Origin of the sequence: Methylomicrobium agile (assembly GCF_000733855.1) — a bacterium.
GTDB classification, from domain to species: Bacteria; Pseudomonadota; Gammaproteobacteria; order Methylococcales; family Methylomonadaceae; genus Methylomicrobium; species Methylomicrobium agile.
In genome coordinates this window covers 1886500-1944170 of sequence record NZ_JPOJ01000001.1, presented here as the reverse complement: position 1 = coordinate 1944170, position 57671 = coordinate 1886500, and the positions used below count along the sequence as shown (strand labels likewise).

Sequence of the window (57671 nt, the reverse complement as noted above, 5' to 3'; positions counted from 1 at the left end):
CGCTCGGCCAGACGCCGGGCGCGCAGCAGCAGTTCGCCGTACGGCTTGGTCAGCTCGTCGTTGAGTCCGTACAATTCTTTGGTTGCATCGGATTCCTTGCTGTAGTCGACCGCTTCCGGCGCGGTTTCCTGCATCCGGTAAGCCAGCTCGTAGGATTCGGTGCGGGCCTTCAGTTCGGTGTCCTCGGGATAGCGCGAACCGTGCTTTTCGTTCAACCGTTTCAGCAAGTCCAGCGCATGGCGTTTTTCGGCCGTGGCCAGATATTCCGGGTTGTTCAGGTGCAGAATCGGCGAGTTGCCTGGACGGAACGGGGTGCCCTGATAAACCGCCGGCAGAAAGCCCGACTCCCAGTTGGTGACGCCGCCTCTCGGCTCGCGCTTGTCGTTGTAGAGCACCACATAGGCCGGCAGGTTCGGGTTCGCCGAACCCAGCGCATACTGCACCCAAGCGCCCAGCGTCGGCCGGCCGGGGTTCAGGCCGCCGGAGTTCAGCTTCATGATCGAAATGTCATGGGTCGCGCCGATCGTGACGCTGGACTTGATGAAGGCCAGATCGTCCGCATGCTCGGCCAGATTCGGCAGCCAATCCGAGAACCAGGCGCCGCTCTGCCCGTACTGCTTCCAGGTGCGCTTGGTCGCGATCAGTTTGGTGATGCCGCCCTGGGTGCTAGTTTTAATTCCTTGCAGGAACGACGCCGGTATGCCGGTTCCGGCCCGTTTGACCAGCTCCGGTTTGTAGTCGTACAGGTCCAGCGTGCTCGGCGCGCCGGCCATGTGCAGCCAGATTACGGTCTTGGCCTTGGCCGGGAAATGCGGCGCTTTCGATGCCAGCGGATTGGCGCCGGCCAGCGCCTGCAGGCCGGCATCGTCGGCCAGCGCACTGGCGATCACCCCGCCCCCCGGAATCAGGCCGGTCACGGCCAGTCCACCCAAGCCCCCCAATCCGTAGCCGGTTTTAATCAAAAAATCTCGACGCGATTTGTTTTTCATAATGTAAGCCTCTGAATAATAATTTTTTAAAACCGGTAAATGAACTCGTTCGAATTGGCCACCGCGTGTACCAAATCCACGAACGCCGCCGCCCGGATCGGATCGTCCAGCTTCTTGTCCTTCAGGCCGGTCGGGATATTGATCTCGAACTTGCCGTCCGCGGCTTTTTCGCGGATCACGCCTTCCTGTTCCTTCAGGAATGTCAGCAGCGCTTGTTTTTCGGCATCGTCCGCATGGCGGGCGAACAGGATCTGATACAAGCGGTCGATACGCGCGGCTTCGTCCTTGCCGCCTTCGTTGATGACCCGGCCGGCCAGCGCCTTCGACCAGTCGAAAATCAGTTCGCTGTTGAACAAGGTCAACGCCTGCAACGGGGTGGTGGTCACCTCGCGCTTGCTGTGCGCTTCCTGCGGCGAGGCCATGTTGAACGAATCCAGGATCGGGTACGGGATGCTGCGGCGCGTAAACACGTACAGGCTGCGGCGGTTGTGGTCGTGAGCGTCCTTCGAAGTACGCCAGGCCGGATCGTTCGCGAAATTGCCGCCGTTGGTGTTGATCACTTTCGGCAACGGCGGGTACACGCTGGGGCCGCCGACCTTATCCTCCAGCTTGGCGGCCGCCACCAGCAAGGAATCCCGCACCTGCTCGGCTTCCAGGCGTTTGCGCGGGAACACCGCCAAGAATTTATTTTCGGCATCGGCTTTCTGGACATCCTCGCGGTAGTCGGAAGACTGCCGGTAGACGCTCGACAGCAGGATTTCGCGGTGCAGTTTCTTGACGCTCCAGCCGTCCTTCACGAACTTGCCGGCCAGATAGTCGAGCAGTTCCGGATGGGTCGGCTTTTCGCCGGCCTTGCCGAAATCGCTGACCGTTGCCACGATGCCTCTGCCGAAATATTGATCCCAGACCCGATTGACATAAACGCGCGCGGTCAGCGGGTTGGTCGGACTGGTCAGCCACTTGACCAGCGCGGCGCGGCGCCCGGACGAGAACGGCAGCGGCTTGATGTCCGGCTTCTCGTCGGTGATCGCGGCCGGAAACGCAGGCTGTACCTCTTCTTGCGGCTTTTCGTGGTCGCCGACCGCATAGACATAGCTCGGCGGCGCATCGGGATGGCCCAGCTCGGTCATCGCCGAAATCGTGTCGGAGCTGGTGGCCGGCTTCAAATCGTTGAATTTTCTGAGCTCTTTTTGTAATTTATCCAACTCCGCCCATTGTGCCGCGATCTTTTTGTCGTAGGTTTTCGGATCGGTACTCTCGCCTTTCTCCTGGAAGAAGGACTGCATGCTGCGCTCGTCGGTCACATTGGCCAGGCGATGGTTGATCCAGCGGTCCTGCGCGTTCCGTTTTTCTTTCGGCTTGAAGATCGCTTCCCGCGAGTCGGTCAGATAACGTTCCTTGTGATACTTCAGCGCCTCTTCGCGATGCGTGTCGATGATCGCTTTCTGCTTGGCGCGAATCTCTTTGGTGGCTTCTTCCCACTTGGCGTACTGTTTTTCGTAATCGCGCTCGACGTCGCCCTTCCTGGCCGGAATGTTGTCGACCGGCGCCACGTTCGCGAAAAACGCCTGCAGCGAGAAATAATCCTTCTGGCTAATCTTGTCGAATTTGTGGTTATGGCAGCGCGCGCACTCGACCGTCTGGCCCAGCACCACCTTGCCGACCGTATCGGTAATATCGGTGGTGATCTGGTATTTGCGCTGCACCAGGTCGCGCGAGTTCGCATTGTCCGGGAACTGCGCCATGAAGCCGGTCGCAATTAAAGCCTGCTCGTCTCCCGGCCATAACTCGTCGCCCGCCAACTGCTCCTGGATGAAACGGTCGTAAGATTTGTCCTGATTGAACGCATTGATCACGTAATCGCGGTAGCGCCACATGTTCAGCCGGTCGTTGTCGTTCTGGAAGCCGGTGCTGTCCGCGTAGCGGGCCAGATCCAGCCATTTACGCCCCTGGCGCTCGCCGTATTTCGGGGAAGCCAGCAGGCGGTCGACCAGCTTCTCGTACGCGTTGTCGGACTTGTCGTTCACGAACGCGTCGACTTCTTCCGGAGTCGGAATCACGCCCCAGACATCCAGCGTCGCGCGGCGGATAAACGCGGCGCGGTCGATGTCCTTGGACGGCTGCAGCCCCTTGGCTTCCAGTTGCGCCAGAATATAGTTGTCGATCGGCGTTCTAACCCAGCCCTGCTGCTTGACCGGCGGAAACACCGGCGCTTGCACCGGCTGATACGACCACAGTTTCGACTTGGACTTTACTGCCGGCGCATTTTCCTTGCCGGCCGCCGGGGTATCGTCCGCCGTTGGGGCATCGATGCTCAACGCCACCGAAATCCCCCAAAAAAGCACATAAGATAATTTTCTTTTCATTGACCTACTCCAAAACAAGCGGAGATGAAATTCTCTCGATTTCACCGTCCCGAACGGCGGCGCTGGCAGCAACCGTACTCAGTTATTCGTCACGCTGCGTTTATCGCGCGGCTACTTGGCTTTTTTCTGCACCGGCTCGATTCGCGTAACTTTTCCACCTTCCTCTTCATAATTCTGCGACCCTACCGCCCCGACCACCTTGAAGCCTTTATCGGCCAGGAAATCGCCTGCGGCACCCGCGCGGCCGGCGTGATTCGAAACGGTCACGATGGATCTTTCCTTGGGAATGAAAGGCAGCGCCGCGTCCAGCTGTTTGGCCTGAACGCTCAGATAAACCGGAAAGCCGCCGATCTTGCTGACTTCATCGGGACGGCGCACGTCGATAATCAGCAATTCTTCCGGCTTGGCCAACAGCACATCGAATTGAGCGCGATTAAGTTTCGGGGTTTTGTAAAGGTAAGGCTTGGCGGCCGGCGCGGGCTTGCCGCCATGTTCCGCCGCGTCGGCCAAACCGAGCGGAGCGACCAGCATCATCGCCAGCAGAAGGGTATTTGCGGTATTTTTGATCATGGTTTCTTCTCTTTATTTTCGTAAAACGCATCCGTCGATACGCGGGGCTCATATTGCACTCAGAGCACGAAGCAACATGTATGCCAGAACCGGTCGATTTTCCGACGCATCGGAAAAAACCGTCTTTACGAATGATTCATAAGGATTTTTTGCTTGATTTCCGGAACGTGAGCAATGCGGAAGAGAATCCGGAACTCTCTCCCATTTTCTCGCTGATGAAATACCAACAGCCGTACAACACCGGCTGCTGCTCGGCTAGCAAGACCTTAGCGCAGACCGGCTCACCGAAAATTGCAGAACCGTAGGGTGTTTTCGCGATAGCAAAACACCATTTGCCATCCTGATGGCGGATTGCCTTCGGCGAATCCGCTCACAAGGGTCGTGGGATGGGTACGACTTGCAAGAATGCAGAATGGGTAGGGCGGAACGCGCCAGCGGTTCCGCCATAAGGGGTCTAGCGGTTCCGCCATAAGGTTTTCAATATCAACGGCCATCGAGCATCGCGACGAAAGCGTCGCTCCCACAACGCTATACCCACTTGATCGCCTCCAGAGCTGTAGGGCGTTTTCGCGATAACAAAACGCCAGCAGGCTTCAAAGCAATGGCGGAGCCTGACGGCGAATCCGCCCTACAAGCGCTACAAGAGCCGTAGGATGGGTACGACTGTAAGAATGTAGGGTCGTAGGATGGGTGTAGGGTGGATAAGCGAAGCGCATCCGCCACGCAATCGCCGGATACCCCAAAGAGCACAAGTGCGCTTGACTTACCCGGTCTACGCAACATCCATGACTTCATGGTATTGCACGGCTCCCCCGCTTCAGATAGAGATACCGGCAAACGGTGTAACTTATCGCCATGCATCCTTCAGGCATTCGCAAGATCATCCCGAAACCTGCAGTCAACAAAAAAAACGGGCCAAGGAATCAATCCTTGACCCGTCAGGAGCACACTACGGGACTAAAACGAAGGGATACCGGCGGCTTACTTCGCCCGGCTGCCGATGCCTTGCACCAGCAGCGGGATTTTGTAGGCGGCGCCGCGCCCGACCACATACAGGATTTTCTTGTCCTTACCCGCGAAGGCCAGATTCTGCGGCTTATTCGGAATCGGAATCACGCCCAGCGCCGCGCCCTTGGCGTCGAACACCTCGACGCCGGCATTCGATGCCACATACAGCCGGTCCTCATCATCCAGAGCCAAACCATCGGCGCCGCTGGACCAGGTTTTATCTTCGCCTTGCTTCCAGCCTTCCAGCTTGGCGAAGTTGCGCCGATTCCCGATCGATCCGTCGGCGGCGATATCGTAGGCGAGGATATGTTCGCCGGGCGTATTGGCGACATACAGCACTTTTTCGTCCTTGCTCAATTGAATGCCGTTGGGCCGTTCGATATCGTTGGCCAGCCGCTTCAATTCGCCGGACGGGCTAATGTAAAACACGCCCGGATGCGACGGCGGCGGATTGGGCTGTTCCTTCGTCGGCCGCGTGCCGCTGTCGGTAAAATAAATGCCGCCGTTGCTGGCGCGCACCAGATCGTTCGGGCGCTGGAATGCCGCGCCTTCGAATTTTTCGGCCAGGGTCTTTTTCTTGTTGACGGGGTAGACAACGCCGACCTGGGTTTTCGCCACCTGCACCGCAACGAGTTCGCCTTCCGGCGTCCAGGCCAGTCCGTTGGACCCGTTGGAGTTTTTCAAAAACACCGACACCTTGTCGTCGGGAGCGATGCGCACGATGTTGTTGGCCTGCGTTTCGGTAAACAACAGGCTGCCGTCGGGATGCGCGATCGGCCCTTCGGTGCCCTTGAAGCCGTCCTTGATCAGTTCGATCACCACCCCGCCGGCCGCGACGCCCGGTATCGCCGGCGTGACCGGATCGTCGGCCTGCACGGCAGTTGCAGCGAATAAAATCCCTAACGCGGAAATTGATTTGAATAACATGAAATTCTCCTGAAATTGCATTACGTTTAGTCTCAAGCTCAAGGAAACGCTGAATAAAGTCCCCTTCTTCCGCAAGACCGTTAAATCTAAGGATTCCCGTAGGCCGGATAAGCGAAGCGTATTCGGCGATTGTGTGGTGGATGCGCTTCGCTTATCCACCCTACGGCCCATTGACATAACGGCATTGCCCGAAGGAGGTTTCCCGGACTTAATCAGAGCCTCCTTAACAGAACCGGGCATAACGCCGCCCGGTCCGCCAGCGTTAAAATTTGGCCCGGAAATGCACCCCGTAATAACGCGCATCGCCGTAAGTCCCGGTGGAAGCGCCGGTACTGGACCAGTTGCTGGAGTTGGTCAAATAGATCGTGTCGAAGACGTTCCTGCCGACCAGATCCAGGTTGTATTTGCCGTCCTTGGTGCCCAGGCCGATACCGCCGTCGGTCACGTGATAGGCCGGCTGCTTGCCGGATGCGGAGAGGCTGGCGTTATAGTTGGCCGCGGACTTGAAGCTGTCCACCATATAGGCGTGCCACTGCAATCCATAATCGTCGACGACGCCGAAACCGAACGGCACCCGGTAATCGAAACCGAAGTTGGCGGTGAAAGCCGGCGCATTCGGCAGCGTCAGGCCGGTCTGGTCGCAAACCGCCTTGTTCGCCTCGGGCGGGCAAGGCGCGTTCTTGAAGTCGGTATAAATCGCGTGATTGTACGAACCGTTCATAAACAGATTCAGGCCGGGCGTGACGTCCCAGCTCGACTCCAGCTCGATGCCGCGCAGCTGGATGCCATCGACGTTACCCAAACGGGTCCTGAACTGGCCGGGCCGCACTTCGTCCGGTATGACCAGTTGCGATTGGAAGCCTTCGATATCGGTCTGGTACAAGTTCAGGTTGAACACCAGCGTTTTATTCAGCCAGCTGCTCTTGATCCCCAATTCGTAATCCATCACGTTTTCCGGATCGACGTTTTCGACCTCGCCGGTATTCGCGTTGAATTGCGCGGCGCCGGATTTCTGGCCGCCTGCGACCGAGAAATAAGCCATGATGTCATCGGTGATTTTATAGCTCGGATTGACCAGCCAGTTTTGCGAGTTCTGGTCGAAACCCTGCCGCGCGGCCACCCAATTCGGTTTGATCTGTCCGCTCCGAATCGCCAGCGCATCGGTCAGGTTCTGCGCGGTTGCGCCGATCGAGGAAGCCAAGGCGGTCAAATCGGCGCCCCCGATGGCGTAATGGTTGCCCGAGTTGGAACGCTGCTCGAACGTATCGCGCAAGCCCAGCGTCAGCGTCGCCGCGTCGGTGATATGCCAGTTGATCTGCCCGTAGGCGGCGTAACTGTCGGTGGCGGGATTCAGATAGGCCGTATCCATCAACTCGCGCATCGACGCCGACATCATTTGCCGTCCCACGGCCGTCGAATTCAGCCGGCCGTATTGCGCGTTGCTGGCATAAAAAGCGCCCGCGTCGTCGCCATAATGGTTCTGGCTGAGGGTTTCCGCCACGCTGCGCATCGTGAAGACGCCGGCCTGGTAATCGATCGGCCCCGGCTCCTTGGAGGCGATGCGAAACTCCTGCGACCACTGTTCATTATCGACGGTCACCCCCCCGATCCGCATGATGTCGGCCACCGACCGGTCGCCGTCATGGTGCGGTTCGAACAGCGAATTCCGGTAGGCCGAAACCGAGGTGAAGCGGTGGCCCAGCACGTCCCAATTAATTTCGGCGGACACGCCCTCGCTATCGGCGCGGGATTTCAGTTTATTGTCCTGCGCGACTTTCCGGGGATCGCCGATCACCGTGATCGGCTGTCCGGACCGTTCGAAGACATCGAACCAGTCCCGCGCCAGACGGGAGCTGTAGGTGGTCGGGCGAACCGTGCCGTCCGCAAAGGTCGCCGGATCCAGCATGTTGGGATTCACGCTCATGCTTTGCGTGGAAGAGGTTCGATCCAGGATGAAGCGCGCCGACAGCGTGTCGCTCGGCGTCAGCAAAAACTGGAGACGTCCGCCCATCGAATCGGTTTCCTGCAATTTGCCGTCGGTCACGGCGACGTCGAGATTTTGGACCCAGCCGTCGCGCTTGTCGATATAGCCGGACGCGCGGTAGGCCAGTAAGCCGGGCAAAATCGTGCCGGTCGCGCCGAACTTGCCCTGCAGGGAATTACGGTTGCCGGCAAAGCCGTCCGCGTAATAACCCGACTTGAAGCTGGGCGTCTGACTGACCACGTTGATCAGGCCCAGGTTGCTGTTCTTGCCCTGCAACGTTCCCTGCGGACCGCGCAAGACCTCGACATGATCGATATCGGCGAAGTTGACCCAGGTCGAGCCGACCCACGATTGCCAGACGTTGTCGATCATCACGCCGACGCTGGACTCCATCGATTCGTTGCCGCTGTTCTTGCCCAACCCACGCAACGCGATACTGGTCTGCCGGGCATTGGTATTGGTCACACCGAGGTTGGGCACCCGGCGCGCAAAATCCTGCACGCTGACAATGTTGTCCCGCTTCATCTGCTCGCCGCCGATCACCGCGATCGGAATCGGCACGTCCTGCAGTTTTTCTTCCTTCCGCCGCGAGGTCACTGTCACTTCGGCCAGATTCTTGGGCTCTTCCGGTTTCTCCTCTTCGGCTTGCGGCTCGGCCGCCGCCACCGCCTCGCCCTGACCGTTTCCTCCCGCCACCGCGCCGGCAGCCACCGGCGTATCCAACGGCGCTTCGGCAGCGCCCTGGTTAATCAAATCCTGCTCGCGCTGCTTGGAGGCTTCTAGCTCCCGCGTCAGGCGTTCGACCTGGGCCTTCAGTTCGGCAACGGACGGCTCGCCTCCCGCCGCCTTCTTGGCCTCGTCCGCCGGCGCAGCGGACACATTGTAAGCCCCCAGCAGTGCAGCGCCCGCAACCGCCAGCGCCACCGAAGACGCCAGTTTGCGCCGGCGGCTGATCGAGGGCGGCACATCCTGTCGTTCGGCGCTTACTGGAAATACGCCCGTTTCATGTTCTTTCACTCATTCACCTATGCGTTAAACGTTGATAAATCCGTTCTCAGGCAAGGCAAACCGTTCCGTTCCCGGGGAATACGATGCCTTGGCCATTACCAAGCCTTAACGCAAGCCGTATGCCAAGGACTGCGGCAGGATCGCCTCCTGCCGGTAAAAAATGAATAACCCGATGATATTCAAATGCTTTTCAATTCTATAAAAACGCGAAGCACGCTTCGGAAAGCGCCTGAATCACAATCTGAAGCTGTTGATTCGTCCACATGCCCTGCTGACGATCTGTACTTCAGCCAGCAGCCTTTTCCTTGCGGTGCTTCCACGGACGGGATAAATATCCCATCCGGCATGCAGAGCCCCGTAGGGTACGCTGTGCGTACCTTTTCACCCTTCATAGTACGCACAGCGTACCCTACAACTGAAGTCCCGTAGGTTGGGTTAGCGAAGCGTAACCCAACAGGATTCGGCTTCGAGTGTTGGGTTACGCTTCGCTAACCCAACCTACGGGGCTTTTCACCCTTCATGGTACGCACAGCGTACCCTACAACTGAAGGTTGTGTTTAAAGATGCTGGAATAAAACTTGCTGGAATCCGGAAGCTCATCGATCAACAACCCGGCCATTCGCCCTAACCCGACATGACTCCATTTTCCGAATCAAATCCCGCTCCGACGCGGACGCGCTTTCATGCGTCCGGCCTTGCAAAAAACGTGCGGCGTCATGCCGCTTACCTGTTGGCTAGCGGCCTCGTTGCCGCCGCGGTCTCCGCTGCGCCCAGCATCTATCCGACCGGCACGACCCTCTACGACCCGGCCCGCGCTTACAACAGCTTCGTGTTGTTTACCGGCGGCGACAATGTCGCCCGCCTGATCGACATGAACGGCAATCCGGTGCACGAATGGAAAGACGCCGCCAGCCACAGCACGCTGATCGATCCGGCCGTGAACGGCGGGAAACTGGGGCATGTGTTCGTGACGCTGGAAACAGCCGAGGGCCAGGGAACGAGCCTGGTGCCGGGCCAGATCAACCGGCGCATCGCCAAGACCATCGGCGAACTGGATTGGGAAGGTAAGACGGTATGGCGTTTCGGCGAAAAGGCGCCCGGCGGCGCCGCGCAACAACATCACGACTGGGCCCGGCTGCCGAACGGCAATACCGTGGTGCTGGCCAATCGGGTCCATCCCATCAAAGGCTTCAAACAGCCACAGGTGCTGGACGATGTAATCTACGAAGTCAATCCGGCCGGCGAGGTGGTATGGAGATGGGTCGCTTCCGAACACTTGCAAGCATTCGGCTTTACGCCTGCCGAACTGAAGCTGGTCAGGAATGCGCCGATCGCGGACTATCTGCATGTGAACAACCTGAAGGTGGTCGGACCGAACCGCTGGTTCGCGGCCGGCGACAAGCGCTTCGCGCCCGGCAATCTGCTGTTCGACTCCCGCAACGCCAACTTCATCGCGATCATCGACCGGAAGTCCGGCAAAATCGTCTGGCGACTGGGGCCGCATTATGCCGACGCGACGCTCGAAGGCCAATTGCCCCGCCAGGTGCCGAGGCCGGTCGATCAGATCAGCGCCCAGCATGACGCCCACATCATTCCGGAAGATCTGCCCGGCGCCGGCAACTTGCTGGTATTCGACAATCAGGGCGTCGCCGGCTACCCGCCGGCCGCGGTGCCCAGAACCGGCGGCTCGCGGGTACTGGAAATCGACCCGGTCAAAAACGAGATCGTCTGGCAGTACAGCGGCGAAAGCTCCGGCGAGCCGGCCTGGTCGTTCCGCAGCACGCATATCAGCGCGGCCCGCCGCCTGCCGAACGGCAATACCTTCATCGACGAAGGCCAGAGCGGCCGATTGTTTCAGGTGACGCCCGGCGGCGACATCGTCTGGGAATACGTCAATCCCTACGCCAAAGTCGGGAAAGACCCGGTGACCGGCAAGGCAACCATCAACCGCCAGCTCTACCGGGGGCAGCCGGTACCTTACGCTTGGGTGCCGGCCGGCACGCCGCATAGCGAAAAGGCCGTGACGCCGCCGGATCCGGCTCAATTCCGCATTTCCGCCGCACCTTGATCCCCACACATCCCTTGTCAGGAGAATCCGATGTTTCATATCATCCGCCCCTCCATTCCCGACCGGCGCCTGCTGGCAATCGGCCTGTCCCTGTGCGTTGGCGCCGCGGCCGCCGCCGACCTCGATCCCAAGGCCATATCGATCAAACTGCCTGACCAGATCAAATGGGTCGCCAATCCCAGCGGCTCGGAAACCGCGGTGCTGGTCGGCGATCCTTCAAAACCCGGCCTGTACGTGGTGCTGAATAAATGGAAAGCCCATCACAACAGCAAGCCGCACGCGCATCCGCACGACCGGTTCATTACGGTCCTTTCCGGCACCTGGTGGGTCGGCACCGGCAGCGACTATAATCCGGACGATTTAAAGCCAGTGCCGGCGGGCAGCTTCGTCACTCACTACGGCAATGAAGTCCATTACGACGGGGCCAAGGACGAAGATACGATTCTTCAAATCGTCGGGATGGGACCGGCCACCTCCACGCCCGCGCCGAAAAAATAACGGACAAAAAAACGGGCTGGGGATTTGCCTCGGCCCACGGAAGGAACTCACTAAGGATTCGGTCGATAATAACTTCCCTCTCATAGTTTCCACGCGCGCGCTCGCCGTTAGATACCCGTCCTGTAAAACGCAAGCCTCGGAGTTCAAGGCTGGATTTGAAATAGGAAAGCTGTAGGGCGTTTTCGCGACAGCAAAACGCCAATCCGTAAGGCGGAACCGGCTCTGCCGGGTTCCGCCGCAGGATGACGGATCGCTGAATGTGATGGCGGATTGCCTGGCGGCGAATCCGCCCTACAAGAGCTTTCCACCTCTCATGGTACGCACAGCGTACCCTACCGCTTGGCCGGCTTATAACCCCGTCCTCAATGTTTGAAAATTCTCCGCAAACACAAAATCATCATCCCTATCCGTCCCTCTTTAAAACGTTACGGACGAGATAAATATCCCGTCCGGCCGCCGCCTCCGGACTGCTGGCGGGCGGGCACTCCCGCAACACCGGTGCTGTAAAACAACCAGCTCACCCACCGCCGCAGCGGACTCATTCGCTCCGGCCGGCCTGAGCGGAAACCGGCGGCTGGCCGGCTCCGTCTGCGTTCGTGTCCGCCTGCGCTTCAGTTTCAAACGGCGTCACCTTCAGGTCTTGCAGTTTGAATTGGTAAGCCTCGGCCAGATTTTCGGTTTCGACCTTGCCGATCCCGGTAATCGGCTCGATCTCGGCAAGTTTGTCCCAAAAACCCTTGTTCCGGTATTGTTCGAGCATTTCGCCGTTGGCCGCGATCAGCGCCTTATTGTTTTCGGCGCATTGGCCGATCCATTTTTCCCGCTCCCGAACCGCCGCGACCAGCAGTTGGTTATCGTTCTGGATCGCTCTGGCCTGGGCGACGATTTCCTTCAGCTTGTCCTGCAGATTGCGCTCGCGCGTGCCCGCGCGCTGCAATTGTTCCTGCAGCGCGCCGTTGGCGCCTCGCGAGCTCTCCAGGCCGGCCCGGTATTGTTCGACCTGGCCTTTGAGCGGTTCGAGCCGGGCGACCTCGCCACGCAGCTTTTCCGCTTCGTCCGCCAGCGCTTTTTTCTCGGTTTCGAGCGCGGCTTTTTCCTCGCTCAACTGCCGCAGCATGCCCTGGGCTTTGCGCAGGGCCTGCGCCGCCGCGTCGTTCTGCTTGGGCGCGGCGCGGATTTCCAGGCTCCAGGACGGCGCAACCAGCAAGAACGCCAACAACAACCAGCCTTTGCTCGACACCGGAAGCCTTATTCCGGCAAAAATCGGAAACTTATTCATAAATCCTCACCCGGTTAGAAGCGTACGTTCAGGTCGACCGCGGCCGTATCGATGCTCAGCTTCGGCCCATCGATCGAATCGGTGCTGCTCCAGCGCAGGTTGACCCAGGTATTTCTGGCCAGTCCGTAGCTGCCGCCGATCCACCAGCCTTTCGCGTCGGTGCCGCCGGCGTGGAACAGCGATTCGGTGAACGCATCCAGCACCGCGTCGCGCTCTACGTAGCGGTAGGCCAGAAACACGTTCCAGGCCATGAAGCGCCGGATGTCCGGATCGCCGACGTCGAGCCTGACCTGGAACGCGCTGGTTTTGGCCGTATTGTCGGCCAGGAGCCCCGGAAACTCTCGTTCGATCCGGGCCGCGTCATAGCCGAAGTTTTTCGCGTAATCGCCGGTCAGCACGACATGGGTGCCCGCAAAGTCGACATCGTAAATGGCTGTCAAGTTGAATATCCTGAAATCCGAAGCCAGGCCGTACAGACAGCCCTGGCCGATCGCGCTCTGCGCGCTGGTGCAGCGCGGATTGAAACCGTCGTTCAGGTTAATCGGCACCAGCGAATTGCCCTTCTGGATAAACTCGGGCGCGGTCCAATCGTTCTCGAAACTGCCGCGCGCGTTCGGCCGGGCGCGAATATTCTTATAATCGTAATAGGAGGCCGCGACTTTGAGCCGCGAATCGTTCCGCACCAGCCAGTCCGCGCCGAGCTGTCCGCCGAACAGCCATTTGTCGGCGGTCGACAGGTTGATTTCCTGGATCGGGAAGACGCCCAGCGTGGCGAACACACTATCCGGCGTTTGCGGACCGAAGTTGATCCCGGCGCGGCCGCCGAGATCGTTGGTCAGCGCCGCCTTATACGATTTGACTTTGGCGGAATCCTGGTTGAATCGATACCGGAAGGTGCCGGCCAGCCCTTGGAAGCTCAAGTCCGGATCGAACACCACGTCGGTCGACACCCAGGGATTCGCGAAACGGCCGCCGTAGACCGTAAACCAGTCGTTGCCTTTGTTGTCGACGAAGTCGTATTGCAGGAATCCCCGGTCGATCGCGAATTCGAAAGATTGGCCGGTATTCCCCAATGCCTGATCGTTGGACACCGGGTTGCGGATATTGCTGGTCGCCAGCCGGAGGCCCGCTTTCAGATGCTCGTCGATCTTCATGTCCAGGCCGAGACGGAAGCGTTCGGAAAACCGAAACCTGTCCTTCGTGGTATTCAAATATTCCCGGCCCTTATTGCGCGCAGCCAGATGCCCCCCTTCCTCGTTGATCGACAGATAATCGAGCAGCGGCTCGTTATCCGGCTGAAAAAAATCGTCGGCGCCGCGGATGCGCATGTCGAAGCTGAGCTTGGTATTCGCGACCCATTCCGGCAAGGCGCCCGGAATTCCCCATTGTTCCTGCTTGGCGTCCGCCTTGACTTCCTTGACGACTTCGTTTTTCAAATCGGCGCGCACCTGCTGGCGGATTTCTTCCTTCACGAATTCGGGCACATAACCGACAAACACCGATTTGCCGTTGCCGGTCCCGACGCCCGGCCCTGCGGCCGCGGCATTGTGCGCCAACGGCTCCTCCGCCTGCTCCTGCTCCTGGACCAGCTGCTGTTTCGCTTCGGTTTGCGCTTTCGCCTTTGCCTTATTGATCAGCCGTTCCGCTTTCTGCTTGTCCAGCAGGCCCTGTTCGACGAACAGTTCGACCAGGTTTTCCGCGGTGTTTTTCAGTTCCAGCAGCTCTTCGCGCTCGCCGTCCATCTGTTTCTTGAGTTTGAGAAGTTCCTCTTTCTCGCCGGCCAACGCAGGCGACAGAAAGGCGCCCGTCAAGACGGCGGCCAGGGTGTTTCTGATAACGATCATTGTTACTCTCGGTAATGCTTGAATATTGATTCGATGAGATTGAGCCGTAGCCAATTGCTTCGATGTAGGGTGGATAAGCGAAGCACATCCGCCAAATTTGCTTCCGACGGTGGATGCGCTTCGCTTATCCACCCTACCTACTGTTTTAAATTCTCGAAGTGACCTTGATTTTCAGCGGCTGAGGCATGTTTTCCGGCGGCGCTTTCGATAACGCGAAACGCAGTTTCGGCAAAGCCGAGCGGATGCTCTGATCGATGTCGGACTTGCCGCTGCCCGAGGCCAGCTCGGCGCGAGAGACCCTGCCGTCCGCACCGACCCAGACATTCAGCAGCACGCTGTAAGCCGCCTTGCCGGCCGGGCTTCCGGCCAGCAAGGTTTGTATCTCGCCTTCCAGGCGGCGCTTGACCTGGCCGCCGTACCAGAGAATCGCGCTGCCGCCGCTGCCGCCCAGCAGTCCCCGGCCGCCTTTTTTTCCGACCAGCCCGAAACCGTCCGAGCCGGCTCCGCCTTCGGCATCGACGCCCAGTTCCTCGCCGGGCGGCTGTTCCGCCTCGTCGGGTTCGGGCGGCGGCTCTTCCTCGGGCTCAGGCTCCGGGACCTTCTCCGGCTCGGGTTCGGGCTCCGGCGGTTTCTGTTCCGGCGGCGGAGGCGGCGGCGGGGGCGGCTGGATCACGGTGATCTGCTGGATCTGCTTTTTCGGCTGCAGCGGTTTTTCGAACAGGCCCTGAATCCAGTACACGCCGACCGCGATCAGCAGGGCCAGGACGCCGCCGATGATCATGGGCAGCCGTTTCAGCCATTGCTTGCGTGAATCCATCGCCCTTACTTCACCAGTTTCTGCGTTACCAGCCCGAGCTGGCCGATTTCGAGCCGGGTCACCACATCCAGCACCTCGATCACTTTTTCATACGGGATCGTCGCGTCGGCCTTCAGCACGACCGGCAGGTCCGGCGTCGCGGCCTTGTATTGCGCGAGCCGGGTTTCCAGTTCCTGAATCGAAACCGGATAGGTGTCGAGATAGATCGTGCCGTCCTGCGCGATCGAAATCGCCTTGGTCTTCGGCTTCGACAGCGACGGGGTGCTGCTGGCCTTCGGCAGGTTGACCGTGATGCCCTGTACCGTCGCGGTCGTCATGATGATGAAGATCAACAACAGCACGTAGGCCACGTCGAGCATCGGCGTGATGTTGATGTCGTCGTAAACTTTGCCTTCTTCTCCGACTTTCATGGCTAGGCTCCCCGCTGCCGGTCGGCGCTGCGCAGCGACACGATCGCCAGGAATTCATCGGTGAAGACCTGCATGTCGGCGGTCACCTCCTTGATCCGGGTCAACAGGTAGTTGTAGGCGAACAGCGCCGGAATCGCGACCGCCAGCCCCGCGACGGTCGCTAGCAGCGCGCCGGAGATGCCCGGCGCGATCGAGTTGATGTTCACGTCGCCGGTCGCCGCGATCACCGCGAAGGTGATCATCACCCCGAGCACGGTGCCGAGCAGGCCGAGGAACGGGCCGCCGGAAATCGCGATCGTCAGCAGCACCATGTTCTTGTTCAGCTTCTGGCTCTCCCGCACCACCGCCGCGTCCAGCCGGGCGCGCACCACGTTCAGCGCTTCCGCGCTCAGCGCGGTGTCGGCTCCGCCGAAATGCAGCTTCAGCTCCTGCACGCCGGCATGATAGATGTGGTAAATCGGCGAACCCTGGAAATGGTCGTGCTTGCCGGCCACCGCCGACAGAAACTCCGATTGTTCGTTCTCGCGCTCTTCCTCGGTTTCTTCGGCATCCAGCTGGCCGAAATCGGTGACGGCAAGATTGCGGTATTGCACCAGGAAGTCCGCATTTTCCTTGCGGGCCCGGTTCAGGGTCAGGGCCTTGCCGATCATCACCAGGAGGCTGATCACCAGCATCACGCCGCACAGCGCGATTACGACCCAGCCGTCGACGGTCAGGCTTTGCAGGATGATCGCGAAATAATTCAGGTCGTCGCCCGAACCCGAAGATTCGTCCTGGCCGAAATTGAGCACGGTGAAATCGGGGCTCTGGCTGCGGAATTGCAGCTTGATCCAATCCGCGCTGCGCGCCTGTTTGGCCACCTGCACTTCGTCGAGCAGGCCGGTCAGGTTCCGGCCCTGCCCGTCACCGCCGATCGCCAGCGCCGGCGTGAACGCGGCCAGCTCGATCGGCGCGGTGCCGACGCTTTGGCCGTTCAGGTACAGTTCCAGCGCGTCCCTTTTGGCGACCAGCGCCAGATGCTGCCATTTCGCCGGCTCGACAGCGGCCGCGGCCGTTTGCGCCGCATTGCCGCCCGCGCCCTGGTAGCGGGCGATCGCGGAGGTGCCTTCCAGCGCCAGTTCGATGCGTCCGGCCGCGTCCTTCGCTTCGAACAGCACGGCATTCCCTTGGGGCTGATCGATTTTGATCCAGGCGCTGAAGGTCAGGCCGCTGTCGGGCGCAACCGCCAGGGCCGGGTTCGCGTTGACGCCAATCCCGCCCTGGCCGTCGAATTTCGCCGCGGCTCCGATAAAGCCGGCCGGATCGATCGCCGCCTTGGAGGACGCCGCATGCAGCGCATAAGCGGTGGCGTCCTGCGGCAGCGCCTCGCCTTCGCGGAAATGGAAGACCAGCGCCTGGTTCGCGTCATAGATGCCCTGCGCATCGGAACCGTCCGCCGCGTTCGCGTTGCCGTAATACATCGAAAAGCCGTCGGTGCTCTCGCCGCCGCGGACGACCGGCATCTTGACCCAGACCAGCCCGAGCTCGGTCAGCGTATCCAGCTTTTCGACGTGGTGTTTCAGTTGGGTCTTGTCGTCCAGCATGAAGCGCAGGTCCTTGCCGTTTTCCGCCAGGTCGAGAAAAAACCCGAAGTTGCCCGCGTGCAGGCGCACCAGCAGCGGAACGTCGTGCAGGGTTTCCCGAATGTCGGCGCCGGTCGCGCCGGCATCCACGGTCAACTGTTTGCGCGATGACCAGTCGTCGTTCCACCACGCCTGGGCGCACAACGGGATCAGGAGAAGCGCCATTCCCAACCGGAAACGGCCGATAAGCGATTTGTTCATCGAAAATAAAGTCCTAAAAATTGAAAGCTCGTTAAATTTCGTCACTGCCTTTGCCTTGAAGCCGGCCTTCGTAGGATGGGCTGACGCAAGGAAGCCCATCGTTCGCGAGCAATCTCCTGAAATACGCGGAGCGATGCGATGCGATGCGCTTCACTTCTTCAGCACATCCTACAGGTCTCTACAGGCCCCGATCGGGCCTAGAGACCTGCCAGGTTTTAAAAACCTGGCAGGTCTCCAACCGGAAATTAAATCCCGCAGCCCGGCTTGCCTTCGCGGATATCGTTGACCGAGCAGTTGCCGTAGCCGACCACGTCGGTGCTGATCATGCTGACGACCGACTTCCGGCCGTTCTTTTGCTCGTCGTCATCCTGCCCGCCGCTGTTCTCGGCGCTGTCGGTGGCCGATTTCGCCGCGCTGGCCGCGGCGCTGTCCGCGCCCGAAGGCACTACCGGCGCCGGCGGCGCGGTCGGCACGCCGACCGTGCCGCCGGAAGCCTGGATGTTGGAAGCGCCGACCACCGCGGTCGCCGCGATCACGATCCGCCCGCCGCTGATGCCCGCCTCGCCCGCGTCGACGATCCCCTGCGGCGCCGCCAGCGTGACCTGGCCGTCGCCGATCGCCTGGATGCCGCTGCCGGACACGATCGGCGGAAAGATCGTGACGATGTTGCCCTTCTCATCGACCATCGTGACCGGCGGCGGCGCCGCGATCGCCGACTTGGCGCCTTTGCCGGCGTCGATGCTGCCTTTCGACGACCAGACCGTGATATCGCCGCCGCTCAGCGTGAATACGCGCGACTGGTTCACGTTGAAATCCTTTTCGATCAGCGCGTTCAGGTCGCCTTCCTGCTGCACCACGATGCCAAGCTCGTCCGCGGCCTTGCGGATGCCTGCGAGCTGGCCCGCCAGCCCGACGTCGATCTTGCCGCCGGGCGCGGCCAGGTTGATGCCGCCGCCGTCCAGCGTCTTGATCTGGCTGAATACGAGGCTGAGGTCGCCGGCGTATTGATCGCCCGGAAACAACGTTTTAATGGCATCGAAACCGCGCTGATAAAGCTTCGCGCGTTCGCCGGTCGGGGCGGCGGCCGCCGCGGCCGCCGACTGCTTGATTTCCTCGAACAGCACCTTCAGAAACACGTCCAGATGCTCGCGCTGCTCGCCTTCGCCGAGCCCCGCCAGCGCCTGCAATGCCGCGCGGTATTCGGGCTGCGCCTGATAGCGTTCGATGAAGCCGTCGAAATCGATCGCGTCGGAGAGCCCGGCCAGCACGTTGATCGAGGCCCCATTCTGGCTCAAGGCCGGATTCACGATGTTGCCGATCGTCTGAATGCCGGCGGAACTGCCCAGGTTGATGTTGCGGCCCGCCAGCACCTGCAATTGGCCAGGTCCGCCCACCTCGATCTTGTTCGGATTGGCCAGCACGACCCCGTCCGGACTGATCTGGGTATTGAAGGCGATGTCGCGGCCCGCCTGAATCCGCGTAACGTCCCCGCTCGTCAGATTCTGCGCCGACAAGCTCAAATTCTTGATGTCCCGGCCCGCGACGAATTCGGAAGCCTTCGGCAGGAAGAAAATCACCTGCGCGCCCGGCGCGAAGGCGATGTCGCCAAGATTGGCCACGACCGCCGGTTTGCTGCCGTTGTTCAGGTGCACCGGGGTCGCGGCATGAATGATGTTCGCCACCGGGCTGAACGGATCGAGCCGCTCCTGCGCCCTGATCAGGCCGTCCTTCAGGCTGCCTTCCAGCGACCGGGCCGGCGACAGGCTGTCCGGCAGCAGCGACACGTCCGCATCGGACATGTTCACCGCCACCGTCTCGCCGGCGACCGCCGAAGAACGGACGTTCCTGCCGGCCAAAAGCTCCAGTTGACCCTGGACGGACGGAAACAGAGTCATCGATTTGTTGATCGAAATATCGCCGGACAGCGCGGCCGCTTTGACGGTGCCGGGATAAACCGAATACTCGAAGCCGGTGCCGGCGTTGTTCTGGAACAGGATGTTCCCCGCGGTCGACAAGAACTCGACCGCGCTGCCGGCGCCATAGGTGAAAAACCGCGACTCGCCGCCGACCAACTGCGTCTGTTTCGTTACGGTCGGGTTGTAGACGCCGCCCAGGTTGATGTCCTGGCGCGCCTGAATGGCGAAGCGGGCGTCGCCCAGTTCGAATACCGCGCCTTTTCCGGCGGCGTTGGCCGCCACGCTGCCGCCGGCCTTCAGCGCGGCGGTGCCGAGTCCGGTATAAAATTCGCCGCCGACGATGTCGTTGCCGGCCGTCACCGCCAGATCGCCGCCGCCGTTGACCGCCATGCCGTTCTTGAGCCATTGGTTCGGCGCGGAGCCGACCGTGCCGAGCGGCTTGCCGGTGGTCGGGATCATCACCGACAGATTGCGGATATTGCCGCCGGCTTCGACGGTGACGTTGCCGCCGCCCAGCGCGCCGACGTTCTGGTTGAAGTTGCGGATGCCTTTGGCGGCAGGGGTGCTGCCGGTCTGATTGCTGCGGTCGCCGCTGACGTTGATGCCCCACAGCGTCGGCGTGTTGTTGTCCGCCAGCGTGCCGCTCCGGACCAGCCAGTCGGTCATTTTCTGCCCGGTATTCACGCCGTCGATGTCGCCGCCCGCGCGCAGTTGGATGTCGCCGCCCTGGGTCGGGAATTCGGCTTTTTGAAACAGCGTGCCGATCCGGGTCTCGTCCAGATAGCCGAAGCGAAGCAGCTCGTCCATCAACGCAGGGTCCAGGCGGTTCAGGTAATCCGCGTCGCTCTCGCCGGCCAGGCGCGCAGGCACGCCGGGCACTTCGCCGTTCAGCAATTGATCCCGGGTGTATTTGGCGGTCGTGCCGATCGTGTAAACCGCCGCGGCCGCCGTCGCGTCGGACGGATCGCTGACGAAGCGGATGTCGTGGCTTGCGTCGATCGCGATCGAACCGGTGCCGGTCCGCACCTTGACCTGGGTTTTGACCGGCGTGCTCGAATTCGGCGTCAAAGGATTCCGCGCCAGATAGGACGAGGCCAGATTCACGTCGTTGCCCGCGATCAGGTTATAGCTCCAGGACTTGCCCGCTTGCAGCATGTCCTGGTAGACCCGGTTGGTCTGGCCCGGAATCGAATCGGTCGCGAAAGCGTCGGTCAGCGAGGCGTTGACGTTCAGGTCGTTGCCGGCTCTGAGGGTCAAAAAGCCGGGCAAGGCATTGCCGCCGCCGTAGCGCCAGTCGATCAGATCCCAGGTATCCGCCAGCGTCAGGTTTTCGCCGCGGATTTCCAGGCCCGGCAGCAGGGCGATGCCGGCGCCGGAGAAATCCTGCAAGCTGGGCGCATGCGCCATGAAATCGGCGGTATCCGCCTTCCAGGACGCGATGTTCGCGGCGGTGATCGTCGTTTGGCCGTCGTAAACGCGCGCGGCCTCCAGCACGGCCCGGTCGGGGTCCGCGCCGGTGATCGCGGTATGGAGCGCGGCCACGTTGACCGTATTGTCCGCATCCCGGCCGGTGCGCAGATGCAGCGAGCCGCCCGGCCCGCCTTCGCCGCCGGCCAGCTCGATCGCGCCGCCGGCCAGATCCAGGAGACCGCTGCCGGCGTCGTCCCGGTGCACGGTATCCAGCGTGACGCGGCCGCCTTCCGCGCCCGAAGCGGAGGAACTCGCGTCGATGCGGGCGGAAGGGCCGAGCGCGATGCCGTTTCTACCGTAAATCGTGACGTCGCCGCCCTGGCTGCCGCTCACGTCGAGCGTTCCGTTCAGACTCACCTTGCCCTGGTCGGCCGAAAGATTGAATTGGCGCGCCGCCACGGTATCGCCGGCGGCGATGTTCACGTCGCCGCTGCGCTGGCGCAGAGACACTTCCTCGGCAAATCCGGCCGCCGCAAGTTTGGCGTTCAGGTCCGAAAAGCCGCCGTCGCCGAAAGTTTTCACGTCGAGGCGCAGACTGCCCGCACGCTGTTCGGCATTCGCCAGTTCGCCGCCCAACGCGCTGACCAGACCGTTCCAGAAAAATTGCCCTCGGGCCGCCCGGACATCGAGCAGGCCCGCGTCGCCGGCCTGCTCGCCGTCGCTCGCCGCGCCGGCCAACCGGATTTCGGCTCCGCCGGCCAAAGCGACGTTGCCGAGCGCCGAAGCCAGCATCACGGTGCCCGCGGGCGAAAAGCGAGTAAGTGTGTCGAACGGGACGGTCCGGCCGGACACGTCGATCGAAGTGCCCGCGTTCAAATCCAGATTGCCGGTCAGCGCATTCAGCTCCAGAATCCCGGAAGGCAGATCGAAACGGCCGCTGCTGTCAATCGCATCGGCCGTGATCGACCAGCGGACGCCCAGCCCGCCCGAAGCCAGTCCTTCCGCGCCGGCCGGCGAAGCCAATGAAACCCGATGGCCCGTGGCGTCGATAGCGGTCGTGGCGCCTGCGTCGCCGATGAAATGTCCGGCGTTCAGGGCCAGGTCGCCGTCGACGCGCCAGGTGCCGGGCGCCGACAGGCTGCTGTTGCCGGTCGCGGGGTCCAGCACCTGACCCGCGCCCTTCACCGCCTCGGCGGCATTCACGGTCACCTGACCGAATCCGTCGACCGCATAAGCACCGCTGCCCAGCTCGAACTCGCGCGCATTGAACACCAGGCTGCCGGCGCCGGTCCCGTTGTGTTGTGAAGCGGAACCGTCATTGAACAGGCGGATGCTGTCGGCGGAAAACTCGGCCGTGGAACCGGCGTTATTGAAGCCGTTGATCGCCGCCGCGCCGATCTGGAGCCGTTTCGCGTCGATCCCGACCGCGCCGTAAATATCCAGGTCGGTCGCGCTGATCAACTGCAACTCGTCCAGATCGAACGCGGTTTTCGACAACACCAGGCCCGGCGTATCGGCGGGCGCTTCGCCCAGGCTGATGCGGCTCGACTTCAAGGCCAGGGAGCCGCCCTGCATGTCGATGTCGCCGTCGAACACGGTATTCCGGGTCGAATCGAGCAGCATCGAACCGCCGGCCGCGAGCCGCGCGCCGTCTTCGACCGTCAGCGTGCCGGTGTTGCCGGTCACCGCCTTATCGCGGACGACGTTCACCTGCGGCGAGGAAGACACCCGCAGCAAGGCGCCGTCGCTGTTGGCCGCGCCCTTATTGTCCACCAGCAGATCGGGTCCGGCCTTGCCCGTATTGCCGGCGCTCTCGACCACGGCGCCGCTCTCCAGTTTGAGCTGGTCGCGCGCGGCCAGCACGATTTCCTGGCCGCTCAACCGCGCGTCGCCGGCCACGTTCAAGGTCTGTGTTGACACTCTCACGCGCTGCCCGCCCTTTTCCTTGCTGCGCACGCCGCCCAGCAGCAGGCTCGGCGCATTCAGCGCGTTCAGATCGTCGTCGAACAGGCTGACCGTGCCGGCCGGGCTCGACGCCACGTCGTCGCGGCTGCCGACCACGCGGAGGCGGTCGGCGCTGATGTCGACCTGCCCGCCCAGGCCGTTCAGCGCGGGGGCCGCGGCGAGTTCGGCGCCCAGCGCCAGGCTGTTGCGGACATCGATCGACAAACTGCCGGCATCCTTCGGAAGCTGCGGCGCAGCGGCGCCTTCGGCGGCCGCTTTATCGGCAAAGAAGGTATTGGCCGAATAGTCCTTGAATTCGGACCGGGTCCGGGCGATGTCGCCTTGCTCGACCGCGAACCCTTGCCAGCGGGCATCCTGGATGCCGGCGCCCGGCACACCGTAACGCCCGGCGACGATGGTCGCGCCGGCGAAATCCTGCTGCACTTGGCCGGGCTGCAAATCCTTGAAGCCGGCTTTGGGCGTGACCAAGTACGCGCCCGGCAGCAAGGCGTAATGGGCCGGCAGCAGCGTATACCAGCCGGCGCTCAAGCCCGAGCCTCCGCTCAGGTAAACGCTGTCGCCGACGTTCAGGCCGGCTCCCGGAGATTCCAACGGATCGTAAGGCGTCAGCGCATTGCCGAGCCCCGGAATCACCGCGAACTGCTGCGTAAAGCCGGCGCTGTTCGGATTCAGCACGTCGGTGCTGCCGCCGGGGCCCGGAATGAATTCGTAGGCGTAGAGGTCGCCGCCGCCGGACAAATCGACCTTGGCGCCGTCCCGCATCGCGATGTCCTGTCCCGTCAGCGTCAGCCGTTTCTCGGGCGGCGTATCGATCAGCCTGTTGATCGCGCCGGTCGTATCCAGCGGATACAGCCAGTTCATCCCGCCCGACACCTGGCCGAACGGCACGGTCAACCCGTCGCCCGACACCGAGGTCAGGCTGCCCGGCGCCAGTTCCAGCGTCTGTTCGGCGTTCAGCGCCAGCGTTCCGAACGGCGCTTTCAGCGCGCCGGCCTGGACGATGTTCGGCGCATTGACGGTCAGACTGCCGCCGGCCGACAGCACCGGCGCCGAAGCGCCGCCGCTGCTTTCGATGCGCACGGTCCGGTCGCCGCCGCTCACATTGATCGTATAGTCGGTCAGCGTGGCGGGATAGAGCTGGCTCGCCGCGATGGTCAAATCGCCGGCCAGCTTCAGTTCGCCGAGAAAATCCTTGGTGTCGCGCCGGATGCGGATGCCCACCGCGCGCACGTCGCCCTCGCTGGCCAGCTTGACGTTTCCGAAACCGTTGAAGCTCAAGCCGCCGACCAGATCGATGCCCTTCGCGTTGACGGTAAATTGCCCGCTGCCGCCGACCGCCTCCGGCGCCAGCCTGCTAACGAACGAACCGTCGCCCAACGGCGTATCCAGCCGGCTTTGCGTCGAGCCCAGCGCGGCGTAAGCGGTGTTCAGGGTCACCTGCCCGTCCTGGGTTTTCAGGGTAGGCGAGTCCAACACGATGCTTCTGGCCGCATCGAGCCTGACGTCGCCCTTGAACAGAATGCTGCCGGTATACTGGTTGCCGGCGGCCGCATCGGTCTTGAACGACAGCGACGCGGCACCGGAGGCGTTTAGTCGATCAGCGCTCAGCAAGGCACGGCCATTGTAGGCGGCGCCGACCGCATCGCCCGGACGCAATTCGGCCGGAATCGAGGCGGCCGAGTCCGCCGCGATTTCGAGCGTACGCGGCTTGGAGACCGCCTGGTCGTCCGGAAAGCCGCCTCCGGGAATCGGGAATTCGGGTTTCTGCCGGAGGCCGCCGTCCAATTCGAAAGCCAGCGTACCGCCGCCGGCGCCCTTGCCGCCCTGCGCCTTGAACGCGCCGTCGGCCAGGATGCCTTCGCCGGCTTTCAGGCTGATCGTGCCGCCGGCGGAGCCAATCGCCTTCGAAACCACCTTGATGTCGGTTCCCCTGGCCTGCACTTCCCGGAAATCGAGCGTACTGGTCGTGCCGGAAACGTCGATCTCGGAACCGGCGTAGGCCACGATATAGCCGCGGTTCGCGGTCAGCTCGACAAGGCCTCCGGGCAGCACGTCGCCCATGCGCAAGTTGTAGGGGTTCAATTCGGCCCGGTAAACGCCGCGCGCCGCCAGCCGGCTTTCGGCGCCGAGCCAGATGCCCTGGGAGGCGAAAAATCCGCTGTCGCCCGCGGTCGGCACGTCCAGGGTCAGGAATATTTGGCCGCCCGGCGCTTCGATCGTGCCGTCGAGAAAGATCGAAGTGTCCGAATTCAAGGTGACGGTGCTTCCGATGTCCGCCCGGATCGCCGCGCCCTTGGCGACATTCAGCACGGCGTTACGGTCCTGGCTCGCCGACTGGCGCACGGACAGCGTCAGACCGGTCGGAGTGCGCAGGTACTCCGGCAGCGTAACCGCGGACGCGACGTTTTTCAGCGAAGCGCCGCTGGGCTTCAGGTAAGCGTCGCTCTTGAGCTGCAGATTGCTCTGCAAAGGCCGTACCTGCACGTTGTCCGCCACCGTCAAGCCGTCATAATTCGAGGTGACGGAATAATCGCCGAAGCCGCCCTGCTGAAAAAAGCCGGGCTGCAGCACGAGCGGCGTCACCCCGGAATTCGATTGCTGGGACGCGGCCCCGGCAGGTCCGATCACCACCGCGCCGGTGCTGATGTTCAAACGCCCGCCGTCATGCAGCGCCCATCCCGACAGGCTGCCGTCGAGCAGCAGATTGGAAATCTTGCCGCCGCCCTGATGGGTCTGGGCCAGCAAATCGATGGTGCCGCCCTTGCCTTCCGCGAGCGAGCCGTCGGTCTGGAACCAGGCGCCGCCGCTGACATCGATCCGGCTGCCCTGTTCGAGGCGCAAATCGCCCTGCTCGGTGATCAGCGACACATGGCCGCCGTCTATCGGCACGGACGTCAAAGGCTTGCCGTTCCGAACGTTCAGCCAGTCGTTGATCCACAAGCCGCTGACGTCGATCGAAGCGCGGGAACCCAGGGTAATAAAACTGGGCAGCAGCCCCGAAGCGCTGAGTTCGATCGGTTTGAACGTCACCTCGCCCGAGCGGCTGGTAATCGATCCGAACATTTCGAGCCCGGTCGATTCCAGGGTCAGCGCCGCGTGATCCGCCATCTCGATTTGTGCGCCCTGGTCGATCCGTATCGAACCGTTGGTTTTGATGTCGACATTCCGAATGCCGCCACTTTTGAACAGGCCCGGATCGAGAACCAGTGCGGCGGCTTCGGCCGAACCTTCGGCTTTGCGCGGCAGCGGGTCGTCCTCGCCCAAGCCGGACAAGACCGGCGCGGTTGCGAACACGATGTCCTGGCGTCCGAACAGATTGTCGTTGCTCAGGTCGATGTTCAGCGTGCTGCCCGGCGTGCGCTGGTCGGGCGTCCGCTGGTAGGGGCCGTCGATCGTAGTGCCGTTCAGCGTGCCGTCCAGCCGCGCTTCATAGGCGCTGATGTTCAGGCTGCCGCCTGCCTTGCCTTCGACATAGCCCGCCTCGAAGTGCCGCGTCAGCGAAGCCGCCGGCAAACGCTGGCGGATCGCCCAGGGCGCGTATTTGATCCGGTCCCCGAACAGAGCCGCATCGTAAAGGCGGTTCGGATCGGCTTCGGAAATATCGAAAATCTCGCTGCCCGAAACCAGTTTGGTGGTGCTGATGAAACCGTCCCGGTAACTGACCGAGCCGCCGGAGAAGTCGAGCGTACTGCCCTGCTTCGCGATGATATCCCCGCTCGATTTCAGATCGATGGTGCCGCCCGAGGTGCTGCGCTCGTCGATGTTGCGCGCGATCCGGTCCACCGCGCCTTTGATGTCGGCGATCGGGATGCTGGCCTTGGTCAGGGCGCCGGTCTCGGCATCGTAGACCAGATCGGCATCGCGCAGGTCGACCGAGACCGTCTCGCCGGCCAGAACGCCGTCGCGCTGCAAGGGCGAATCGCGCAGTTCGTTCTTGCGCAGTTCCACCTCGACGACATTCCGCTCCATCGCCAGGCTGACGTTTTTGACGCCGGACACGTCCACCTTGCTGCCTTTTTCCAGGTAAATCCGCGCGCTGCCTTTGATCGCCGGATTGGCAGGATTGTCCACCGCCTGGATCGATACGTTGCCCGATTTCGCCTGCACCAGTGACTGACTCTGCAGCCTGACCTGATGGCCGCTGATTTCGATTTTCGAACGCGGCTGCGCCTGGGCGTCGATCGCGGTCGCGGTTTTATCGGCATCCAATTCGACGCTGGTCACGCTGCCCTTGCCCAGCGTCACGGTCGCCCGGGTGCCGAGGCCGTCGCCCGAGTCGGCCGTCCGGACCGTCGCCGCAGGCAGCAGCTTGCCGCTTGTCGAGGCAGGGTTCTGGATGCCTTCGCGCGCCAGCAGCCTGACCGTGCCGTTCAATTGTACCGAGGTGGTCGCCGAAGCGATGCCCTTCTGGTTGACCGCAAAGCCCATCAGGCTGACGTTGCCGCGTTCGGCCATGATCTTGCCGAGATTGTCGACTTCGCCGCCTTTATTCACTTCGACCAGCAGGCCGCGGATGTCCGAATCGCTGCCGGCTTCCTGTAGATAAACCTTGTCCTGGGCGGCCGCAATGATCGTCTGGCCGTCCGGGGTTTCGATCGTGCCGGCGTTGGTCACGCTCGGCGCCGCGATGATCACCCGGCCGCCGGCGCCGTTCGTTTTGATTTGCGCGCCGTTTTCGATAAAGATCTGGATCTTGACCTTATCGCCGTGCTGGTCGCGCACGTACTGACCCAGGTCGTTTTTCAGGTAGATCTCGCCGCTGCCCTGCAACGCGGCGCTGTTGTCGATATCGAAGACCTTGGTGATGCCGCGCTGGAAGGTTTCGTCGCTGATGCCCAGCGTCGTCGCGACCAGCGAGTTGACGTTGACCTGCGAATCCTTGCCGAACACGAAACCGTTCTGGTTGACCAGATAAACCTGGCCGTTGGCTTGCAGCGAGCCCATGATCCGGCTTGGGCTCAGGTCATGGATGCGGTTCAGCGCGATCGAGGTCGCGCCGGGCTGGTCGAAGCGCACGCGGCTGCCCGCGTCGATGTTGAAGCTTTTCCAGTCCAGCGTCGCCTTGTCGGTAATCTGCTTGATGTTCAACGCGTTGCCGGCGATCTGGGCGGTCGCCTGGCCCTGGGTCGCGATATCGACCGGCGTCTGGGTCAGCGGCCCGGTGTTCAGCGGCACCGGCAATTCGGCGCGCACCAGCGGCACATCCATCCCGAACGCCAGTCCGCCGGCGATCAGCATTCTGATCGCGGTGACCAGCGGCTTCAGCCGGAAAACGTGTTCATGGGTTCTGGGAGCGGAATCCTGGTTCATGGCCGATAGGGTTGCAGCAAAATTAAAATTCATAGGCCAGGCGAAAATCGATGCGCTGGTTGCCGACATCGACCGTGCCCTGCCGGTAGAACGGATAAGCCCATTCCACTTCGCCGTTCCAGTGCTTGAACAGCTGCGCGTGCAGGCCGATGCCCGCGCCGGCCAGCCGGTAGAAAGACGGCGTATCCGGCAGCGGATCCTGTATCCACAGGTAGGCGTAATCGATAAAGGCGCTCAGGCGCAAATTGTCGACGAAGTCCCAATCCTGCCGCTTCAACAGCGGCGACTGGAGTTCCAGGGAAGTGTTCAGGCCGTCGTCGCCCAGTTGCTGGGTCTGGTGGTAGCCGCGCACGCTCATTGGGCCGCCGGCGGAAAACTGTTCGTTGCTGATCAGCGGGCTGTAGGACAGCTGTCCCGACGCGCGGGCCGCCAGCCGGAAATCCCAGAACAATTCGCGCAAGTGTTTCAGGTTGGCCGTCAGATAGGCGTAGTTGGTCGGCGCGTCCTTGCGCCGGTTTTCGAATTCCTGCGGATCGCTGCCCAGCCCGCGGACCGAAAAATTGGCGGCCGCGCCCAAGCTGGTGAGCGCGCCCGGCTGCCGCCAACTGCCGTCATAGCCGATTTGAAAGGCCGGATAACTGACCGGGGTCGGCGCCATGTCCTGGCCCTGCAACGTCACACCCTGGTTGAAACTCTTGTAATCGAAGCCCAGGGTCAGGCTGTGGGTGACATTCTCTTGCAGGCCGAACGGCTTGATCAGGCGCGCGCCGTAAATATCGCCGCTGCCGACCACGGTCAGGCCGCCCACGCTGGTGCCGATCGCGGTATTGGAATTGATGCCGATCCCGTATAAAGCCAGGCGCGTATCGGCCCAGCCGGTCGGCAGCACATAGGTGCCCGACCAGACTTCCACCTCGTCGTAATTTTCGGGAGACACCTGGTACTGCAGCGACGCGCTGTGAAAGCGCTGCCACAAGTTGTCGTAACGCAGCGAGCCGATCAGGCGCGTCCGCGAGGTGCTTTCCGGATTGCGGCCGTTCACTTCGAGGCTGCCGTGCAGCGGGACTTCGTCCTTTACATGCAGCTCCACTTCGGTCTTGCCCGGCGTGTCGCCGGCGCGGAACACCGGCGTGACCTGGCGGTCCGCCGAAGTCTGGTTCAAGGCGGTCAACTGCTGTTGAACCTCGGGCATGTGCGGCACTTTGCCCGCCGCCAGGGCAGGAATATCGGCCCGGATCCTGCCCAGTTCGTAATAGCGGGAGCCGGAAATCTTCAGCCGTTCGACCGTGCCTTCGACCACTTGCAGGCGTACCGAGGCGTTCACCACATCCTGCTCGGGAATTTCGACGATTACCGTCGGATAGCCGTTTTTGCGGTACACGTCTTCCAGCGCCTGCCTGGCCTTGTCGACATCCTCGATCGATTTTCCGGGGCCGAGAAACGGGTACACGGTTTTTTCGATCAACTGCGGGTCCAGCACCGTATTGCCGTCCACCTGAAACATCAGCAGGTCGAACGCGGGCGGAACCTCTTCCGTTTCGGCAGCGGGCTCGGCATGGGCCGATGGCCAGGCCGGCGGGAATAGGGAAATAACGCCCCATGTCAACAGGGTGCGTCCGATGAATTTATGCATAGATTTGAAATAACCGTAATATATCCAGTCGCCTAGCACATCCTGTGCCATTCATCATCTCATTGAATTAATAAAGAATTTCCATCATGACAGAGCATTTGGGTGTTGCTTTGCCAGCAGCAACTGCTGAAAGGCTGCTGATAAATCAACAGCCCCGAATGCGGTATGGCCTGCGGCGGCGGAATCTTCCGCCGCCGCAGGCCATGAAGAGGCGATACGGCGCGGGGCGGAAGGCGCGTCCCCGAACCGCATGCTTGACTGAAAAATTCCGGCGCGGTGCCGGAACGCTGGAGCGGACTCTCCCCCCTTTAATAGATGCCAAAAACGGGGCCGAGCCGAAGCCCTCGGCTCGGTCCCGATGAAAACTCGCGGATGCCGTTGCGGCGTATCCCCGTTTTCTCCTGGCGCATCCCTGCCGCCGAATCGGCGAGTCCTATGTGTCGGCCTCCTGCCTATTGGCAAGCCGCCAGCGGCGCATCGACCGGGCTGACCGCCGCATTCGCGGTGACCACCTTCGTCGCGTTGTTCGCGTCGGTGATCGTCGCGGTGATCGTGTAACCGCCGACCAGTCCGTAGAAATGGCTGCCGGTCGCGGACGCGATGCCCGAATTCAACGGGGTCGGGCCGTCGCTTTGGCCGTCGCCCCAGGCGAACGTCACCTGATAGGGCCCGGTGCCGCCGGTAATGTCGATCTTCGCTTCGACCGGGGTATTGAAGGGCACGGTCGCCTGCGTCAGACTCAACGTTCCGCCCAAGGCCGGCGCCTGCGGATTGGAAACGGTAATCTGGAACGTTTGCGTCTTGCTGCCGCTGGCACTGTCAGTTACCGTAATCGTCAAGCTGTAGGTTCCCGCGCCGGCATAGACGTGGCTGCTCGCCTTGGAGGTCACGCCGCTGCCCAGGGTTTCCTGAGTCGCCTGACTGCCGTCGCCCCAATCGAACGCAACCGTATAGGGGGCCGTGCCGCCGGTAATCGCCGTGGCTTGCGCGGTGAGCTGGCCGCCGGCCGTCAGCGTGGTCGACGTGACGCTCAACGAGGCCCCCAACGCGGGCGGCACCGGCGCCGTCACCGTCACGGTTTCGCCGGGACCGGCTTTTTGCGTGCCGTCCGCATCGATCACGGTGACTTTTTGAGTAAAGCTGCCCGCGTTCGCGTACTGATGGCTCCGGGTTTTCGAGGTCTCGCCGGCGGCCAATTGAATCTCTTCGGCCGCCGAGCCGTCGCCCCATTCGAACTTGACTTTGTAAGGCCCCTTGCCGCCGGTGATTCCGGAAGCGCCCGCGGTCGCCGTTTCGCCCGGCGCCAGCGCCTTTTTATCCAGCGAGAACGCCGCATTCAACGGCTGCACGTCGGCGACCGTCACAATGACCGTATCGGTCGCCTTCGCTTTGTCGTTGTCGATCACGGTCAGTTGAAACTCCAACTGCGCGGGCGTCGAAGGACTCGTAAACGAGGCCTGCGCGGCTTTGGCGTTGTTCAATTTGACCTTGGGATCGCTTTTCTTTTTAAGGTACTTCCACTGGTACTTGACAATCCGGCCGCCGCGCGCGGCATCGGGATCGGTACTCAGGCTGGTCAACGCCACGTTTTGCGAAAAGCCCGCGCTAATGGCGGGGCCGGCGTCCGCCAGCGGCGGCGCATTGAGCGGCTTGACCGTCAGCACGGTTTTTTTGACGACCGTCGCGCCCTGATCGTCGGTGGTGGCCAGTTGGAACGTGAACTTGACCGGCTTGGTTTTTTTATCGGTCTTTTGAATCGGCGGCGCCGTCAGGGTCAGCTTGGACGTAGCCGCGCCACTGACCGCGACGGTGGGCGTGCCCTTGATTTGCGTCCAGGCATAGGTCAGCGGACCGCCTTCCGGATCGGAACTGAGGCTGCCATCCAGCGTTACCGGCTCGCCTTCGTTCGCCGGCGCGACCTTGGCGATCTTGGCCTGAGGCTTTTTATTGCTGGCCGCTTCCGCCGCCGGCGAAACGGACAGCGCAAAGGCAAGCGCTAAAAGCCCGGCGATCAGCCGCAACGCGTCGCCGGCGCGAGGCCCGGCCGTATGCCAGGGAACGGCGAAAACAGCCGCTCCGTATAACGAATAGATAATAAAGTCATCTTGAGTTCCTCGAACCTGCCGGCCTATTTCAACTGGATTTGAAGTCCGCCCGTGGCCTGGTCGTCGGCCACCGGAACGATACTGGTCTGCGTCGAACCGGTGGCCTCGCAGAAATGGGTCAACGGAACCACGGGGTTGTCAGGGTTGAACGGAATCTCCGCGGTAAAGCCGCGCGGATCTTTGGTGGTCGCAAAAATGCCGCTGATGCCGAAAGGCAGGTTCGTATTCACGGCTTTGGCAACGGCCGGACTGCCCAGATCGTCCGCGAACGTCTTCAGCAGCGCCTTTTTATCGGCCCATTGCGAGTCGCTGGATTTATTGGTGCGATAGAGCACGACGCCTTCCGCCCAACTCGGATAAACGCCAGCCGCGACGTTTTCGATCGTCGGCGCGAAACCGTCGATCTTCACGTAGCGCCAGGGATTCACGCCCGCATCCTTGTCGCCGGTGTTGACCGCGATGCCCCAGATTTTCTGCAATCCCGGATTCAGGCCGGAGGCATTGGTGCCGCTGTTCCAGTCTTTCAGCAAATTGTTCGTCGCGTTGACGCCGCCGGGAGACTTGACGATCGGGGCCGCAATGTCTTCATCGCCGTCCGGCGTGTTATCCGCCGGCTTATTCGCGTTGGCGGTACCGGGATAATTCAGGAACTTGGCGTAAGCAACCGCGCCAACCGCCGCGCCTTTGTTGCGCCGGCTGACGCCGACCGGCGTTTTGCCGTCGCCGTTCGTGAACGGCGCCGCAATGCCGGCATCGGCAGCCACCTCGACCAGGCTGACCGCATCATGGGTGTTTTTGTCGACGATCTTGACCTGCTCCCAGCTCGCGATCTTGCCGGCCAGCAGCGAAGCCAACAGGTTCCGGTTCAGATTCGGCAACGAATTGGCGTCGTAAGCACCGATCGTCACCGAGTCCGGCAGCGAGCCGGCTCTTTTCTGAGCGGCTTGCAGCACTTTATACAGCTCTTCGGTTACCGCCACCCCGTAAACCAATCCTCCGGTAGAAACCTGGGTAAACCCCTGGGGAACCTGATTCAACGTGAGAGGCCAATCGGGTTCCGGCGCGCCGGTGATCACTTCATTCACCTGCTCCGGATAATTTTCGGTATTCGGTTTCAGCAGAATGTCGGGGTCCACGCCCAGAAAACCGCCGTCGGAAACGACTTTGGTCAGATACGTAGCCGCATTGGCCTGGCTGATGGTTTTCTTCCACTTCTTGCCGCCTTCCGCGCCGTCGACCTCCCAGTCGGCCAAGCCTGTTCCGACAATATTCAAATGCTCCAGCGGCAGCCCCTCGCTGTTATTGGCGAACAAAGGGATAACGCCATAGCCGGCGGCGCCGTAAGAGCGTTTTTCCAGCACGATTTTCTTGCCGGCCAGCCCGCCGGACAAATTCGCGTTGCCGGTAAAGTAAAACGACTGCCAGCGTCCGCCGATGCTGGACCCGGAAACGTCACTGAACGTATCCAGGGTGCCCGGCGCCGCCAGCGTAACCGAGACGACCCGATTGATGGCCTGGTCCTGCGCCGCGCCGCCGGAGGTATAAACGATCAGATCCGGCGCGCCGTCCGTCCAGGGGGTCAAGGCGCTGGCGGACTGGGCGCCGGCCAGCAGGGAAATGGCAAAAGCCAGTTGTCGTGATTTTTTCATAAGGCATATCCTCAAATGATATTGATTCGGAAGAATCCGGGCAGATGCCGAGATCGGAGTCTACGGCTGAACCCAATATCAAGAAAAAACCATGCCAACACGTAACATACTGATAATATGAAATATTTATTTGAAATTCCACCTCCGAACTGTTGGCATGGAAGCAGCAACTGTTGACCTTCTGTTGCTGTATCACCAATATTTCTTCATAAGGATGCGGCTAAAAATAACTTTCTGAGCGGGAACCTGAGCCGATACCCGGCCTGCAGGAGTCCAAAACCGGCTTTGTGGATCACGCCTGAATACGACGTTCAAAGCAAGCTTTGAACTCCAATACCGGAGCTTTGCGGGGATTGGGTATAACGACGAGTGCTCGGCGCGGGAATCATGAGGAAAATTATTATTAACCGGATCCCAAGGAGCCTTTTACCCAATCCTATTCCATGACGCCCGCCCGGTGCCTGCTGACCGGCGGACAGGACGCCAGCAATCCCTGCCCGGCAGCCAGCAGCGCATTCGTCCTGCGGTTCGGCTTTTTATTTAAAATCATGGAATTAAATGTTGGCACATAAATTGACCATTAAATTTCGACGGCAAACGATGCCAAAGCCCTGTTGTCGCAAAAGGAATCCAAAACTTTTGCGCAACGAATCGGCCCTGTCTGGCGTTCCGTTATTTTCGAAATTAAACCCCATACCCTATATATCAGGTGAATTTATGAAAAAGCATATCGCGATCATCGCGGCCTTATTATTTGCAAGCACCGGCGCTTTTGCCGAGGAACATGCCGCCGAAGCGCTGAAACACGCCGAACATGCACTGTCCCACGGTAAGGCCGGGCATGCGCCGCAATTGGTCGATCATGCCGAAAATGCGCTCAAACACGCCCAGAAAGCCGAAAGCGTCGCCAGCGGCGAAGCCAAAACCCACGTAACGGCCGGCATTAAAGCATTGGAAGAAGCCATCGCGCACGGCAAACAGGATCACGCCGAAGTCGCCGCTCAACATGCCGAAGAAGCCGTTTCGCATCTGAAGGCAGGCAACAGCTGATCATGCGGGGTTAGCTCCACCCTCCACGTTCCCGCGGGGCGGGTTTCAGGCCCGTCCCCACCCTTTCAGATCGGCTTTACGCTGTCTCCAACGCCGCGAGGTTTCCCAAACCCGTCCGCGACGTCAATACTGCATTCGAATCCCGGTCGGGCATGCTTTGCGCCCAACTTTGCCCTGTTTGAAGAGGTCCTGGTTTCGAATCATCGCCTGAAACCCAGCCCAGTAGGTCGGGCAACAGCTCCACCGTTGCCCGACATTTGGGCAGCGAAGAGGCCGTTCGATGATCCGTAACCGTGACCTCATACCGTTACATCGAAAATGTCGGGCACAAAAAGCGTGCCCGACCTACACGGCGCTGCTCTTCACCACCGTTTTTGTTGAACCCTAATTGAGAAAAGATGAATAAAAAAAATAGCCCAGTAGGTCGGGCAACAGCTCCACCGTTGCCCGACATTTGGGCAGCGAAGAGGCCGTTCGATGATCCGTAACCGTAACCTCATACCGTTACATCGAAAATGTCGGGCACAAAAAGCGTGCCCGACCTACACGGCGCTGCTCTTCACCACCGTTTTTGTTGAACCCTAATTGAGAAAAGATGAATAAAAAAAATAGCCCAGTAGGTCGGGCAACAGCTCCACCGTTGCCCGACATTTGGGCAGCGAAGAGGCCGTTCGATGATCCGTAACCGTGACCTCATACCGTTACATCGAAAATGTCGGGCACAAAAAACGTGCCCGACCTACACGGCGCTGCTCTTCACCACCGTTTTTGTTGAACCCTAATTGAGAAAAGATGAATAAAAAAAATAGCTTTCTTGTCGCCTTGATCGTTCTGAGCGCCCATGTTTCCTGTGCGGCGCAACCGCCCCAAGAAGCCGCGAAGCCGCCGCTGGGATTTTTCGTAACCAGCAGCGGTATCGGCAACGGCGCGAATCTCGGAGGGCTGGCGGGCGCCGACGCGCATTGCCAGAAACTGGCCGGTGCCGTCGGCGCCGGCAACCGGACCTGGAGGGCCTATCTGAGTACGCAGGCGGACGGCGGCCAGCCCGCGGTCAATGCCCGCGACCGTATCGGCCAAGGACCCTGGGCCAATGCGAATGGCGCCATCGTCGCCAACGACATCGCCCACCTGCACGGCGACACCGTGGAGCTCGGCCAGCTCGGCAACAATGTACATCGGAAGACAACGCTCACCGAAAAGGGCGAGCCGATCAAGGGCGTGGGCGAGGCTCCGAACCAGCACGATATCATTACCGGCTCCAAGCCCGACGGCAGGGCTTATACCGACGCGGCCGACCACACCTGCAAGAACTACACGAGCAGCGGCGAAGGGTCGGTTAGAGTCGGTCATGCCGACCGCACCAACCGCGGCGCCACCGGCGGCAACGTATCGTGGAATTCGACCCATGACAGCAAAGGCTGCAGCCAGACTGACCTGGTCAGCACCGGAGGCGCCGGCTACTTCTACTGCTTTGCCACCGACTAGAGCATTTTCATACCGCGTGTAGGGAAGTCCTCACCTTCTGAAGGGCGCCCTGCCGTTAAGTCCGGCCAGCCCCGTAGGGGTACGCTCGACTGCAGGGATGCGGGAGTTAGGGCAACGCATGGAGCAGTTGCCGAGTGCGTACCCTCGATGTCGAAAGGTACGCACAGCGTACCCTACGGGCTGAACCCGTAAGAGTAAGCCCTGTAGGGCGTTTTCGCGATAGCAAAACGCCAATAGGCTTCAAAGCGCGGCGGATTGCCTGACGGCGAATCCGCCCTACAGATATCAGGTTAGCTATAGGTCACGAATTAAGCGGAGGCCGAAAGTTACAACGGGTTGCAGGTGGGTTTGGCGAAGACAACCCAACATATCGAAAGCCATAATTGTTGGGTTGCCTGCTTTTTGGCAACCCAACCTACGCGGCTTCACGAGAAAGAATGAGTGAAAGCAGCGGCGGCGCGACGACCGTAGTCAACAGCACCATCGCGATCAGCAGAGTATAAGTTTCGTTATTGATGATGCCGGCATGTTGGCCCAGGCTGGCCACGATGATGCCCACATCGCCGCGCGGCACCATGCCGACGCCAACGATCAGGGCTGATTTTCGGCCCAAGGACCAGGCGCCGAGCCCGCACCCCAGCAGTTTTCCTACCACGGCCAACAGCGTAATACCGGCGAGCGCCCCTAATGTCGAGAGCTCGCTCAATCCCGCCAGATCGACTTGCGCGCCGGTCACCACGAAAAAGAAAGGCACCAGGAAGGCCAGAATCGGCTGAAGCTGCAGCGATAGGGTTTCTCTTTGCCGTGTCTCCGCCGCGATCAATCCGGCCAGAAAGGCGCCAATGATGGCCGCCAGGCCCAGGTAAGAAGCCGCATCTGCGAGAGCCAGACACAGCGCCAGGGACAACGTCAGCGCGGAAAAAGGATTGATCGGCGCATCCAGGATGGGCGAAGAGCGGCGCATGATATGGGTGCCGGCCCAGGCGATCAGAATAATGAAGGCGATGGCCTGCCCGAGCACGATAAGCAGATGGGTGACATCAACGGCGCCGCCGCTTTGGATGGCCGAGACAACCCCCAACAGCAGCATGGCCAATATATCATCGATGACGGCGGCCCCCAGAATGATTCGGCTGAAGGTCCGATCCAATACACCGAGCTCTTGCAGCACTCTTGCGGTGACGCCCGCAGAGGTTGCCACAAAAGCGGCGGCGATGAATAAGGCTTTGGGCGTATCGAATCCGCTCCATTTGGCCCATGCGGAGCCCAACACGAACGGGACGATCACGCCCAGCACACCAACCAGCGTAGCGCTGCCTCCCACTTTGCGCAGGTCGCCGATGCGGTTCTCCAAACCCACCGAGAACAGCAGCAGTACCGCGCCAAGCCCTGACAGCATCTCGAGCGGTTCGGTGACATGCACCCAGTCCAAGACGGAAGGTCCAATAACACAGCCCGCGGCAATTTCGCCGACCAGAGCCGGCAGTCGAAGGCGTTGGGCGACTTCCGCCCCAATTTGAGCTGCTGCAAAAACGACGAGCAGCCCGAAAAAAACTTCAGTTTCGTGATTCATCAGATTCTTTTTAGTATCTGCCCAGGGATGAGTGCATATCCCGGCCTAAGTCTTGGCGGTGACGAAAAGCCGTAGGATGTGCCGACGAAGGAGGCGCACCGAGTGCCCTTCAGGGTATCGATCGCGAACGATACCTAAAGGCACTCGATGCGCTTCACTTCGTTCAGCACATCCTACAATTTGACTAACACTTCGCCCCGCCCTGTTTCCGCCATATCCCCCGCATAGCGTCGTACGCGGTTAAACGCAACCGCCGCATCGGCAAAGCGCGAGTTCAAACTCTTGAACGAAGCAAACAACATCGGCAAAAATCCCAATGTATGCGCGCCGCAATCGTTGAAACTGGCCGGAAGCTGCGGCGGGTTCCACAGCAGCAGGGTGCCTCGGCGCATTGCGTAGCCAAGGTAGCGGCCGGTCCGGCCCATCACCGCGATCGTACCGGCAGTCATTCTGGAGCCGCAGTAGTCGCCCGCGTTGCCTTCGATCAGAATAGTGCCGCGGCGCATGTGGTCGCCGGCGCGTTCGCCCACGTTACCTCTGACCAGGATCAGTCCCCCTTTCATGCCGATCTTGTTGCCGGGCAGCGCACCGCCAAGGAAGTCGCCGGCGTCGCCGTCGATTTCGAGCGTGCCTTTTTTCATTTCGCAGGCCGCATACAGGCCGGCATTGCCGGTAACCCGGATGCTGCCGGATTTCATGCCCATGCCAAGATAAGCGCCGGCATCGCCTTCGACAACGATACTGCCGCTATTCAGCTCCTTGCCGATGAAGTCGAGTTTGCCGAAGCTGTTTCTAATCACGATGTTCTGCGCATCGCCCATGGCAATATTGAACAAGGTATCGACGCGCAGTTTCGCCTTGCCGGATTGCAGTTCGAGCGCAGCAATCTCGGCGATTTCCTTGCCTTCGAGGTTCTGGCAGACCAACGGCGATAGGTCGACGCGCTGGTCGGGCCGGTGTTTCAGCGTAAAGGTGAGCGCGCTCATGCCATGATCTCCTGCAGGTGGAAGTGGAACGGTCCGAGTTTGCCGCCGTAGTTGCCGGCACTGACCCGCTTGATGCCGTGCGCGGCGCCGAGGTCGCAGACGGCCTGGATGCCGACGCGCATGGCCTTGTCGATGTCTTCCTTGGTCAAGCCGTCGATCACGATTTCCATCACCGACTCGACTTCCGATGACAGTTCGGTCTGGGTCATCCCTTTCAGGGTCGGGCAGAACGCGTCGTTGGTCGAAGCACCGAGCGCCTTGTATTTGGAACCGACTTTTGAGCCGGAGCGGACGACACCGCCGGGAAACGGCATAATCACATTCGGCACTTGGCGCATCGCATCAATCGCGGCTTCGCAGGCGGCCAGCGCCTGCGGCTGCGATTCGGCCAGCACCAGAAAGTTGCCACCACCGACCGCATCGACCTGGCCAGTCGTTGCTTCGGTAAGGAATTCACCATCCATCACCGGAATCCGCCAATAACGCTTTCCGCCGATCACTTTCGAAACCTGAAAACCGTCGCCGAAATAGCGCAAATTCTTGCCCAGCGGAATCGGCTTACCGGCGTCTATACCGGCAAACAGCGCCGAAGTCGGCGAGGTCAGCACGCACTGGCCGGCGCGGGTTTCGAGCTGTTTCGCCAAGCCCTTACCGCCCATCGCGAAGATCATGATCGAGACGCCGGGTCGCCCGTCCGGCGTTTCGGAGGGGTCAAGCACCCGCTCGATACCCGCCTCGCAGCCGCAGGCGATCACCGAGGTCGCGAAGCCGGTCATCGCCTGCGCGGAAATCATCGCCCATTTTTCGTTCTGCGCGGTAATGATCGCGCGCGTCGCCTTCATCGGAAACGCTTCGGCAAAAGTTGCGTCTATCGTTACACCGTTGATAATCATATTGTTTTTCTCATTATCGTTTTTTATTCTGTTTTTCAGCCACCGTCATAGCAACTCTTTGTTTTTTTCATCGCTGATCGAGAGTTCCATAATTTTTAAAGGTTAGAAAAACGGTTTACAAACTAGCACTTATCAGGATTTTCATATTGTAAACTGACGGCGATCGCAAAGCGGAGGAATGTTAAATTTCACATTTACGCGGCTTGCGACGAATAAAATTTTAATCGCAAGCTGTCGGCGCAGAAATCAATATCCTGCTCGGGCCATAGAATTGAACGGCCTTTATGCCCTATTTGCACTTGATTAAAAGTGGCAGGATTTTTTAATGCGATCATCACGCCCTTTTCCAATAGCTCTTTAAAATCGGCAATAATCGTGACATTATCGCTAAACGTTATTTTGATGCTGTAATTGGCTGCATTCGGTTCTATCGTTTTGATATAAAACATGGCATCACTCCAAGGGTTCGATAGCAACAGGAGGTTGCATATTTTTACAAAGTTCCCAATCCAGCAATAATTCCTCCTGATGTAGCGCTGTCCATTCTAAAACCATCGATCTAACACGCTTTGGCGCATCCCCTTTGATAATTTTGATCGGGCTAATAGCAACGATCAATTCGTATTCGCCATATTCAGCATGAAAATGCGGCGGTGCGTGATCATCGAAGAACATTTTGATTAGGATGCCGTAAAACATGGAAATCGTCGGCATGGTTTTTATCCTAAAGCTTATGGCGGATTACCTACCGGTGAATCCACCTTACGGGTTCATCGGAAACGCTTCCGCGAAGGTTGCGTCTATCGTTACGCCGTTGATAATCATAAAGTTGTGCTCAATCATGGATACATTTATTTTTCTAAAGCCGTTTTGCCGCTGTTTTGTAGACTTGATTCCGTTCCCGCTTGCCGATCGCCACGATCAAGATAACGACTTCCTGTTCGCGTACTTCGTAAACCAGCCGATAACCCGCTTTGCGCAATTTGATTTTGTAGCAATTTTTCAGGCTGCTTAGCCTCGCGCTATCGATTCGCGGATTTTCCTTCAATCCTCTCAATTTTTTAGCGAATTGCTCGCGAATCGTTTGATCGAGATTATTCCATTCTTCCAGCGCTTGTTCTTTAAAGCGCAGTTTATAGGTCATCCCAATCCATTTCTATTTCGGGCTGATTTGTTCTTGCCTCAACGATGGCCGCTAGTTCGACATCTTCCAGCTTATCCATCAGTGCCTCATAGGCTTTGGCTGGAATACAGTAAAAAGCCGGCTCGTTATGATCAAGAATGGCGACCGGAAAACCGTCACCGGCAGCAACGGTGCCGACCGGATCTTTTTTAAGTTCCGCAATGCTCGCGGCTGTCTCCGCTAAAATCGTAGTAGGCATATCATGACTCCGGTGAAATTCTTGGTGTGGGTCCTTGAACTTTGTCAGTTATTGAACCCAGTCGACGCGCTTTCCAGTCGCTCTTTCGTAAAGCGTTTCAGGGGATACGTCAAAACCGCAATCCCAAACTACGGTTGCCCATTCGTCCAATTTGAAGGATTTAAAATTATCAATGCTTCGTAAAGGCGATGCAGCTTCATATTTAAAAACGAGATCCCGTAAATCGACGTCACCGGATTCGCCGGTGTCAAAAACCAGGTTCAACCGGTACGCATCCAGATATTTTGCTGATTTTACGCTAACAATCATATCGCTATATATTTGACATGAAAATGCGGCGGGTTATGCTCGTCAAAATACATATAAAGATGACAATGCCTAAAAACCGGCTGATTTCAGGTGGACAACATTCTCGAGCCACCTAAAACCTAAGCGCGACCTTTCAACGGATGCACGGTAATACTACCGCGTCCGTCTTCGGTGATTTCGTCGTCGCTGATTTTAAAATTGCCGAGTTTCATGGTCAGATAACGGTCGAAGTAGTCCTTCAGGCCTTTCTCGACCGACGGGTCGAAATCGGGCTGGACGACATGGGTGGTGCCCCACTTGGTCGCGATCACCTTACCGTCCCGGACGACCAGATCGCCGTCCTTGAACACGTAGTCGGGCTTTTCAAACATCTTTTCGCGGTCGGCGTTGTCGGTGTAGACCGTGATGTCGGCCCAGTTGCCTGGGCTGAGTCCGCCGCGGTCATGCAGGCCGATCAGCTTCGCCGCGCCGGCGCGGGTCATGATCGCGATTTCGTTTAAGGTGTATTCGCGGTCGATCGAAGCCAAGGTCGTCATCTTTTGCGCTTCGGGATGGAGCGTCGCGAGCATGTCGTTTCGAAAACTCTTGTCCATCAGCAAGCGGATCAAGTGCGGATAGGTGGTGAATGGGGCGCCGTTCGGATGGTCGGTGGTCAGAAAGATCCGCCACGGGTCGTCGACCAGCAGGAAGGTTTCCAGCCCGATCGCCCATTGCAGCGCGTTCACGAAGTTCTGGTCGCGGTATTTGAACGGCACGACCCCGCAGCCGGCGTCGCACTCGATGTCCATCGTGACCCATTTGTTCGGGTTCGCATGCTTGTGGTTCGCGTGCTGGCGCATGTTGTCGCCGGAGGCGGTGACAGTTTGGCCGAACAGGATCTGGCCGACATCGATCGTGATGTTCTTGTGTTTGTTGACCGCTTCGGCGATCTGCGCCGCGCCAGATGAAAATTTGAAATCGCCCTCGGTGCCGTAGCTGTGGAACTGAATGTGCGTCAGGTGCATCGGCAGGCCGCCGATCCCTTCGATCGTGTTCAGCGTCGTTTCCATGTTGCCGGGCACGCCGAGGTTGCAGCCGTGCACGTGCAAAGGATGCGAAACGCCGAGTTCCTTCACCGCGGTCGCGAGCGACTGTAAAATCTGCCGCGGCGTGACGCCGTAATGGCTGTTCTGCTCGTCCAGATCGAGCTTGCGCTGGTTGAACTTGAACGCGTTGATGCCGCCGGGGTTGACCACTTTGACGCCGATCGCTTTGGCCGCATTGATCGTCCAGGCGACGTAGTCGTTGACCGCTTTCTGGTCTTTTTTCGCGGTCAGCATCCTGAGCAGATAATCATCACTGCCGAGCATCACGTAGCCGCCCTTGTCCAGGATAGGAATGTCGCCCATTTCCATGTGCGCCTGGCGCGCGTTGACCGGCAGCACCGCCGGTTCGAAGCCGGCCGTGTAGCCCATCTCGGCATAGCGGTAACCGGTCACGAACGTGCTCGGCATCGCATGGCCGCAGCCGGAGCGGGTGCACTCGGTACGTGCGACCGGATCGTGGCGGTGGTCTTCCGGCAGCAGGGTCCGGGCGATGTTGCCCTTGCCGCCGCCGATATGCGTATGCATGTCGATCGCGCCGGACATCACCACTTTACCTTTCAGGTCGTATTCCTTGTCGATCGGCACGTCCTTCGCGGGCTTCTTGACGATGCGCCCATCCTGAATGTAAATGTCCTGTTTTTTGCCGTCGATGCCGGCGGCAGGATCGTAGACGGTCCCGCCCGTGAGTTTTATCATCATACAGTCATCTCGCGTAGAGCGTTTTCAATCGCATTCAGCGCGTCGGCCGTGCTCGGCAGGCCGGAATCGCGCAATTTCTTGAGCCGGATCGCGACCACGTTGTCCATCCGGTAGGCATGGCCGGCGTGATCGATGCCGGGGGTGCCGACCGGAATGAACACGTCCGGTTCTTTCGCGAAAGTCATCCCGGAACGGCCGATCACGATCGTCGGCATATGGTCGGTCGGTGGCACTGATTTCACGTTGAACGCCTGTACCCAGACCAGCGCGTCCGCTTCGCCGCTATCGACCAGTGCGTTCGCCTCGTTCAGGTACGGGTCGTATTCGGGATAGCCGCGCGAGAACCGAGTCCGTGCCGGATAGCCGGTCGTCCAGCCGCAGACCTGGTTGGCGGTCTGGTCGCCTTCCTTGCCGCCGAGCGGCAGGCCGGAGCAGCGGGTAGAGACATTTAGGTCTTTGATCATTTCGGACAGAACCTGCACGGTCAGTTCGGCCTGGCGGAATCCCAATGCGCCGGCGGCCCAGGTCACGACGCTGTAGCGCGCCGCCTTCAACTGGTTGGCCAGAGCCTGCAGGTCCGCAACCGCGATCCCGCCGACCGATTCGGCCTGCAGCGGGCGGCCTTTGACCAGTGCCCGTAGGACTGCGATTACTCCGGGCAGTTCCGCATCGTTACAAGTCAGGACTTTCGCGGTTTGGCCGTTCGGCGAAGTCGAGGCGTTGCCCGACGGCGCCTTGCCGAGATAGATCACCTGACGATTTGCGGTGTCGTCGACGAACATCGCGTCCTTATTCCAGATGTAGCGCTCGAAAAAACGCGGCGCGAACGCTTCGAGGTCGGTGCCGACGACCAGCAACAGATCGCAGCGGTTTTTGACTTCGGCCAGCGTGGTATTCATCCAGCCCGAATCTTGTAAGACCAAGAGATTATTACGGGCGGCCGAGAAATTCATATTGTCGACCACCGCGCCGGCGCGGTCGGCCAGTGCGAGCAGCGCACGCATTCCGTTCACGTCGGTCGCGCAGCCGCCTATCACCGGCAGCTTCGTATCTTTGAGCAACGCTGCCGCCTTTTTCGCGGCCGCTTCCAGACTGACCTCCTTGCCGTCAACCCGTGGTTGGGTATCGGTAATCGCCTGCTCGAACGCGGGCGTGTTCACCGCACAACCGTTGGCCGTCACCTTCAGCGCCAGGCCGTCGACCCGAACGCTCAGGTCGTCGGTGCCGATACCGCAAAAAGGACTCGGTACTTCAGTTATTTCAGTCATCAAGCTGTCCTTCCAAACTAAACTAATGAGAGGAGCGGACCCGATTGCAGCCCGGCACCCATGATATCCCGCCTATTTTACTCTCAATTCCGGGTTACTGTCTCACTTATGGCCGGCGAAACTTGGATAAGTTGTTCATGTAACTGAATTTGATATGCGTTATAATTGGCGGCTTTTCAATTCAGCCGCGCCGGTCTGGTCTACCGATTCTGTTGCGGACGGCCGTTTTTCCGTTTCTACCCATGCAAGAAATCAATCCGATCAAATACAAAATCGCCGACCTCAGAGAGCGCACCGAGTCGCTTAGGGGGTATCTTTGACTTCGACACCAAAAGCGAACGTCTGGTCGAAGTTTTAAGAGAGCTCGAAAACCCGAAGATCTGGGACAACCCGGAGCAGGCGCAAGCTTTAGGCAAGGAGCGCGGCCAGCTAGAAATGGTCGTGAACACGATCAACGAACTGACTTCCGGCCTGAATGATGCCGAAGAGCTCTTGGCGATGGCGGTAGAAGAAGGCGACGCAGATACAGTCGACACGGTCGCAAGCGATCTGGAGCATCTGGAAAGCCAGGTGGCGACGCTCGAATTCCGGCGGATGTTCGCCGGCGAAATGGACCCGAACAATGCGTTCCTGGATATCCAGGCCGGCTCCGGCGGCACCGAGGCGCAGGATTGGGCCTCGATGATCGAGCGCATGTATCTGCGCTGGGGCGAAAGCAAGGGCTTCAAGACTGAACTGATCGAAGAGTCGCCGGGCGATGTGGCCGGCATCAAAAGCGCGACGATCAAGTTCGAGGGCGACTATGCGTTCGGCTGGCTGCGCACCGAAACCGGCGTGCACCGGCTGGTCCGCAAATCGCCATTCGACTCGGGCAACCGCCGCCATACCTCGTTCGCTTCGGTCTTCGTGTCGCCGGAAGTCGACGACAACATCGCGATCGAAATCAATCCGGCCGACCTGCGCATCGACGTTTACCGTGCTTCGGGCGCCGGCGGCCAGCACATCAACCGGACCGAATCGGCGGTGCGGATCACGCATAATCCCAGCGGCATCGTCGTGCAGTGCCAGAGCGACCGCTCGCAGCATAAAAACAAAGACACGGCGATGAAGCAACTAAAAGCCAAGCTGTACGAGCTCGAAATGATGAAGCGCAGCGAAACCCAGCAGGCACTCGAAGACAGCAAATCGGACATCGGTTGGGGCAGCCAGATTCGCTCCTATGTGCTCGACCAGTCGCGGATCAAGGATCTTCGCACCGGCGTCGAAACCGGAAACCCGCAGGCGGTGCTGGACGGCAATCTCGACATGTTTATCGAGGCAAGCCTGAAGAGCGGTTTGTAATTAGAAATTCCATGCTTGAGAAAAAGTAAAAATGTCTGAAATTGAACAAGATGAACAGGAACTGATCCGGCTGCGCCGCGCGAAGCTCAGCACACTGCGCGAAAACGGCATCGCGTTCCCGACCGATTTCCGCCGCAACGTGGTCGCCGGCGAGCTTTTTGCCGAATACGGCGAGAAATCGAAGGAAGAACTCGAAGAGAATCCACTGCGCGTGAAGGTCGCGGGCCGAATCATGACCCGGCGCGTGATGGGCAAGGCGAGCTTCTGCCATATTCAGGACATGTCCGGCAAGATTCAGCTGTATGTGACTCGCGACAGCCTGCCCGGCGATTTCTACAACGAACAGTTCAAGAAATGGGACATCGGCGACATCGTCGGCGCGGAAGGCGTCTTGTTCAAGACCAACGCAGGCGAACTCAGCGTCAAGGTCGACGATATACGCCTCCTGACCAAATCGCTGCGCCCCTTGCCGGAAAAATTCCACGGCATCGCCGATCAGGAAATCAAGTATCGCCAGCGCTATCTGGATCTGATCATGAGCGAATCGTCGCGCAAGACGTTTTTGCTGCGCTCACGGATCGTTGCCTATATCCGCGAGTTTCTGATCAAGCGCGACTTCCTGGAAGTGGAAACGCCGATGATGCAGGCGATTCCCGGCGGCGCGACCGCACGGCCGTTCGTGACCCATCATAATGCGCTGGACATGCAGCTGTTCCTCCGGATCGCGCCGGAGCTGTACCTGAAACGGCTGGTGGTCGGAGGCTTCGAGCGGGTCTTCGAAATCAACCGCAATTTCCGGAACGAAGGCCTGTCGACCCGCCACAATCCGGAATTTACGATGCTCGAATTCTATCAGGCCTATGCCGAGTACGGCGACCTGATGGATCTGACCGAAGCAATGTTGCGTGGCCTGGCCGAAGAAGTCGTCGGCCAGACGCTGATCACTTACCAGGGCGAGGAATACGATTTCGGCAAGCCGTTCGAACGGATGACCGTGTTCGAGTCGATCCTGCGTTTCAATCCCGACCTGAAGGCATCCGACATCGACAACCGCGAAGGCGCGGTCGCTGTCTGCAAGAAGCTGAATTTGCCGGTCAAGGACGGCTACGGTCTTGGCAAACTGCAGATCGAGATTTTCGAAAAAACGGTCGAAAACCGCCTGATGAATCCGACCTTCATCACCGCCTATCCAGTCGAAGTCTCGCCCTTGGCGCGCCGGAACGACCAAGACCCGTTCATCACCGACCGTTTCGAGTTTTTCGTCGGCGGGCGCGAAATCGCGAACGGCTTTACCGAATTGAACGATGCGGAAGACCAGGCCGCACGTTTCCAGAAACAGGTCGAGGAAAAGGAAGCCGGCGACGACGAGGCGATGCATTTCGATGCGGATTACATCGTCGCACTCGAACACGGCATGCCGCCGACTGCGGGGGAAGGGATCGGCATCGACCGGCTGGTGATGCTGTTCGCGGATGCGCCGTCGATCCGCGACGTCTTGCTGTTCCCGCACATGCGCGCGAAGAATCAGTAAGCTGTTAATTATCTCGACGTAGGATCGATCAGGGAAACCAACACTGAATCAAGTAACCGGACGAAAGCACGGTCCAGCGGTTGGTCTGGAGGATCAGGCGGTTAATGCACCGCCGACTTTGAGAACACATTAAGCACGATAACGCCGGCGATGATCAGGCCGATACCGATCATGGCCGGTATATCCAGCCTCTGCCCGAAGCCCAGCCATGCGATAAGGGAAATTAAAACCATGCCAACCCCGGACCAGACTGCATAGGCAATGCCGACTGGAATGGAGCGCAGGGTGAGCGAAAGGAAGTAGAACGCAATCCCGTAGCCAAGCACAACAACCGCCGAAGGCCAAAATCTGTTGAAGCCGTCGCTGGCTTTCAGGGCGGATGTCGCCAACACCTCCGAAACAATTGCAACGGATAGAAATAGCCAATTCTTCATTGCCTTAATCTGTCCCGACTCTCATTGCTGCCTAATCTGTCTTTCGCTTTCGTAACGGCAGGGTGGCGCTGAACGATTCAAGCAACACAAGACGTTCAAATGCGTAGTCCTTTTCTATAGTCCATAAAAAAGGAGCTTTTTCAGCTCCTTATTTTATTTAGACTTCCGACGAAGCCTTTTTCAGATCCGTCTTGTAAACCAGGATCGGTTCGGATTCGCCGCGAATCACGTTCTCGTCGATCACGACCTTGCAGATATCCTCTTCCGAAGGCAGATCGTACATCGTATTCAGCAGCACGTTTTCGACGATCGTCCGGAGTCCGCGCGCGCCGGTTTTGCGCTCCATCGATTTCTGCGCAATCGCGCGCAACGATTCGACACGAAACTCGAGCTCGGCCCCTTCCATTTCGAACAAGTGTTGGTACTGCTTGACCAGCGCGTTCTTCGGCTCGGTCAGAATCTGCACCAGCGCATCTTCATCGAGCTCTTCCAGCGTCGCAACGACCGGCAGACGGCCGACGAATTCCGGAATCAGGCCGTACTTGATCAAATCCTCGGCCTCGACTTCGGAAAACACCTGACCGACGTTCTTCGTTTCTTCCTTCGATTTGACGTCGGCCGAAAATCCGATGCCGCCTTTTTCGGAACGCGCCTTGATCACCCGGTCGAGCCCCGCGAACGCGCCGCCGACAATGAACAGGATGTTCGCGGTATTCACCTGCAAAAACTCCTGCTGCGGATGCTTGCGGCCGCCTTGCGGAGGCACCGAAGCGATCGTCCCTTCGATCAGTTTCAACAGCGCCTGCTGCACACCTTCGCCGGAGACATCCCGGGTAATCGACGGATTATCGGATTTGCGCGAAATTTTGTCGATCTCGTCGATATAGACGATCCCGGTTTCGGCCTTTTCGACATCGTAGTCGCATTTCTGCAGAATCTTCAGGATGATGTTTTCCACGTCTTCGCCGACATAACCGGCTTCGGTCAAGGTTGTCGCATCCGCAATCGTAAACGGCACATCCAACAGGCGCGCCAGCGTTTCGGCGAGCAGAGTCTTACCGGAGCCGGTCGGACCGATCAGCAGGATGTTGCTTTTGCCGATCTCGATACCGTCTTTCCGGGTTTTATTGCGAAGCCGCTTGTAGTGGTTGTAAACCGCAACCGCGAGGATTTTCTTCGCACGCTCCTGGCCGATCACATAGGCATCGAGCTCTTTCTTGATTTCTTTCGGTTTCGGCAAGTGGCCGTTTTTAAAAGAGGAAACCTCTTCCTGCAATTCGTCCTTGATGATGTCGTTGCAAAGTTCGACGCATTCGTCGCAGACATACACGGAGGGACCCGCGATCAGCTTGCGGACTTCATGCTGACTCTTCCCGCAAAAAGAACAGTACAGCAATTTGTCTTCGTCTTTGCCCCTTTTGTCGTTACTCATATCAATACCCGAAATTATCCTAAAGTCGAGGAATTACACTTAGCCTCAGGCAAAGAATATCCCGAAACTTTCGGAAAACAAAGCAAATTCGTCCGGATTTATAACCGGCTTGCCAGAACCTTATCAACCAGGCCGTAACTGACCGCATCATCGGCATTCATGAAATTGTCCCGGTCGGTATCGACCTGAATCTTTTCGATCGGCTGGCCGGTGTGATGCGCCATGATTTTATTCAGTTTATCGCGCACGCCCAGAATTTCCTTCGCATGAATCGCGATATCCGACGCCTGGCCCTGGAAACCGCCCAACGGCTGGTGAATCATCATCCGGGAGTGCGGCAGGCAATAACGCTTGCCTTTCGCGCCGCCGGTCAAGAGCAGCGCCCCCATGCTGGCGGCCTGGCCAATGCACATCGTGCTGACGTCGGGTTTGATAAACTGCATCGTGTCGTAAATCGACATGCCGGCGGTCACCGAACCGCCCGGCGAGTTGATGTATAAATGAATATCTTTATCCGGGTTTTCCGATTCCAGAAACAAAAGCTGGGCAACGACCAGGTTGGCCATATAGTCTTCGACCTGGCCGACCAGGAAAATCACCCGCTCTTTCAAGAGGCGCGAGTAAATGTCGAAGGAACGCTCGCCGCGCGCGGTTTGCTCGACGACGATCGGCACCAGGCCGCCCGCCGCTTCGATCGTCATTGACGGATTGATTATCTGTGGTTTGCCCATGGCTGTATTACCGTGTTTGGTTGTCCATCAAATCGTAAAAGCTCAGATTTTCGTCCTGAACCTTGGCTTTGGCGACGAGCCAGTCCACGGCCTGGTCTTCCAGCACCATGTTCTTGATTTCGTCGAGCCGCTTTTCGTCCGCATAATACCAGTTGATGACATCCTGCGGTTGCTCATAGTTTTGCGCCATCTCTTCGACGGTGTTGCGGACGCGGGTGTCATCCAGCTTGATTTCGCCCTTGTCGATCACATCGGACAGAATCAGGCCCAAGGCGACGCGGCGGCGGGCCTGCTCTTCGAACAAATCTCTCGGCAAATCCAACTCTTCCAACTTGACCTTTCTTTTCTTCGCGTTTTCCTTGTAAGGCGCCATCAGATTTTCGATTTCGCCGTCGATCAGCGCATTCGGAACCGTGACCTGAACCGCGCCGTACAGCGCGTCCATCACCGCGTTTTTCAGGCGGGCCGCCAAGGCTTGCGTCAACTGGCGCTCCATCGTATTGCGGATATCCTCGCGGAAAGCGGCCATGTCGCCGTCCTCGATCCCGTGCTTTTTAATGAATTCAGCATCAACCTCAGGCAGTACGGATTCTTCGACTTTAATCACTTCGACTTCGAATTCGGCCGCTTTGCCGGCCAGAGACTCCTTGCCGTAGTTTTCCGGAAAAGCCGTGGTAAAGATTTTTTGCTCGGCCGCCGCCAGGCCGATCAGGTTGTCTTCGAAGCCTGGAATCATTTGCCCGGCACCGATTTCGACCGGATAATTTTCAACCTTGCCGTCGGTAAAGTTTTCGCCGTCGACGCTGCCGGAAAACGTGATCGTGATGCGATCCTGCGCCTGTGAGGCACGCTCGGCGGTTTGCCAAGTCTTATTCCGCAGCCGCAATTTTTCGATCATCGCGTCGATATCGCTTTCGGTCACTTCGGCAACGGGACGCTTGATTTCCATGCCATTGACACCGTCCAGCGAAATCTCGGGATACACTTCGAATTCGGCGGTGTATTTGAAGCCTTCGCTCTGGTCGGCGGAATGAATGTTGGGATAGCCGGCCGGTCTCAGCTGCTCTTTGGCCAGGGCTTCAAAATAAGTGCTCTGGATCAGGTCGCCGGTCACCTCGCCGCGCACGCGCTCGCCGTACAGTTTGTTGATCACTTGCTGTGGCGCCTTGCCGGGCCGAAAACCATCAATCTTCACATTTTTCGATAATGACTTTAAGCGCTCTGCGACTTTCTGCTGAACGACCTCTTCAGGCACGCTTACAACCATTTTTCTGCTTAATTCTGATGTCTTTTCGACAGAGACCTGCATTTCTTTACCTCAAATTGTTTGGAATACGTAATTTTTAAGAGCGCCTTGCGGGCTTAGGAACAGAAAAGTCAACCTGAATCGGCTGCTTCTTTATAGGAATATAAATATGGTGCGAATGGAGAGACTCGAACTCTCACGGGGTTACCACTGGAACCTAAATCCAGCGCGTCTACCAGTTCCGCCACATTCGCACATAAAATCAACTAGCAATTTTAACCGATATTGGCAAGGTTAGCCAGTTATATTCTCCACGGCGAATCGCCGAAAGTGCGGCCGCGGCTTCGGTTAAAGCGCTTGAGCGTACAGGGCCGGAAATAAAAAGCTATCCTCGACTGACGAAAGTAATAAGGTCGACGGGATAGAAACCCGGATTACTCAGTCCAAGCATTTTATTGACCGCCGCCGAATTAAGCCCTGATAAAAACCGATCTCCTTGATAAATGCGCGCATCTATTTCATTACTGCAACAGGAAACCTGCCTCATTCGAAGCCCGCCTCCTCCTGTGCACTGCCGGCTTGCAATCCGGATAACCGCTATCCCCCGACCGTACAAGGCTAACAGGGTTGGCTGCGGCCACTTTCGGTTAATCTTGTGAGTCGCCCGGTCGCCCGAGAAGATCATGCAGAATTGCTCTAGCCGCTTTGTCTTTCCTTTCGCCCCGGCGGCCGCTCGACTGACTGACGGGATGGCCCTGTTCGTCATACTGGTCAGCCTGCTGGCGATCACGGGCTGGATTTTCGGCATCGCCGAGCTAAAAGGCATTTGGCCGAACCCTGCGGCCATACAGCCGGTGGTCGCGGCCGGACTGCTGCTTTCCGGTACGGCGCTCCGGCTGCTGCACCGAACCGGCCGGAACCCGAACCGGCAAATGCTCGGACAAATCTTTTCCGCTATAGTTGCAGTGCTCGGCGGACTGGTCCTGCTGGAATATCTCGGAGACGTCAGCCCGGACCAATGGCTGTTTCCGGACACGGTCGCGGAGAAAAGTGCGCCGCATTCCGGCAGCCCCTCTCCAAGCGCCGCCTATTGTCTTTTTTTAGCCGGCATGGCCTTGGTCGCGCTGGATGCGGAAGCCGGCTGGATCGCACCATTTTTAGCGTTGCAAATTCTGTTGTTTGCGCTTCTTGCGCTGGTAGGGCATGCCTGCTACGAGGTGTCCGCTCTCTATCAAACCCGGCCGTATGTGTCGATTCCGCTTCATGCGGCCGTATCCCTGTTCGGACTGGGCATCGGAATTCTCAGCGCGCGCCCCAAGCGCTACCTGACCTGGCTGATCAGTCCGTTCGCCGGCAGCGTCATGGCGCGAAATCTCCTGCCGGCTGCTGTTTTGCTGCCGTTTGCGATCGGCCTGATCCAACTGAAAGGCCAGCATTCGGGATTATACAGCGCCGATTTCGGCTGGGCGCTTTTCATTACTTTTCATATCGTGGCGTTCAGCGGGATGATCTACCTGGCGGCAAAGTTGCTGAACAAGGCCGACTCCGAACGCGAGACCGGCTTCGCCGCTTTGCAGGAAGGCGAAGAACGTTTCCGTCTGCTCTTCCAGGCGTCTCCGAACGGGCTGCTGATGGCCGATCTCGAAGGAAAGGTCAGGCTCGCGAATCGGCAGTCCGAAGCCCTGTTCGGCTACCAGCCGGGACAACTGCAGGGCCGCGCGCTCGAAACGTTGTTGAAAGATCCGGCGCAGGATCATCCCTATGCCTACCGGGAGCCGTTCACCGTAAAGCTCCTGTTCAAGATAAAAGGCATAGGCAGCGAAATGATCGGATTAAGACGGGACGGAACCCAATTTACGGCCCAGGTCGACGGCAGTTCGCTCGTCACCCGCGAAGGCAATATGCTATTGGTCACACTGGTCGACGTGACAAGACGCAAACTTGCCGAAGCGGAGCGCGATCGTTTTGTCGCACTTGCCGAAGGCAGCACCGAATTCATCGGCATGTGCGACCGGAACTTCAAGCCTTTCTATGTAAATCCTGCCGGAATGCGGATGATGGGCCTTGAAGATTTGACCGCAGCGTGCAGCGTGCGGGTACAGGACTATTATTTCCCCGAAGACCGGGCTCACGTCAGCGACGAGTTCTTTCCCCGCGTCATGCGGGAGGGAAACGCCGAAGTGGAAATACGCTTCCGGCACTTTCAAACCGGCAAGGCGATCTGGATGCTTTGCAACGTCTTCAACCTCCGCGACGAAAAAGGCCGGATTTCCGGCTGGGCGACCGTCGGCCGCAACATTCATCGGCGCAAACTGACCGAAGAAGCCCTGGAACAGCAACAAATCCTGCTGCTCAGCATCATGCAGGCCACCGACGTGATGCTGGTCTATCTCGATCCCCGGTTCCACTTCATTTGGGTCAATGCATCCTATGCCGATACTTGCGGAATGAAGCCCGAAGAACTGCTCGGAAAAAACCATTTCGACCTGTACCCGGATCCGGAAAACGAGACGATCTTCCGCCAGGTGCGGGATACCGGCAAAGCGGTGTTTTACAAGGACAAACCGTTCGTATTTCCCGATCAGCCGGAGCGCGGGACCACTTATTGGGATTGGAGCCTGGTGCCGGCTACGGACCTGGATGAATCGGTAACCGGCCTGGTCTTGTCTCTGCGCGAGACAACGCCTTTCAAACTGGCTCAGGAAGCCCTCCGCGAAAGCGAAGAGCGCTTTCGCAAGCTGGTCGAATCTTATGCCCAGGCCGTCTGGGAAGCCGGAGCGGATGGCGTTGTGGCAGTGGACAGCCCGTCCTGGCGCGCCTATACGGGCCAGACCTTCGAGGAATGGATCGGTTACGGCTGGCTCGATGCCGTCCATCCGGAAGATAGGGATTACGCCGCACGGCAATGGCACGAAGCGGTCGCTACCCGGCACGACATCAACGCAGAATTCCGGATAAAATCCCGAAACGACGGCTGGCGATGGACCAATGTCCGGGCGACGCCGCTTTTGAGCGATAACGGCCAGGTCATCAAATGGGTCGGCAGCAACACCGACATTCACGACTGGAAGCAGGCCGAGGAGGCCTTGCGCGAAAGCGAAGAACGCTTGCGGCTGGCCTGGAAGGCTACCCGCGATGTCATTTGGGACTGGGACATCATGCACGACTTGCAACGCTGGAGCGAGGCGAGCATGGACGTCTTCGGCTGGCGGGATGCGGTCGATGCACCGCAGACGGCCCGCTGGGGACTCGAACGAGTACACCCCGACGATCAGCAGCGCGTTGCGGCGAGTGTGCGCGTGGTGCTTGACAATCCCGCCGTCGACCACTGGGAGTACGAATATCGTTTCCTGCGAAGCGACGGCCATTATGCCTGCGTGCTCGACCGTGGATTCGTGCTCCGAGACAACCGGGGCAAACCCTGCCGAATGATCGGCGCAATGCAGGACATTACCGAAAGAAAGCGCGCGGAAGAAAAAATGCAGGAGCTGAACCAGATGCTCGAACGGCAGGTAAAACTCCGCACCCGGGAACTCGAAACCATCAATGCCCGCATCAAAAACGAACTGGCCGAACGTCAGCTTGCCGAATCCCGGGCAGTCGCCTCCCTGCGGGAAAAAGAAGTACTGCTGAAAGAAATTCACCACCGGGTCAAAAATAATCTACAAGTGATCGCCAGCCTGCTTCGCCTCCAGGCCGCTTCCCTCACCGATCCGGCCGCCCGCTGCGCGTTCCTGGACAGCCAGCAGCGGGTCCATTCCATGGCGCTGGCACACGAGCATTTATACCAATCCCGCAGTCTGGCCCGGATCAAAATGGCCGAATACATCACCAGCCTGGTCAACTCGCTCCGCCGCTCATACGGCCAAGCCGCCTCGTCGATCCAGCTCAAAATACAAATCGCCGATGTCGAGCTCGATGTCGAGCAGACCGTACCGATTGGATTGATCATCAGCGAATTGGTCTCGAACAGCTTCAAGTACGCCTTTACACCACCGCCCGCCAATCCTTCCGGGGCACTGTGGATCAAACTGGCGAACGACAAGCCGGACAGGCTGATACTGGAGGTCGGCGATAATGGCCGAGGCATTCCGGACGACGTGGAAATTACAAAACCGTTATCCATGGGCTTACATCTGGTGCAATCTTTCGTATTGCAGTTAAATGGACAGTTGACGGTTCGGCGCCGGCCGGAAACCGTATTTTCCATTTCCATCCCCAAGAAAAAAGGTAACCATGCTTAAAGCGCGCATGCTGGTAGTCGAGGATGAAGTCATCATCGCTCTGGATATTCAACGGACACTGATCCGAATGGGCTACGATGTGCCGGAGTTCGTCACATCGGCCGAATCCGCCCTGGAACGCATCGGCACGCTGCAGCCCGATCTGGTGCTGATGGACATCCACTTGAGCGGGGCGATGGACGGCATCGCCGCGGCCGACGAAATCCGCAAGCAGCACGCCCTGCCGGTCGTGTTTCTGACCGCCCACTCGGACGAAGCCACGCTGAACCGCGCGAAAATCACCGAGCCTTACGGCTATGTACTGAAACCTTTCGAAGAACGCGAACTGCAGATCGCCATCGATATCGCCCTGTACCGACACAGCGCCGAAACCAAGCTCAGGCAGATGGAACGCTGGCTGGGCACGACGCTCGAAAGCCTGGGCGACGGCGTCATTGCGACCCGCCTCGACGGCTCCATTACCTTTATGAACCGAATGGCGGAAGTGCTGACCGGCTGGCCGCAACCCGAGGCGCTCGGCCGGCCTTTCGGCGAAGTGCTGCGGCTGGTTTACCAGACGACGGGAATTCCGATCACCAATCTGGTGGAACGCGTGCTGGAAAACGGCCTAATCATCGATCTGTCGCCCGACACCGCGCTGATCAACCGGGAAGGCATGGAGATTCCCGTCGACAAAAGCGCGGCGCCGATACGCGATAAAAGCGGCAATGTGGCCGGGATAGTGATCGTTTTTCGCGAACTGACCGCCCGCAAATACGTAGAGGAAAAATTACGCCATTTTGCCGTGCATGACGTACTGACCGGCCTGCCCAATGAAATCTTGCTGACCGACCGGCTGAGCCAGGCTTTCGAACATGCCAAGCGCTATCCCGATTATGCTTTTGCGCTGCTCGTCATCGACCTGGACCGTTTCAGGCACATCATCGACAGCTACGGGGATGTCTTCGGCGACATGGTATTGAGCGCCGTCGCCCAACGTCTGAGAGAAAACCTGCGCGGCGCGGACACCCTCGCACGGGTCGGCGGCGATGAATTTATGGTTCTACTCACCCATATCAATGATCTGCTGGACGTGGTCCGTATCGCCCAACGCATTCTGGACAAAATAGCCGAAGCGGTCATTATCGAAGGGCAGGAAGCTTTCATCTCGGCCAGCATCGGGATCGTCCTGAGCGAACCGCGCTACCAGCGGACCGAAGACATATTGCACGACGCTGTTTTTGCGCTGCGTCAGGCAAAAACCCAAGGAGACCGGCGACTGAGGGTGTTCAATACCGTTCAGAATAATTACGCCATACGGCTGCTGCAACTGGAAGCCGACTTGAACCTGGCTATCGAACGCAACGAATTCCGTATTCATTACCAACCGATCGTAGAACTCGCCAGCGGAACCCTCTCCGGCTTCGAGGCGTTGCTGCATTGGCAGTATTCCGAGCATGGCCTTTTGGCGCCCGCCGATTTTTGGGCGCTGGCGGAAAAAATCGGCATTCTGGTCAAAATCAGCGCCTGGATGCTGCACGAATCCTGCCGGCAGCTTCGGGCCTGGCAGCAATTGTCGCCTGCGAATGCCGCCCTGTCGGTCGCGGTCAATTTATCGCAAACGCAATTTCTGCACCCGAGTTTACGGAACCAGCTGACCCAGGCATTGGCGGCATCCGGCCTGGACGCGCGCTATTTGTGCCTGGAAATTCCGGAAGAAGTCGCCGCCGCCGACCCCCTCGTTTCGTCCCATATCCTGGCCGAACTTGACGAACTCGGCGTGCAGTTGCATCTCGACGATTTCGACGCCGGGGGTAAAGCCTCCCTGAATCTGCTCCAGCATCCGTCGATTCACACGATCAAAATCGATCGCAGCGCGGTCCGCTCGGTTAGCGGCACTTCCGACCGCAAAAGTGCGATCGTGCGGTCGATTCTGTCACTGGCAGGCGAATTGGGCAAGAAAGTCGCCGCCGAAGGCATCGAAACCGCCGAACAGGCCGAGCGGCTTCTATCCTGGGGATGCCGGTGCGGACAAGGCTATCACTTTGCCGAACCGCTGGCGACAAAAGATGTGGAGCGATTACTCGCGTCCGAGGCAAAGACCTAGAGACTGATCGAAACCTCGAAACCCAACGCCCGCAGCGCCTCCGCAAACGCCCGCATGACCGGCTCCGGCATTCGGCCAAGGCGCCCCGCTTCGGGCTGCAGGGAGGGCCTGGCTATCGTATAGAGCAGAATCTCGCGTACTCCGCTGCGTTCTTTGACGGCCTGCAGCGCCTCCAGCAGCGCGGTTCTTTCCTGCTCCGCAAATCCCTGCCGGTCGATGTCCACCAGGCAGATCTGCACTTTGGTCCGGCAGCAGCCGGACGCCAAAACCAGGTTGTTCAGGCTCGCTTCGACACCTTGCCCGGCCTTGTTGATCAG

Annotated in this window: 37 protein-coding genes and 1 tRNA gene (2 of these 38 only partly in view); 8 read left to right on the top strand and 30 right to left on the bottom strand. The window is 59.4% G+C overall.

Annotated elements, in window-relative coordinates:
* From CC94_RS0109255 to CC94_RS0109230, 5 genes are all read right to left on the bottom strand, one after another.
* Nucleotides 1-989, bottom strand: partial view of a DUF1501 domain-containing protein gene (locus CC94_RS0109255; RefSeq protein WP_005369175.1) — the 5' portion only. 484 nt of this gene lie to the left of the window's left edge; only the first 989 of its 1473 coding nucleotides appear in the window; its start codon is at nucleotides 987-989; its stop codon lies off the left edge, out of view.
* A gap of 26 nt (nucleotides 990-1015) precedes the next feature.
* Nucleotides 1016-3355 (bottom strand): DUF1549 and DUF1553 domain-containing protein, encoded by a 2340-nt coding sequence (locus CC94_RS0109250; protein ID WP_005369174.1) that lies wholly within the window; start codon nucleotides 3353-3355, stop codon nucleotides 1016-1018.
* 111 nt (nucleotides 3356-3466) lie between these two features.
* Entirely contained in the window at nucleotides 3467-3925 is a 459-nt protein-coding gene (locus CC94_RS0109245; RefSeq protein ID WP_005369173.1) for a rhodanese-like domain-containing protein, read from the bottom strand.
* Between the two features lie 981 nt (nucleotides 3926-4906).
* Nucleotides 4907-5860: an SMP-30/gluconolactonase/LRE family protein gene (locus CC94_RS0109235; RefSeq protein WP_005369171.1), complete on the bottom strand. Its 954-nt coding sequence runs from the start codon at nucleotides 5858-5860 to the stop codon at nucleotides 4907-4909.
* A 262-nt stretch (nucleotides 5861-6122) separates the two neighbouring features.
* Nucleotides 6123-8861: a TonB-dependent receptor gene (locus CC94_RS0109230; protein WP_031430582.1), complete on the bottom strand. Its 2739-nt coding sequence runs from the start codon at nucleotides 8859-8861 to the stop codon at nucleotides 6123-6125.
* Nucleotides 8862-9486: 625 nt separating this feature from the next.
* Here CC94_RS0109230 and CC94_RS0109220 point away from each other — a divergent pair.
* Both CC94_RS0109220 and CC94_RS0109215 read left to right on the top strand, forming a co-directional pair.
* Nucleotides 9487-10920 carry an arylsulfotransferase family protein gene (locus CC94_RS0109220; RefSeq protein WP_215731671.1) on the top strand — a complete coding sequence of 478 codons (1434 nt, stop codon included), beginning with the start codon at nucleotides 9487-9489 and terminating at the stop codon, nucleotides 10918-10920.
* Between the two features lie 30 nt (nucleotides 10921-10950).
* On the top strand, nucleotides 10951-11418 hold the full coding sequence (locus tag CC94_RS0109215; protein ID WP_005369168.1) for a cupin domain-containing protein: 468 nt from the start codon (nucleotides 10951-10953) through the stop codon (nucleotides 11416-11418).
* Between the two features lie 538 nt (nucleotides 11419-11956).
* Here CC94_RS0109215 and CC94_RS21400 read toward each other — a convergent pair.
* The 9 genes from CC94_RS21400 to CC94_RS0109170 form a co-directional block, all read right to left on the bottom strand.
* Nucleotides 11957-12697, bottom strand: coding sequence for a hypothetical protein (locus CC94_RS21400; RefSeq protein WP_036303863.1), 741 nt, complete (start codon nucleotides 12695-12697; stop codon nucleotides 11957-11959).
* Nucleotides 12698-12711: 14 nt separating this feature from the next.
* Complete coding sequence (locus CC94_RS0109205; RefSeq protein ID WP_005369165.1) at nucleotides 12712-14541, bottom strand: putative porin; 1830 nt, start codon at nucleotides 14539-14541, stop codon at nucleotides 12712-12714.
* Nucleotides 14542-14686: 145 nt separating this feature from the next.
* Nucleotides 14687-15358 carry an energy transducer TonB family protein gene (locus CC94_RS0109200; RefSeq protein WP_005369163.1) on the bottom strand — a complete coding sequence of 224 codons (672 nt, stop codon included), beginning with the start codon at nucleotides 15356-15358 and terminating at the stop codon, nucleotides 14687-14689.
* 5 nt (nucleotides 15359-15363) lie between these two features.
* Nucleotides 15364-15768: an ExbD/TolR family protein gene (locus tag CC94_RS0109195; protein ID WP_005369162.1), complete on the bottom strand. Its 405-nt coding sequence runs from the start codon at nucleotides 15766-15768 to the stop codon at nucleotides 15364-15366.
* 2 nt (nucleotides 15769-15770) lie between these two features.
* Nucleotides 15771-17591: a DUF2341 domain-containing protein gene (locus CC94_RS0109190; RefSeq protein ID WP_005369161.1), complete on the bottom strand. Its 1821-nt coding sequence runs from the start codon at nucleotides 17589-17591 to the stop codon at nucleotides 15771-15773.
* 245 nt (nucleotides 17592-17836) lie between these two features.
* Entirely contained in the window at nucleotides 17837-28192 is a 10356-nt protein-coding gene (locus CC94_RS21395) for a filamentous haemagglutinin family protein (RefSeq protein WP_051911418.1), read from the bottom strand.
* Between the two features lie 22 nt (nucleotides 28193-28214).
* Entirely contained in the window at nucleotides 28215-29825 is a 1611-nt protein-coding gene (locus CC94_RS0109180) for a ShlB/FhaC/HecB family hemolysin secretion/activation protein (protein WP_036303861.1), read from the bottom strand.
* Between the two features lie 452 nt (nucleotides 29826-30277).
* On the bottom strand, nucleotides 30278-31846 hold the full coding sequence (locus CC94_RS0109175; protein WP_031430576.1) for a PKD domain-containing protein: 1569 nt from the start codon (nucleotides 31844-31846) through the stop codon (nucleotides 30278-30280).
* 107 nt (nucleotides 31847-31953) lie between these two features.
* On the bottom strand, nucleotides 31954-33579 hold the full coding sequence (locus CC94_RS0109170; protein WP_005369157.1) for a hypothetical protein: 1626 nt from the start codon (nucleotides 33577-33579) through the stop codon (nucleotides 31954-31956).
* 717 nt (nucleotides 33580-34296) lie between these two features.
* Here CC94_RS0109170 and smbP point away from each other — a divergent pair.
* On the top strand, nucleotides 34297-34629 hold the full coding sequence (gene smbP, locus CC94_RS0109160) for a small metal-binding protein SmbP (RefSeq protein ID WP_005369156.1): 333 nt from the start codon (nucleotides 34297-34299) through the stop codon (nucleotides 34627-34629).
* Between the two features lie 792 nt (nucleotides 34630-35421).
* Nucleotides 35422-36114: a hypothetical protein gene (locus CC94_RS0109155; RefSeq protein WP_005369154.1), complete on the top strand. Its 693-nt coding sequence runs from the start codon at nucleotides 35422-35424 to the stop codon at nucleotides 36112-36114.
* A gap of 415 nt (nucleotides 36115-36529) precedes the next feature.
* Here the strand turns inward: CC94_RS0109155 and CC94_RS0109150 are convergent, their stop codons facing one another.
* The 10 genes from CC94_RS0109150 to CC94_RS0109100 all read right to left on the bottom strand — a co-directional run bounded on the left by CC94_RS0109150 (nucleotide 36530) and on the right by CC94_RS0109100 (nucleotide 44309).
* Nucleotides 36530-37687: a cation:proton antiporter gene (locus tag CC94_RS0109150; protein ID WP_031430574.1), complete on the bottom strand. Its 1158-nt coding sequence runs from the start codon at nucleotides 37685-37687 to the stop codon at nucleotides 36530-36532.
* A gap of 173 nt (nucleotides 37688-37860) precedes the next feature.
* On the bottom strand, nucleotides 37861-38673 hold the full coding sequence (locus CC94_RS0109145; protein ID WP_005369136.1) for a formylmethanofuran dehydrogenase subunit C: 813 nt from the start codon (nucleotides 38671-38673) through the stop codon (nucleotides 37861-37863).
* The gene (fhcD, locus tag CC94_RS0109140; RefSeq protein WP_005369134.1) at nucleotides 38670-39566 is read right to left on the bottom strand and encodes a formylmethanofuran--tetrahydromethanopterin N-formyltransferase; all 897 of its coding nucleotides are present in this window, start codon (nucleotides 39564-39566) and stop codon (nucleotides 38670-38672) included. The genes CC94_RS0109145 and fhcD overlap by 4 nt, the downstream gene beginning before the upstream one ends.
* Nucleotides 39567-39760: 194 nt before the next feature.
* The gene (locus tag CC94_RS0109135; protein ID WP_005369132.1) at nucleotides 39761-40015 is read right to left on the bottom strand and encodes a DUF2442 domain-containing protein; all 255 of its coding nucleotides are present in this window, start codon (nucleotides 40013-40015) and stop codon (nucleotides 39761-39763) included.
* A 4-nt stretch (nucleotides 40016-40019) separates the two neighbouring features.
* Nucleotides 40020-40280 carry a DUF4160 domain-containing protein gene (locus tag CC94_RS0109130; RefSeq protein ID WP_005369131.1) on the bottom strand — a complete coding sequence of 87 codons (261 nt, stop codon included), beginning with the start codon at nucleotides 40278-40280 and terminating at the stop codon, nucleotides 40020-40022.
* Nucleotides 40281-40425: 145 nt separating this feature from the next.
* Nucleotides 40426-40710, bottom strand: coding sequence for a type II toxin-antitoxin system RelE family toxin (locus tag CC94_RS0109120; protein ID WP_005369128.1), 285 nt, complete (start codon nucleotides 40708-40710; stop codon nucleotides 40426-40428).
* Nucleotides 40700-40948 (bottom strand): type II toxin-antitoxin system Phd/YefM family antitoxin, encoded by a 249-nt coding sequence (locus CC94_RS0109115; protein WP_005369126.1) that lies wholly within the window; start codon nucleotides 40946-40948, stop codon nucleotides 40700-40702. The genes CC94_RS0109120 and CC94_RS0109115 overlap by 11 nt, the downstream gene beginning before the upstream one ends.
* A gap of 48 nt (nucleotides 40949-40996) precedes the next feature.
* Nucleotides 40997-41257: a DUF2442 domain-containing protein gene (locus CC94_RS0109110; protein ID WP_005369124.1), complete on the bottom strand. Its 261-nt coding sequence runs from the start codon at nucleotides 41255-41257 to the stop codon at nucleotides 40997-40999.
* 119 nt (nucleotides 41258-41376) lie between these two features.
* The gene (locus tag CC94_RS0109105; RefSeq protein ID WP_031430571.1) at nucleotides 41377-43041 is read right to left on the bottom strand and encodes a formylmethanofuran dehydrogenase subunit A; all 1665 of its coding nucleotides are present in this window, start codon (nucleotides 43039-43041) and stop codon (nucleotides 41377-41379) included.
* A complete protein-coding gene (locus tag CC94_RS0109100; RefSeq protein ID WP_005369118.1) occupies nucleotides 43038-44309 on the bottom strand; it encodes a formylmethanofuran dehydrogenase subunit B in 1272 nt (423 codons plus the stop codon). The genes CC94_RS0109105 and CC94_RS0109100 overlap by 4 nt, the downstream gene beginning before the upstream one ends.
* A gap of 242 nt (nucleotides 44310-44551) precedes the next feature.
* On the opposite strand from CC94_RS0109100, the gene prfB reads away from it, so the two are divergent.
* Both prfB and lysS read left to right on the top strand, forming a co-directional pair.
* A protein-coding gene (gene prfB, locus CC94_RS0109095) for a peptide chain release factor 2 (protein ID WP_005369116.1) occupies nucleotides 44552-45650 on the top strand; the annotation gives its coding sequence in 2 pieces (ribosomal slippage) (nucleotides 44552-44626 and nucleotides 44628-45650; 1098 coding nt in all).
* A 31-nt stretch (nucleotides 45651-45681) separates the two neighbouring features.
* Nucleotides 45682-47181: a lysine--tRNA ligase gene (lysS, locus tag CC94_RS0109090; protein WP_005369114.1), complete on the top strand. Its 1500-nt coding sequence runs from the start codon at nucleotides 45682-45684 to the stop codon at nucleotides 47179-47181.
* A gap of 101 nt (nucleotides 47182-47282) precedes the next feature.
* Here lysS and CC94_RS0109085 read toward each other — a convergent pair whose 3' ends face one another.
* The 5 genes from CC94_RS0109085 to CC94_RS0109065 form a co-directional block, all read right to left on the bottom strand.
* Nucleotides 47283-47615, bottom strand: a complete 333-nt coding sequence (locus CC94_RS0109085; RefSeq protein WP_005369113.1) for a DMT family transporter — start codon at nucleotides 47613-47615, stop codon at nucleotides 47283-47285.
* Nucleotides 47616-47772: 157 nt separating this feature from the next.
* Entirely contained in the window at nucleotides 47773-49047 is a 1275-nt protein-coding gene (gene clpX, locus CC94_RS0109080; RefSeq protein WP_005369111.1) for an ATP-dependent Clp protease ATP-binding subunit ClpX, read from the bottom strand.
* Nucleotides 49048-49145: 98 nt separating this feature from the next.
* Nucleotides 49146-49778 (bottom strand): ATP-dependent Clp endopeptidase proteolytic subunit ClpP, encoded by a 633-nt coding sequence (gene clpP, locus CC94_RS0109075; protein ID WP_005369109.1) that lies wholly within the window; start codon nucleotides 49776-49778, stop codon nucleotides 49146-49148.
* Between the two features lie 7 nt (nucleotides 49779-49785).
* Nucleotides 49786-51087 carry a trigger factor gene (gene tig, locus CC94_RS0109070; protein WP_005369107.1) on the bottom strand — a complete coding sequence of 434 codons (1302 nt, stop codon included), beginning with the start codon at nucleotides 51085-51087 and terminating at the stop codon, nucleotides 49786-49788.
* 107 nt (nucleotides 51088-51194) lie between these two features.
* Nucleotides 51195-51278 (bottom strand) — tRNA-Leu (locus CC94_RS0109065).
* Between the two features lie 429 nt (nucleotides 51279-51707).
* On the opposite strand from CC94_RS0109065, the gene CC94_RS22275 reads away from it, so the two are divergent.
* Together CC94_RS22275 and CC94_RS0109055 are read left to right on the top strand one after the other, a co-directional pair.
* The gene (locus CC94_RS22275) at nucleotides 51708-55268 is read left to right on the top strand and encodes a PAS domain S-box protein (protein WP_005369105.1); all 3561 of its coding nucleotides are present in this window, start codon (nucleotides 51708-51710) and stop codon (nucleotides 55266-55268) included.
* The gene (locus CC94_RS0109055; protein ID WP_005369104.1) at nucleotides 55261-57354 is read left to right on the top strand and encodes a putative bifunctional diguanylate cyclase/phosphodiesterase; all 2094 of its coding nucleotides are present in this window, start codon (nucleotides 55261-55263) and stop codon (nucleotides 57352-57354) included. The genes CC94_RS22275 and CC94_RS0109055 overlap by 8 nt, the downstream gene beginning before the upstream one ends.
* Here the strand turns inward: CC94_RS0109055 and CC94_RS0109050 are convergent.
* Nucleotides 57351-57671, bottom strand: partial view of a radical SAM protein gene (locus tag CC94_RS0109050; protein ID WP_005369102.1) — the 3' portion only. Its footprint extends 531 nt past the window's final position; the window shows 321 of its 852 coding nt (coding positions 532-852); its start codon lies beyond the right edge, outside the window; the stop codon is at nucleotides 57351-57353. The genes CC94_RS0109055 and CC94_RS0109050 overlap by 4 nt on opposite strands.

Coding starts and splice junctions, on each gene's coding strand:
- CC94_RS0109220 (WP_215731671.1), top strand. CDS start 9,487: ATGACTCCATTTTCCGAATCAAATCCCGCTCCGACGCGGACGCGCTTT.
- CC94_RS0109190 (WP_005369161.1), bottom strand. CDS start 17,591: ATGAACAAATCGCTTATCGGCCGTTTCCGGTTGGGAATGGCGCTTCTC.
- fhcD (WP_005369134.1), bottom strand. CDS start 39,566: ATGATTATCAACGGTGTAACGATAGACGCAACTTTTGCCGAAGCGTTT.
- CC94_RS21395 (WP_051911418.1), bottom strand. CDS start 28,192: ATGAACCAGGATTCCGCTCCCAGAACCCATGAACACGTTTTCCGGCTG.
- CC94_RS0109205 (WP_005369165.1), bottom strand. CDS start 14,541: ATGATCGTTATCAGAAACACCCTGGCCGCCGTCTTGACGGGCGCCTTT.
- CC94_RS0109250 (WP_005369174.1), bottom strand. CDS start 3,355: ATGAAAAGAAAATTATCTTATGTGCTTTTTTGGGGGATTTCGGTGGCG.
- CC94_RS0109200 (WP_005369163.1), bottom strand. CDS start 15,358: ATGGATTCACGCAAGCAATGGCTGAAACGGCTGCCCATGATCATCGGC.
- CC94_RS0109150 (WP_031430574.1), bottom strand. CDS start 37,687: ATGAATCACGAAACTGAAGTTTTTTTCGGGCTGCTCGTCGTTTTTGCA.
- CC94_RS0109155 (WP_005369154.1), top strand. CDS start 35,422: ATGAATAAAAAAAATAGCTTTCTTGTCGCCTTGATCGTTCTGAGCGCC.
- tig (WP_005369107.1), bottom strand. CDS start 51,087: ATGCAGGTCTCTGTCGAAAAGACATCAGAATTAAGCAGAAAAATGGTT.
- lysS (WP_005369114.1), top strand. CDS start 45,682: ATGTCTGAAATTGAACAAGATGAACAGGAACTGATCCGGCTGCGCCGC.
- CC94_RS0109105 (WP_031430571.1), bottom strand. CDS start 43,041: ATGATGATAAAACTCACGGGCGGGACCGTCTACGATCCTGCCGCCGGC.
- CC94_RS0109180 (WP_036303861.1), bottom strand. CDS start 29,825: ATGCATAAATTCATCGGACGCACCCTGTTGACATGGGGCGTTATTTCC.
- CC94_RS0109235 (WP_005369171.1), bottom strand. CDS start 5,860: ATGTTATTCAAATCAATTTCCGCGTTAGGGATTTTATTCGCTGCAACT.
- CC94_RS0109130 (WP_005369131.1), bottom strand. CDS start 40,280: ATGCCGACGATTTCCATGTTTTACGGCATCCTAATCAAAATGTTCTTC.
- CC94_RS0109110 (WP_005369124.1), bottom strand. CDS start 41,257: ATGATTGTTAGCGTAAAATCAGCAAAATATCTGGATGCGTACCGGTTG.
- CC94_RS0109120 (WP_005369128.1), bottom strand. CDS start 40,710: ATGACCTATAAACTGCGCTTTAAAGAACAAGCGCTGGAAGAATGGAAT.
- CC94_RS0109085 (WP_005369113.1), bottom strand. CDS start 47,615: ATGAAGAATTGGCTATTTCTATCCGTTGCAATTGTTTCGGAGGTGTTG.
- CC94_RS0109055 (WP_005369104.1), top strand. CDS start 55,261: ATGCTTAAAGCGCGCATGCTGGTAGTCGAGGATGAAGTCATCATCGCT.
- CC94_RS0109135 (WP_005369132.1), bottom strand. CDS start 40,015: ATGTTTTATATCAAAACGATAGAACCGAATGCAGCCAATTACAGCATC.
- clpP (WP_005369109.1), bottom strand. CDS start 49,778: ATGGGCAAACCACAGATAATCAATCCGTCAATGACGATCGAAGCGGCG.
- CC94_RS0109100 (WP_005369118.1), bottom strand. CDS start 44,309: ATGACTGAAATAACTGAAGTACCGAGTCCTTTTTGCGGTATCGGCACC.
- CC94_RS0109170 (WP_005369157.1), bottom strand. CDS start 33,579: ATGAAAAAATCACGACAACTGGCTTTTGCCATTTCCCTGCTGGCCGGC.
- CC94_RS21400 (WP_036303863.1), bottom strand. CDS start 12,697: ATGAATAAGTTTCCGATTTTTGCCGGAATAAGGCTTCCGGTGTCGAGC.
- CC94_RS0109145 (WP_005369136.1), bottom strand. CDS start 38,673: ATGAGCGCGCTCACCTTTACGCTGAAACACCGGCCCGACCAGCGCGTC.
- CC94_RS22275 (WP_005369105.1), top strand. CDS start 51,708: ATGCAGAATTGCTCTAGCCGCTTTGTCTTTCCTTTCGCCCCGGCGGCC.
- CC94_RS0109115 (WP_005369126.1), bottom strand. CDS start 40,948: ATGCCTACTACGATTTTAGCGGAGACAGCCGCGAGCATTGCGGAACTT.
- CC94_RS0109195 (WP_005369162.1), bottom strand. CDS start 15,768: ATGAAAGTCGGAGAAGAAGGCAAAGTTTACGACGACATCAACATCACG.
- CC94_RS0109245 (WP_005369173.1), bottom strand. CDS start 3,925: ATGATCAAAAATACCGCAAATACCCTTCTGCTGGCGATGATGCTGGTC.
- clpX (WP_005369111.1), bottom strand. CDS start 49,047: ATGAGTAACGACAAAAGGGGCAAAGACGAAGACAAATTGCTGTACTGT.
- smbP (WP_005369156.1), top strand. CDS start 34,297: ATGAAAAAGCATATCGCGATCATCGCGGCCTTATTATTTGCAAGCACC.
- CC94_RS0109215 (WP_005369168.1), top strand. CDS start 10,951: ATGTTTCATATCATCCGCCCCTCCATTCCCGACCGGCGCCTGCTGGCA.